The organism is Streptomyces sp. NPDC054932, from assembly GCF_053610205.1.
On sequence record NZ_JBSGXU010000061.1, the window covers coordinates 1 to 40,922 of the forward strand.

Below are 40,922 nucleotides of genomic sequence, written 5' to 3' on the forward strand. Positions count from 1 at the left end.
CGTCCGGCCTGACCGCGGCCCGGCCGGACGCGGCCGTGGTGTCGGTACGGGCCCCGTCGGCGTCGGCGGCACTGCGCTGGGCCGCCGACTGCCGCGAGGCAGGTCTGTCCGTGGGGTGCTTCCGCCCGCCGTCGGTGCCGGACGGCATCTCCCGGCTGCGGCTGACGGCCCGGGCCGATCTCACGGGGGACGAGATCGATCGGGCGGTCGGGACGATCCTTGCGACCGCGCCCGCCGGGGCCACGGACGGCCAGGGCCTGTAGGCCGTATCGGCCCGGTCCCGGGCGGGGTTACGCGCGTGCGTCCACGCGTACGGAGGTGAGGAAGCCGGTCCAGGCCGGCCCGGTGAAGAGCACGGCCGGGCCGTCCGTCCGCTTGGAATCACGGACGGCCAGCAGGCCGTCACTGAGGACGGCCGCTTCCACGCAGTTGTTCATTCCGGTACTGCGGCTGCTCCGCCGCCACCGCGCGCTGATCAGAAGTCCGCTGTGGGATAAGGGGGTTGCGGACACGGGGGTGCCTCCTTACGCGTCGTCAGCGAGTGAGCTGATGAGATCCGACGAGTCCTGGGGCGGGAGGGCGTGCGCCTGGATGGTGCGGAACGCGGCGCCGTACGCCTCAAGGTCTTCCTTCCGCTCCAGATAGAGGCTACTCGTCAAATGGTCGAGTACCACCACATCCAGATCAGCGATGTCCGGAAATGAAAAAATAACGAACGGTCCGGTCAGGCCGAGATGCCCTCCGACGCTGAACGGCAGCACCTGCAGGCGCACTTGCGGCAATCGGGACACCTCCACCAGGTGTCGCAATTGCTCGGCCATCACCCCGGGCCCGCCGATCTGCCGCCGCAGCACCGCCTCGTCCAGTACGGCGCTCAGCTGCAGCGGGGGATCGGCCCGCAGCACCGACTGCCGGGCCAGCCGTACGTCGACCAGCGCGTCCACCTTCGGCTCCGGCAGCCCGCCCAGCGCCGCCCGGGTCACGGCCCGCGCGTAGTCGGGGGTCTGCAGCAGCCCCGGCACCACCGACAGCTCGACGGTGCGGGCCGACCGGGCCCCGGCCTCCAGGCTGATGAAGTCCCGGTACTCCTGCGGCAGCAGCCCCCGGTAGTCGTGCCACCACTGGCGGCCGCGCCCGGTGTCGCCCGCCGGACCGGGACCGGCGGCCGAGACCGACAGGGCCTGCAGCAGCGCCCGCTGCTCCGGGCTCACGATCTCCCCGTAGGCGTCGAGGAGCAGCCGGATGTCCTCCGGTTTCACACCGCTGCGGCCTGTCTCGATGCGGCTGATCTTCGACTGGTGCCACCCCATGATCCGGGCCGCCTCACCACTGGTGAGTCCGGACCGGTCGCGCAGGGCACGCAGTTCCTCGCCGAGCTTGCGTCGGCGCACCGCGGGACCGTGCTGCACACCCGCCTCCTTCCACCGGCACAGCTCGCACCAGTCTGCCGTCCAAATACGCTCTTCCGTAGCAGAGTTCACCGCATCGAGCGACAGATATATGCACATCTTGGGGGAAAGGCAGATGTGACGGCACGATGGGTGGCACTCTGGCGTCCAGCACAGATCCGGGGCGTTTCGCCCCGGTGGGAAAGGGACCGTCGCCATGGCAGATCACCAGGAAGCATCCGTCACTCTGCCGAGCGATCCCGCCTCGGTCGCCACTGCCCGGCGCTATGTCGCGGAGGTGCTGCTCGACTGGGGACTCCCCGATGACGCCGACACCGCCGACAGCGTCCGGCTGATCGTCTCGGAGCTCGCCACCAACGCCGTCCAGCACACTTTCGGCCAGTCGCCCACCTTCACCGTCGACATCCGCCTCGAGCGCCAGGAGTGGCTGCGCGTCGGGGTGACCGACAGCCACCCGCGCTGGCCCAAGCGGCTCCCGGCCGCCGTCCAGCAGGACAACGGCCGGGGCATGGTCATCATCCGCTGGCTGACCGCGGAGGCGGGTGGCCGGCTCTCGGTCACCCCGACCGAGGACGGCGGCAAGACGGTGTGGATCGCGCTGCCCTGGAGCGTGGGGGCCCCGGCGGGCAGCGCCACGGGCTGCTGACCTGCTGAGGGCCGCGGAGCGGCCCTCAGGGCCGGACGAGGCCGCGTTCCACCGCGCTGCGCTCGATGCACAGCTCATTGCCCTCGGGGTCGGCGAGCACGACCCAGCCTGCGACGCCGTCCGCGTCGCGGCGGTCGTCCACGAGCTTCGCGCCGATCCCGATCAGGCGCTCGACGGTCTCGTCCCGGGTGCCGGTGGGCGGCTGGATGTCCAGGTGGACGCGGTTCTTGACGGACTTGGCGTCCGGTACCCGGATGAACAGCAGGCCCGGCACGCCGGGCTGACCCGGCTCCAGCAGGACCTCGTCGTCACCCTCCACGTCGTCGGGATGGATCGGGTAGCCGGTCACCGCGGACCAGAACTCGGCGATCCGGTAGGGGTCGAGAGCGTCGAAGGTGATGTGCCGGACGGGGTTGATGAACATCTGTCTCCTCGATGGGAACCGTTTGGGGTCCGTATACGGAATCGGGCTCACGGGGCAACGGGGTTGAACCGGGTACCTGCCCGAAACGTGGGTTAACTCAGCGGAAAAGCGCGGGGCTTAGCGTGGCGGCCACGTTCGACCGCCAATGATCACCCATGATCCGGTAAAGCGGCGGTGGTCGGGACGGAAAGCCTTTCCCCGTGTTGGGCAAGAGACGCTTGGCTCGGATATGTGCAGGTCAACAAAGTGTTGACGACCGGTAGGGTCGCCCCGCCCCTTGTTGATCTTGTCCCGGAAACTTGGTGATACGTGTGCATCTGACACCGCACGAGCAGGAGAGACTGCTCATCCACGTGGCCGCCGACGTGGCCGAGAAGCGCAGGGCGCGAGGGGTCCGCCTCAACCATCCGGAGGCGATCGCGCTGATCACGTCGCACCTCCTGGAGGGGGCCCGCGACGGCCGGACCGTGGCCGAGCTGATGGCCTCGGGCCGCACCGTCCTGACCCGCGAGGAGGTCATGGAGGGGATCCCCGAGATGATCCACGACGTCCAGGTCGAAGCGACCTTCCCGGACGGCACCAAGCTCGTCACGGTTCACGACCCCATCGTCTGAAACGGAGTACCACCGCATGATCCCCGGCGAAATCGCCTACGGGGACGGCCCGGTACCCCTCAACGAGGGCCGACCCGTCACCCGCCTCACCGTGCTCAACGCCGCCGACCGGCCGGTCCAGGTCGGCTCCCACTACCACTTCGCCGAGGCCAACCCCGGCCTCGACTTCGACCGCTCCGCCGCCCGCGGACACCGGCTCAACATCGCCGCCGGTACGGCCGTCCGCTTCGAGCCGGGCATCCCGGTCGCGGTGGAACTCGTACCGCTGGGGGGCCTGCGCACCGTACCGGGGCTGCGCGGGGAGACCGGAGGGCCGCTCGATGGCTGAGCTCTCCCGCCAGGTGTACGCCGACCTCTTCGGGCCGACGGCCGGTGACCGGATCCGGCTCGCCGACACCGACCTCTTCGTCGAGATCGAGCAGGACCTCGGCGGCGGCCCCGGCCGGGCCGGCGACGAGGCCGTCTTCGGCGGCGGCAAGGTGATCCGCGAATCCATGGGGCAGGCCCGCACCACCCGGGCCGAGGGCGCCCCCGACACCGTGATCACCGGGGTCGTCGTCCTCGACCACTGGGGCATCGTCAAGGCCGACCTCGGCATCCGCGACGGCCGGATCTGCGGCATCGGCAAGGCCGGCAACCCCGACACCATGGACGGGGTCGATCCCGCACTGGTCATCGGCCCCGAGACCGAGATCATCGCGGGCAACGGAAAGATCGTCACGGCCGGCGCCATCGACGCCCACGTGCACTTCATCTCCCCGACGGTCATCGAGGAGGCACTCGCCTCCGGGATCACCACCCTCGTCGGCGGCGGGACCGGACCGGCCGAAGGCACCAAGGCCACCACCGTCACCCCCGGGCCCTGGCACCTGGCCCGGATGTTCGCGGCCCTGGAGGCATATCCGGTCAACATCGGTCTCCTCGGCAAGGGCAACACCATGTCCCGCGAGGGGATGCACTCCCAACTGCGCGGCGGCGCACTCGGATTCAAGATCCACGAGGACTGGGGCGCCACCCCCGCCGTCATCGACGCCTGCCTCGGGGTGTGCGAGGAGACGGGCGCCCAGGTCGCCATCCACACCGACACCCTCAACGAGGCCGGATTCGTCGCCGACACCCTCGCGGCCATCGCCGGGCGGACCATCCACTCGTACCACACCGAGGGCGCGGGCGGCGGGCACGCACCCGACATCATCACGGTGGTCTCCGAGCCCAACATCCTGCCCAGCTCCACGAACCCCACCCGGCCGCACACCGTCAACACCGTCGAGGAACACCTCGACATGCTCATGGTCTGCCACCACCTCAACCCGGCCGTCCCCGAGGACCTCGCCTTCGCCGAATCGCGGATCCGCCCCTCGACCATCGCCGCCGAGGACGTGCTCCACGACCTCGGGGCCATCTCCATCATCTCCTCCGACTCCCAGGCCATGGGCCGGGTCGGCGAGGTGGTGCTGCGCACCTGGCAGACCGCCCACGTGATGAAGAAACGGCGCGGCTTCCTCCCCGGCGACGGACCCGCCGACAACCACCGGGCCCGCCGCTACGTCGCCAAGTACACGATCAACCCCGCCGTGGCCCAGGGGCTCGCCCGCGAGATCGGCTCGGTCGAGACCGGCAAGCTCGCCGACCTGGTGCTGTGGAACCCGGCCTTCTTCGGGGTCAAGCCCGAACTCGTCATCAAGGGAGGCCAGATCGCCTACGCGCAGATGGGCGACGCCAACGCCTCCATCCCCACCCCGCAGCCCGTCCTGCCCCGGCCGATGTTCGGCAGCCACGGCCGGGCACCCGGCCTGAACTCCCTGAACTTCACCGCACAGGCCGCACTCGACGACGGGCTGCCCGAACGGCTCCAGCTGGGCAAGCAGTTCGTGGCCATCGAGAGCACCCGCAAGCTGAGCAAGGCCGACATGCGGGAGAACGACGCCATGCCGAGGGTCGAGGTCGACGCCGACACCTTCACGGTCAGCATCGACGGGGAAGCCGTGGAACCGGCGCCCGCGGCGGAATTGCCCATGGCCCAGCGCTACTTCCTGTTCTGAGACGAGGACTCCTGCCATGAGCCGCGCCGCGCTGCTCGTCCTCGCCGACGGCCGCTTCCCCGCCGGGGGGCACGCCCACTCCGGCGGGGCCGAGGCCGCCTGCAAGGCGGGCCGGATCCATGACGCCGCCACCCTGGAGGACTTCTGCCGGGGCCGGCTGCACACCGCCGGCCTCACCTCCGCCGCGCTCGCCGCGGCCGCCGCCCTCGGGCTCGACCCGGCCGGCCTCGACGCCGCCGCCGACGCCCGCACCCCGTCGCCGGCACTGCGCACCGCGGCCCGGCGGCTGGGCCGGCAGCTGCTGCGGGCCGCCCGGGCCACCTGGCCCGCCGCCGAACTGGAGGCCCTGGCCGCGGAGTTCCCGCGCGGGGCCCACCAGCCGGTGGTGCTCGGTGTCACCGCCCGGGCGGCCGGGCTCGGGCCCGGCGACGCCGCGCACGTGGCGGCGTACGAGAGCGTCGGCGGGCCGGCCACCGCCACCGTACGGCTGCTGGGACTGGACCCCTTCGAGGCGAGCGGGGTACTGGCCCGGCTCGCCCCCGAACTCGACGCCGTCGCCGCCCGGGCCGAGCGGGCCGCGCTGCAGGCCCGCTCGCAGGGCCCGGACGCGCTGCCCGCGGCCTCCTCGCCGCTGCTGGACATCTCGGCGGAGGTCCATGCCGACTGGCCGGTCCGCCTCTTCGCTTCCTGACCCCCCGAAGGAGACACCCCCCATGCACCTCGACCACGCCGTGACCTACCCCCACCGGCACACCCACAGCGCAGCGCCCGTACGCCCCGACGGCACCCGGCGGGCCCTGCGCATCGGCCTCGGCGGACCCGTCGGCTCCGGCAAGACCGCCACCGTCGCCGCCCTGTGCCGCGCGCTGCGCTCCGAGCTGTCCATGGCCGTCGTCACCAACGACATCTACACCCGCGAGGACGCCGAGTTCCTGCTCCGCGAGGCCGTCCTGCCGCCCGAGCGGATCACCGCCGTCGAGACCGGGGCCTGCCCGCACACCGCCATCCGCGACGACATCTCCGCCAACCTGGAGGCCGTGGAGGAACTGGAGGAGGCGTTCCGGGACAACGGCCGGCTGGACCTGATCCTCGTCGAGTCCGGCGGGGACAACCTCACCGCCACCTTCTCCCGCGGCCTCGTCGACGCCCAGATCTTCGTCATCGATGTGGCCGGCGGGGACGACATCCCCCGCAAGGGCGGCCCCGGTGTCACCACCGCCGACCTGCTCGTCGTCAACAAGACCGACCTCGCCCCCCACGTCGGCTCCGACCTCGGCCGGATGGCCCGCGACGCCGCCGCACAGCGCGGCGAGCTCCCCGTCGCCTTCCAGTCGCTGCGCGGTACCGAAGGGGTCGGTCCGGTGGCCGCCTGGGTGCGCGAACGGATCGCGGCATGGTCCACGCGGTGAGCGGAACGACCACCACCGACACCGCGCAGGAACCACCGCCCGCGCCGCCCGCGGCGGGCCTGCGGGCCACCGCCCGCATCCACGCCTTGGCCGACGGGCGGGGCACAACCGTCCTGCCGCTGCTGGCCGGGGAGGGACCGCTCGCCCTGCGCCGCACCCGCTCGGCGTCGGCGGCCGAGGCCGGGGTCATGCTGGTCGGCGCGATGAGCGCCCCGCTCGGCGGGGACCACCTCACCGTCGAGGCCACCGCCGGGCCCGGCGCGCACCTCGCGCTCTCCTCGGCGGCGGCCACCCTGGCACTGCCCGGCCGGTCCGGCGAGCCCGCGCACTACGACGTGGACCTCGACCTCCAGGACGGGGCATCGGTGCGCTGGCTGCCCGAACCTCTGGTCTCGGTGCGCGGCAGCGACCTGAGGGTGCGCACCCGGGTCCGGCTGGCCCCCACGGCACGGCTGGTACTGCGCGAGGAGCAGGTGCTGGGCCGCACCGGGGAGGCCCCGGGCCTGCTGCGCAGCCGCCTGACCGTCCATCGCGGGGACCGTCCGCTGCTGGACCAGGATCTCGGCTGCGGCCCCGGCGCGCCCGGCGGCTGGGACGGCCCGGCCGGCCTCGCCGGGCACCGGGCCCTCGGCCAACTCCTCGTCGTGGATCCCGCCTTCGCCGAGGACCCGCCTGCGGCGGCGGTCCTGGGGGAGTTCGCCGCGGTGACACCGCTGGCCGGTCCGGCCGTCCTGGTGACGGTCCTGGCCCCGGACGCGCTGCGGGTGCGCGAACTGCTCGACGTGGCCCGACGTCGTTACGACAGGTGAAAGCGGGACGCAACAGGCACCGCTGAGCGGTACACGCCTCGCCGGTTATCGGGTTGGCAAAGAAGTCGATCCGGGCCTGTCGCCGGGTCCCGGTCAGACGACAAGATCCCCCTGCACGCCGACGACCGAATCCGACCAACCCGGCTGCCCACGGCGGCACCTGACGCAGGGGGAACAACCACGTGATACGCAACGCGGCGCTGGCGAGCGCCGCCACACTGATCACCGGCACGCTGGCGGCGAGCCTGCTGCTGGCCCCGCCGGCCGCGGCGGCCTCCGCCGACCACGACCTCAAGCTGCCGGAGGCGCTGGGCGTGCAGATCGCCGCAGCCCGCGCCGCCCGCACCGGTATCGACTGGAAGGACTGCCCGGCGGACTGGGGCTTCGAGAAGCCCATCCAGTGCGGCTGGGTGAAGGTCCCGCTCGACTACGCGAAGCCGTACGGCAAGACCATCGACATCGCCGTCGACCGGATCGGCAGCACGGGGACCAAGGAGGAGCGCCAGGGCGCGCTCGTCTACAACCCCGGCGGCCCCGGCGGTTCCGGCATGCGCTTCCCGCGCCGCGTCACCACCAAGAGCCCGCTGTGGGTCAACGCCTCCAAGGCCTACGACTTCGTGGGCTTCGACCCGCGCGGTGTCGGCCACTCCGCGCCCATCTCCTGCATCGACCCGCAGGAGTTCGTCAAGGCTCCCAAGGCGGACCCGGTCCCGGACACCGAGGCCGACAAGCGCGCCCAGCGCAAGCTCGCCGCCGAGTACGCGGACGGCTGCAAGGCCCGCAGCGGCGAGATGCTGCCGCACATGACCACGCCGAACACCGCGCGCGACCTCGACGTGATCCGCGCCGGCCTCGGCGAGTCCAAGCTGAACTTCCTCGGCGTCTCCTACGGCACCTACCTGGGCGGGGTCTACGCGACCCTCTTCCCGACCCACGTGCGCCGCATGATCGTCGACAGCGTGGTGGACCCGTCGCAGGACAACATCTGGTACGAGGCCAACCTCGGCCAGGACGTCGCCTTCCAGATGCGCTGGAACGACTGGCAGGACTGGGTCGCCAAGAACGACGCGGCCTTCCACCTCGGTGACACCCGCGCCAAGGTCGAGGCCCGCTACCAGAAGCTGCGCGCCAAGGCCAAGGCCAACCCGCTCGGCGGGATCGTCGGCCCGGCCGAGCTCATCGGCTTCTTCCAGGGCGCGCCGTACTACGACTCCTCCTGGGTGCCCGTCGCCCGGACCTGGGCCGCGTACGAGGCCGGTGACGAGCAGGCGCTCGTCGACGCCATCGCCCCGGACATGACGGACATCAAGGGCAACGCGGCCTCGGAGAACGGCAACGCCGTCTACACGGCCGTCGAGTGCGCCGATGCCAAGTGGCCCACCAGCTGGTCCAAGTGGGACCGGGACAACACCAAGCTGCACGAGAAGTACCCGTTCCTGACCTGGTCCAACGCGTGGATGAACCTGCCCTGCGCGACCTGGAGGTCCAAGCAGAGCACCCCGATCGCCGTCGGCGCCAAGCGCGGGCTGCCGCCGGTGCTGATCGTCCAGTCCGAGCGGGACGCGGCCACGCCGTACAAGGGCGCGGTCGAGCTGCACCGCCGTCTCGCCGGCTCGCGTCTGATCACCGAGAAGAGCGCGGGCTCGCACGGTGTCACCAGCCTGCTGAACCCCTGCATCAACACCCGGGTGGACACCTACCTGCTCACCGGCAAGGTCGACGCCAAGGACGTGACGTGCGACCCGCACGCCACCCCCGTGGCCCCGGCTCCGGCCGCGGCGAAGTCCCTGTCGTCCGACGCCCCGGCCGAGTCCTCGGTCTTCCCGGCACCGGAGGAGCTCCCGGCCGTCCGTTGAGGACAGGCGGGAGCGGGCGGGAGAAGGCTCAGCGCGCGGAGCGCCGGGCCTTCTTCCGCCGTTCCTCCTCCTCGGCCTTGACCTCGGCCGCGTACCGGTCGACGTACTCCTGGCCGGACAGTTCGAGGATCGCGTACATGATCTCGTCGGTGACCGCCCGCAGGACGGCCCGCTCGCCCTCCATCCCGGCGTAGCGGGAGAACTCCAGCGGGCGGCCGAAGCGGATGGTGACCCGGCGGATCTTCGGGAGCTTCTTTCCGGGCGGCTGGATCTCGAAGGTGCCGACCATCGCGCAGGGCACCACCGGTACCCCGGCGCCCAGGGCCATCGCGGCCACTCCCACCTTGCCCTTGTAGAGCCGGCCGTCGTGCGAGCGCGTCCCCTCCGGGTAGATGCCCAGCAGCTCGTCCTTGGCCAGCACCGCCAGCCCCTCGCGCAGCGCCGCCTGCCCGGCGTCCTTGCCCGACCGGTCCACGGGGATCTGCCCGGCGCTGCGGAAGAAGGCGGCGGTGAGCCGGCCCTTGATCCCGGGGCCGGTGAAGTACTCGGCCTTCGCCAGGAAGGTGATCCGCCGCTTGAGGATCGCGGGCATCAGGAAGTGGTCGGAGAACGACAGGTGATTGCCCGCGACGATCGCGGCACCCTCCGCCGGGATGTTCTCCAGGCCCTCGATCCGGGGTCTGAACAGCAACCGCAGCAGGGGGCCGAGCAACACGTGCTTGAGCAAGTGGTAGAACACCAGGCCGCTCCTGTCGATATCCCGTTGTCACCGCCATTTTACGGACGGTGAGTCGCGGGAAGCAGGGGGCGGAGGAGACCTTGCTCAGACATTGCGTGACTCAGGCATTGCGCGAGGCGGCCATCCCGGCGGTCAGCAGCCCCAGCACGACCCAGCCGAACCACAGCCAGCCGTTGCTGCCGAGGGCCACGGAGTACGCGGCTACGGCCACCAGTGCGGCGAAGGTCATGACGGCCATCGCCTTAACGGATCCGGTCATGCCCCATGGTCGCGCGCGAAGGCGGTATCGCGCTACTGGCCACGCGCTTGCAGCGAGGCGAGATACGCGTTGTACGCCTCCAGCTCCTGGTCGCCGTTGCGCTCCTCGGCCCGGTCGGACCGTCGCGCGGCCCGCTGCTCCGAGTGGTACCACTGGTAGACGAGGGCGATCAGGACCAGGACCGAGGGGATCTCGCTGAAGGCCCAGGCGATGCCGCCGCCCCACTGCTGGTCGAGCAGCGGGTCGATGCCGAGCGAGGCCGGCGGGTTCGCGTACGTCTTGATCATCGGCTGGCTCGCCATCATCAGGGCGATGCCGAAGAAGGCGTGGAACGGCATGCCCGCGAACAGTTCCAGCATCCGCATCACGTAGCCCGGACGGTGCGGACCCGGGTCGATGCCCATGATCGGCCAGAAGAAGATCAGGCCGACCGCGAGGAAGTGGACCATCATCGCGATGTGTCCCGTGCGGCTCTCCATCAGGAAGTCGAAGAGCGGGGTGAAGTACAGGGCGTACAGGCTCGCGATGAACATCGGGATCGTGAAGGCGGGGTGGGTGACCACCTTCATGTACCGGCTGTGCAGCAGCATCAGCAGCAGCTCGCGCGGCCCCTTGTGACCGCGGGCGGCGGGCGGCAGCGCACGCAGCGCCAGTGTCACCGGGGCGCCCAGCAGCACCAGGATCGGGGTGATCATGCTGATCACCATGTGCTGGACCATGTGCACGCTGAACATGACCATGCCGTAGTCGTTCAGCCTGGTGCACATCACGAGGATCACGGTCAGCACGCCCGAGGTGAAGGCGATGGTCCTGCCCAGCGGCCAGGAGTCCCCGCGCCGGCGCAGCCGCAGCACGCCCCATCCGTACAGGGCGAGCCCGGCCAGGGAGGCGATCAGGAAGAAGGCGTCGAAGGAGAACTCCAGCCCGCGCCCGAGAGTGAACGGCGGCAAGTCCATGTGCATGTCCATGCCGTGCCCGCTGTGATCCATCTGTTCACTCCCTTGACCGTGGTGCCCCACCACAGTAATGCCGCCCCCGCACGCTCTTGCGCGCGGGGGCGGCCCGGGATAGAGGGGGCGTACAAAAGGGACGTCAGAGAACCGTCTGCGCCTCGTCGTACCGCTCCGCCGGAACCGTCTTGAGCGTCGAGGTCGCCTCGGAGAGCGGCACCATCACGATGTCCGTCCCGCGCAGCGCGGTCAGCATGCCGAACTCGCCCCGGTGCGCCGCCTCCACCGCGTGCCAGCCGAAGCGGGTGGCGAGCACCCGGTCGTACGCGGTGGGCGTGCCGCCGCGCTGGACGTGGCCCAGGATCACCGGCCGGGCCTCCTTGCCCAGGCGGTGCTCCAGCTCCACGGCGAGGCGGTTGCCGATGCCGGCGAACCGCTCGTGCCCGTACATGTCGGTGCCGCCCTGCTCGAACTCCATCGAGCCGGGCCGCGGCTTGGCGCCCTCGGCGACCACGACGATCGCGAACCGCTTGCCCGCGGAGAAGCGCTCGCCGACGATCTCCGTCAGCTGCTCGATGTCGAAGGGGCGCTCCGGCACGACGATCGCGTGCGCGCCGGCCGCCATGCCCGAGTGCAGGGCGATCCAGCCGGTGTGGCGGCCCATGACCTCCACGACCATCACGCGCTGGTGGGACTCGGCGGTGGTCTTCAGCCGGTCCAGCGCCTCGGTGGCCACGCCGACGGCGGTGTCGAAGCCGAAGGTGACGTCGGTGGAGGCGATGTCGTTGTCGATGGTCTTCGGGACGCCGACGATGGGCAGACCGGCCTGCGCGAGCAGGTTCGCGGCCTTCAGCGTGCCCTCGCCGCCGATCGGGATGATCGCGTCGAGGCCGAGGTCCGCGACGTGGCCGCGGGCGCGCTCCACGCCGTCGCGCAGATGCGCGGGCTGGACCCTGGAGGAGCCGAGGATGGTGCCGCCGCGGGCGAGGATGCCGCCGACGGCATCGAGGTCGAGCTTGCGGTAGTCCGCCTCCAGCAGGCCCTTCCAGCCGTCGAGGAAGCCGATCACCTCGTCGCCGTGATCGACGACGGCGCGGTGCACGACGGAGCGGATGACGGCGTTGAGACCGGGGCAGTCGCCACCGGAAGTGAGCACACCTATGCGCATGGCAGGAACGGACCTTTGCAACGTGGGCCGACGACCGGACCACGTCGTCCGGTTGGAACTACGGCCACCCTACAAGCGGTGGAGCGGTGGACTGAACCATCCTCCACATGCTGGTCGCACTCGTCGTGCGAAACGACGTCGGCCCGGTTCCCCCTAGGGAAAACCGGGCCGAACACATGATGACGGGGCCGCCCCGATGAGCGGCCCGCAGGGTGCTACGCGGGCTGCGTCGCGGCGGCGATGCGCTCCGCGCGCAGCGCCTCGTACCACCGGTCGTCTATGGCCGGCAGCGCGTTCACGTCGAGGGCCAGCTTCAGCAGCAGGTCCGCGATCTGCGGGTTGCGGGCCATCACGGGACCGTGCATGTACGTGCCGAACACCGTGTCGTTGTACGCGCCTTCGGTGCCGTCACCGGTGCCGTTGCCGCGGCCCATGGTCACCCGGGCGAACGGCTTGGCCGTCGGGCCGAGGTGGGTCACGCCCTGGTGGTTCTCGAAGCCCGTCAGCTGCGGCAGGCCCAGGCGCGGGTCGATGTCCGCGAGGACGTCGCCGACGCAGCGCTCGCCCTCACCGCGCACGGTGACGACGTCCAGCAGGCCGAGGCCCTCCTGGCGCTGGCCCTGGTCGTTGACGAATTCCTTGCCGAGGATCTGGTAACCGGCACAGACGGAGAAGACGATCGCCCCGTTCGAGACGGCGCGCTCCAGACCGCCGTCGCGCAGCAGGCGCTCCGCCGCCAGGCGCTGCGGCCGGTCCTCGCCGCCACCGATCAGGTAGATGTCGCCCGAGGTGGGGATCGGCTGGTCGCTGCGCACGTCCACACGCTGCACGTCCAGGCCGCGTTGGCGCGCCCGGCGCTCCACCACGAGGGCGTTGCCCTGGTCTCCGTACGTGCTCAGCAGGTCCGGGTAGACCCACACCAGACGCAGGCTGTTGTCGCTCATGCTCTTGTCCTTTATGGGTACTAGTTGCCGACGCGGCGGCGCACGTCCTGGAAGGCGGTGTAGTTGGCGATCAGCTCGATCTGTCCGGGCGGCGCGAGCTGCACGGCCTCGTCGAGGGTCTCGCACACCCGGAAGTCCAGACCCGCGACCTCGAGGCGGACCGCGAGGTCCAGCTTGCGGTCACCGATCACGAAGATCGGGTGGCCGGCCAGCCGCGGATAGTCCACGTCCCACAGCCAGGAGGTGTCGGTGCCGTCGGCGCCGCGCGCGTTCACCGAAAGGATCACCGGGGTCGGCGGGGGATCGATCAGCGAAAACGTTTCGAGCCAGCCAGCCGGGTTCTTGGCGAGCAGCAGCCGCAGCTCACGGCCCTGGAAGTTCACCACGTCGTAGCGGCCGGCGACCGCCTGGACCTGGTACATCCGCTCCAGCGCGACCTGCGGCGGGACGCCGAAGACGGCGGCCACGGCGGCCGAGGTGGCGGCGTTGGCCTTGTTGGCGCGGCCCGGCAGCTGCAGGTGGATCGGCCAGGCGCTGCCGTGCGGGTCCAGGACGTGGTCGCCGGAGAGCACCCAGGTCGGGGTCGGGCGCCGGAATCCGCACTCGCCGCAGAACCAGTCGTCGCCCGGGCGCTGCATGACGCCACCGCAGGAGGGGCACGACCAGGCGTCGTCCTTCCACTCCTGGCCGGCCGCGACCCACACCACATTCTGGGAGGAGGACGCGGACCACACGATCAGCGGGTCGTCGCAGTTGGCGACGATGACCGCCTTGGAGCCCTGGAGGCCCTCGCGCCACTTCTCCGCGAGCATGCGGGTCTCGGCGGCGCGGTCCAGCTGGTCGCGGGAGAGGTTGAGCAGGGCGATCACCTTGGGGGTGACGTCCCGGGCCACTCCGGCCAGGTACTTCTCGTCGACCTCGATGACGCCGTACTTGGCGTCCGAGCCGCCGGCCAGCGCGGAGGTGATGCCGGCCGGCATGTTGGCGCCGAGGGCGTTGGAGACGACCGGACCGCTGGCCCGCAGGGCCTCGGCGATCAGTCGGGTCGTCGTGGTCTTGCCGTTCGTCGCGGAGACGAGGACGACATCGAGATGTTGCGCCAGCGCGCCGAGAAGATCGGGGTCGAGCCTGAGTGCGACCTTGCCACCGATCACCGATCCGCTTCCGCGTCCCGCGGCCCGCGACACCGCCGCCGCGGCCTTGCCCGCCGTCACGGCCAGCTTGGCCCGCGGCGAAAGCGGCTCCGTGTTGCCTGCCATCGTCCCTTGTCCTCCTTGCGTCGGTCGGCCCCAGCCTATCCAGTACCGGCCGGAGCCTTGACCGCGGCGCCCCCGCGCGGCCTCGGATCTCCTCATATAGTCGCCCGTCGTACGCTTACGGCCATGCGACAGCGCCCCATCCCCGGTACCACCGGCCTCGTCCGCACCATGAGCCTGCTGGGTGATCCGGTGCTCCACTCCGCGTGCGCGGAAGTCACCGAATTCGGCCCGGCCCTCGACCGGCTCATCGAGGACATGTTCGCGACGATGTACGCCGCCGAGGGCGTCGGGCTCGCCGCGAACCAGATCGGCGTCGGACAGCGGGTCTTCGTCTACGACTGCCCCGACGACGAGGACGTCCGCCACGTCGGGCACATCGTCAACCCGCGGCTGGTGACGGCCGACGGGGACGAGTTCCGGGGGCCGGAGGGGTGCCTGTCCCTGCCGGGGCTGGAGGCGGGGACGGTCCGCTTCGACCACGCGGTGGTGGAAGGCGTCACGTCGGACGGTGCGGCGGTGCGGATTTCCGGGACGGGCTTCTTCGCGCGCTGCCTGCAGCACGAGTGCGACCACCTCGACGGGACGGTGTACGCGGACCGCGTGACGGGCCTGCGGGCCCGTCGCCTGCGGCGGGCCGTCCGGAAGACCCCGTGGGGAGCCGAGGCGCTGCGCGGCTAGGCCGTCTCTTTCGGATCTTGCCGGGAGCACCTTCCGCCTCGCCGGCGCCGATCTCAGCTGCGTTGGGCACATCCCAGCCCCTCCGGCGTTTGAGCAGGGGGCACCTCCCAGCGGTAGCTGGGGGAGGGTCCGGGCGGAGCCCGGTGCCCGGCGGAGCCGGGTTTCCTGGGGCGCTGCCCCAGACCCCACGCCTCAAACGCCGGCGAGGCTGGATGTGGCTAGAAGCCCGGGCCGTCCTTGCGGTTGCCGGCGATGGCCAGGCGGCCCCAGAGGAGGTCGGTGAGGCCGGCCACCAGGTCCGCGCGGTCGCAGGGGCGCTCGCCCAGCCACCAGTCACCGGCCGCGTGCATCATGCCGACGATGCCGTGCCCCCAGATCCGGGCGAGCCGTTCGCTCCCCGGGCCGAGGTCCACGCGTTCGCCGATGACCTGGGCCAGTTCCTCGCCGAGCCGGCGCAGCAGCGGGGCCGAGTGCAGGCCGACGTCGAAGCCCCGCTCGGCGCTGTGGGAGTCCTCGGCGGGGTGCATCAGGAAGCGGTAGACCTGGGGTCGGGCCTCGATGGCGGCGAGGTAGGTGTCCAGGGTCGCCTCCACCCGGTCGCGCCGCTCGGCGGGGGCGTCGAGCGCGGCCCGCAGCGAGTCGAGCAGGGCGTCGGTGTGCCGCACGGCCAGGGCCTGGTAGAGGCCGGCCTTGTCCCCGAAGTGCCGGTAGAGGATGGGCTTGGTGATGCCGGCCTCGGCCGCGATCGCGTTCATGGAGGCCTTGGGGCCGTCCCTGAGCACGACCCGGTCGGCGGCTTCGAGCAGTTCCCGTCGGCGGCGTTCGGCCGCTCCCGGCTCGCCTGCCTGTTGAGTGGTCTCCATGACGTGTTTCTCTCCCCGCCCTTGCGATGTGCGTGACGCCCACGCAACGTAACACCCGGCGCACCCCGTCGATCGAATCGGCGGCGACCCCGTCCGCCGTCGTGGCACGTGCGGACGGTGCTTGACAGTGCTTACTCGCCAGTAACACACTGTGGTCTTCGCGTAGGTTACCGCTAGTAACTTCCGCAGGGACGAGTACAGACAGGTGGAGGGGACATGGCGGAGTTCACCATGGAGCTGAACGACGACCAGAAGCAGGTGCGGGACTGGATCCACGGCTTCGCCGCCGATGTGATGCGCCCCGCCGCCGCGGAATGGGACGAGCGCGAAGAGACTCCCTGGCCCGTCATCCAGGAGGCCGCCAAGGTTGGCATCTACTCGCTGGACTTCTACGCCCAGCAGTTCTTCGACCCGACGGGCCTCGGCATCCCGATGGCCATGGAGGAGCTCTTCTGGGGCGACGCCGGCATCGCGCTGTCCATCGTCGGCACCGGGCTCGCGGCGATCGGCGTCGTGGCCAACGGCACCGAGGAGCAGATCGGGACCTGGATCCCCCAGATGTACGGCACCCCCGACGACGTGAAGGTCGCCGCCTTCTGCTCCTCCGAGCCGGACGCCGGCTCGGACGTCGGCTCGATGCGCACCCGCGCGGTTTACGACCAGGCCAAGGACGAGTGGGTGCTCAACGGCACCAAGACCTGGGCCACCAACGGCGGCATCGCCAACGTCCACATCGTCGTGGCCGTCGTCGACCCGGCGCTCGGCACCAAGGGCCACGCGTCCTTCATCGTGCCGCCGGGCACGCCCGGGCTGTCCCAGGGCCAGAAGTTCAAGAAGCACGGCATCCGCGCCTCGCACACCGCCGAGGTGGTCCTGGAGGACGTACGGATCCCCGGCAACTGCCTGCTCGGCGGCAAGGAGAAGCTGGACGAGCGCCTCGCCCGGGCCCACGAGCGCGCCCGCAGCGGCGGGGGCGAGCGGGTCAAGAACGCGGCCATGGCCACCTTCGAGGCCTCCCGGCCCGCGGTCGGCGCGATGGCCGTGGGCACCGCGCGCGCCGCGTACGAGGTCGCCCTCGACTACGCGAAGACCCGTACGCAGTTCGGCCGCCCGATCATCGACAACCAGGGCGTGGCCTTCCAGCTCGCCGACATGCGCACGCAGATCGACGCCGCCCGGCTGCTGGTGTGGCGGGCGTCGTGGATGGCGGTCGCGGGCCGGCCGTTCGAATCGGCCGAGGGGTCGATGTCCAAGCTCTTCGCAAGCGAGGTCTCCAAGAAGGTCACCGCCCAGGCCGTCCAGATCCTCGGCGGCAACGGCTACACCCGCGAGTACCCGGTCGAGCGGATGCACCGGGACAGCGCGATCTACACCATCTTCGAGGGCACCAGCGAGATCCAGCGGCTGGTGATCGCGCGCACGATCTCCGGCATGCCGATCCGCTAGGCGCCGGGCCTCGGCCGGGGGTGCGGGGTGCTGCCCTGCACCCCGCCCCCCCGCCTCAGTGCAGCGGTGTCAGGCAGTTGAGGGTGCCGTCGGGGCTGTACTCGGGGCGGGCCAGGTAGTCGCCGGCGGCGCAGGGCCCGGTGGCGGCCGTGGGCCGGCGCACCCGGTACTCGGCGGCCGGGGAGTCGCAGTCCGTCACGACGAGCTTCTGGTCCGTCCAGTCGCCCTGGTTGCGCACGCACTGGCCGGAGGTCAGGGGGTGCGGGGCGTCGTCCCCGACCACTGCGCCGATCACGACCAGGGTCGGGATCGCGAGGAGGAGCAGCAGCAGCGGGACGAGGAAGAGCAGGACCGGCACCCGGCGCCACATCGGCCGGCCCGGATCGAGCGCGGGCCGGTGGCCGCCCGCCGGGGGAGCGAGCCGGCGGAAGGCCGCCCGCGGGCCGAGGTTCATCAGCAGGGTCACGGGCGTGACGAAGACGGACAGGGGGCTCCACCAGCCCTGCCACAGGGTGTCCGACGACATGCGGCGGTAGGTGGCGAGCCCGCAGTCGCGGCAGAACGGTCCGGGCATGCTCAGGAACCGCATCAGCACGATCAGGCCCTGATGGCCGCGTACGGTCGCGGGCGCCGCGGGCCAGGCCCCGCACAGTCGGCAGCCGTACCGGCCCGGCTCCGGGTGCGCGCCGTACGCGCCGTACGGCTGCGGTCCGGGGTGCCCGGCGGCGGCGGGGCCGCCCTGCTGCGGGACGTACGCGGTGTACGGGTTGCCGTACGGGTTGCCGTACGGGCCGGCGCCCTGCTGCGGCGGTGGCGGAGTGGCCACGGACGTCTCCTCGGTCGCGTAGTGATCACCGGCGCGGTGATCACGGCACCCTAGCCCGCGTCCTCAGAGCCGCAGCAGCCGGGAGATCGCCCGTCCGAAGAGGAACCGGCCCGCCGCCGCGACCACGGGGTCCAGGGCGCGGGGGAGCCCGCGGAGGCGCAGATCCTCGCGCCAGTGGATCTCCGCGCCGCCCGCAGCGAGGGGGCGGATCTCGATCTCCGCCCAGCCCGTCACCGTCCGGCCGCGCTTCTCCAGTCGGACCAATCCAGGCAAACCCTCCGAGGGGGGTCGCCAGACGACGACCTCCATGCGGTCGTCGAACGTGATCCTGCTCACTCCCGTGCGCGCCGTGAAGATCGTTCCGGCGCGCGTCGGCGGCGCCGTCTCGATGATCGTCCGGGTGAGGGGGACCTGTGCGCCGTGGCGCTCCCAGTCCGTGAGCCTCGGCCACGCTTCGGCAGGCGGCAAAGACGTGCGGTGAACGATCCGGATAGCGGGCATGAGCGCATGGTAAGCGGGCATACACACCCTGAACTGGACGGCGAATATGGGTTCCGTCCGGGGGCGGCGATCAGTAATACTCACCGCCACCGTGGATCGCGGATTCGACCGGGTGACCACCGGCGCTCCCGCCCCACTCTGCGAGGAGGTGCGCCAATGTGCTCCCACCAGCCACCCTGCCCTACCGCCGACAGCGCCGATCACGACGCCGCCCGCATTGTGGCCTCCCACCCCGAACAGGGCTGGAGCCTGCTGTGCAACGGAGTCGTGGTGTTCGACGACACCGGCGAACTTCTCCCCGACAGCCGCACGGTGGAACCACGCCGCCCGGCCCTGGTCTGAGCGAGGAGGCAGCATGCGCCAGCAGCTGATCCGAAAGCCCGTCCCGAAGCCCGCCCCCCGAGACCTGGACCTGCGCACACCGTCGGGCAGACCCCTCCCGTACTGACGGGAGCCCAGGATTTAGGCACATCTCCAGCCCCACCGGCCGCCACTCAGCCGGTGGGCGCCGCCGCGCCGCCCCGGAACGCGGCCTCGAAGGCCGCGTCACCGATCGCCGCCCGGGCCTCCCTTTCGCCCTGGTCCCGTACGGCCGTCAGCGAGGGCGAGCCCATCTGTGGCCGGCCCACGGTCCGCCACCAGGCGTGCCCGGTGCCCAGCAGGCGCGCCGCCAGCTCGCCGTCGCCCAACCCGGCCACCGCCGCGGCCAGCAGGTCCAGGCCCAGTGCGATGCCGAGGCGGTCGCCGAGCAGCCGCTTCCCGGAGAGCATGGCCCGTACGTGGCGTGCGGCCTCCCCGTGGTCGCCCAGGCCCAGCGCGGCCACCGCCAGGATGTAGTCCGCGTAGGACCGCATCCAGCGCTCGCCCAGCTCCGCACAGGCCTCCCGCAGTGACCGCGCCTCCTCGGCCGCCTCCTCGAGGCGCCCCAGAGCGCACAGGGAGTAGCCGGTGGACAGCTTGCACAGCAGCCAGCCGAGTCCGGTGGTCCGTCCGCCGAGGGCGGCCCGGGCCTGCGGACCGGCCAGCTCCAGGGCCCGTACGGGGTCGCCCGGCATGAGGACCGACGCCGCGTGCAGGTAGGCGGCGCGCAGTTCCCGTTCGGGGTCCGCGAGGTGGGCCGCGCCCCGCGCGGCCTCCTCGCCGAGGCGCCGTGCCTCGTCCATGTCGCCCTGGAGCAGCACCGTGAGCCCCAGGGACCACAGGGCCTGGTTGTGGGCGACCTCCGTGCGCGGAGCGAGCCGCAGGGCCCGTTCCAGGAAGCCGCGGCCCTCGTGCACGTGCCCGCACGCGAACCAGTAGAACCACAGCGCCCCGGCCATCTCCAGGGCCGCCGCCGGGTCGGCGGTGAGCAGGTGTTCCAGGGCGGTGCGCAGCTGCGCGTGCTCGGCGGTGATCCTGCGGTACCAGTCCACCTGTCCCGGGCCCATCCAGCCCCGGTCCGCGGCCTGGGAGAGCGCCGCGTACCAGTGGGCGTGCCGGTCGGTGACGATCTGCACCTCGCCGAGCTCGCCCAGCCAGTCGTGCCCGTACTCGCGGATCGTGTCCAGCATCCGGTAGCGGGTCCCGGCCCCGCGTTCCTCGGTGCGCAGGACCACCGACTTGGCGGCCAGGCCCGCCAGTACGCGCTCCACCCGGGCGGCGGGCAGCGGACCGCCGGAGCAGACGGCGCGCGCCGCGGCGACGTCGAAGTCCCCGGTGAAGACCGAGAGCCGGGCCCACAGCAGCCGCTCCAGGGGCTCGCACAGTTCGTGGCTCCAGCCGATCGTCGTGCGCATCGTCTGGTGCCGGCGCGGCAGCGCCGCCCGGGCGTCCGACAGCACCTCGAAGCGCTCGCCGATCCGCTCGGCCATGTGCTCCAGCGACCACAACCGAAGCCTGGCACCGGCCAGTTCCAGCGCGAGCGGGATGCCGTCCAGGCGACGGCACACCTCGGCGGCCACCGCGGTCCGGGACGGGTCCGCGAAGACGGCCGCCGCCCGTGGGGCCGCGGCCAGCGCGCGGGCCCGGAAGAGGGCCAGGGCGTCGCTGTCGGGCCCCTCGCAGGGCAGCGGCCGGACCCCGACGACCTCCTCGCTCGGCATGCCGAGCGGCTCCCGTGAGGTGACCAGCACCGTCAAGCCGGGGGCCGACTGCAGGAGTTCACCGACCAGGTGGCGGCAGTCGGCCACCAGGTGCTCGCAGGTGTCCAGCACCAGCAGGAGCTGTTTGTCGGCCATCCATGCGCACAACTCCTCGTCGGGGGGGCGCGGGGAGTGGTCGGCGAGGCCGACCGTGTGGGCGACGGTGGCGGTGAGGAGGCTCGGATCGCGCAGGGGTGACAGCTCCACCCACCAGACGCCGTCGGGCCGCGCCTGGCGGGCGGCGGCGACGGCCCGCAGGGCGAGCCGTGACTTGCCGACACCGCCCACCCCCGTGAGGGTGATCAGCCTGCGCTCGCGCAACAGCTCCTCGAGCAGGCGCAGTTCCTCCTCCCGGCCGATGAAGCTCGCAGGTTCCGGGGGCAGGTTGCCCGGCACCGGGCAGGGGGGCTCGCCGGGATCACTGTCCGCGGAATCTGCCTGACTGTCATGGAACGAGTACTCACCGAACACGGATGTATTGTGCGCGATCTTCCCGGGCGGCCGAGCCGTTCGGGCCGGATCGGTGTCTTCTTTTCATGCGACGAGTGTGATCCGCCGCTCCGCGGAGAAGGATCCCCAGTTGCCGTCGGGGAGTCTGGCCCGCAGTTTCACGGTCCACACCGTGCCGGCCGGCTCGGTCACCGTGAGCCGGTGCTCCGCCCGGCCACTGGGCACCGCACCCGCCCCGAACTGGATGACGGTCGTGGGCAGTCCGTTGACGTACAGCTCGTACTCGGTGGTCTCGCGGCCGGTGTCCGGGGCGGTCCAGGCCAGGGTGACCGTGCCGGGGGAGGCGGCCGCGGTGAATTCGGCGGGGGCGGTGCCGGGGCCGTCGCCGGAGGCGGGCGGGGTCGTCACGTCGACCGCCGGGCTGTCGGGGGAGGAGTTGTCCGCCCCGTCGCGGGCCCGGACGGTGAAGGTGTAGACGGTGTCCGGCTGGAGGCCGGCCAGTGCGGTGCTGCTCTCGCCCGGGCCGGTGGTGTGGATCCGCACGCCGCCCTGGTGGACGTCGTAGGCCGTCACGCCCGTGTCGTCGGTGGCCGGCGTCCAGGTCAGCAGGGCGGCGCGGGGTCCGGTGGCCCGGGCGGTGGCGGTGGCGGGGGCGGTGGGGGCCCGGTGGTCCTCGGCCCTGGCCTCGGGAGTGGTGACGCGGGCGGCCGGGCCGGGGCCGGAGAGGTTCCCGGCGGCGTCCTTGGCCCGGACCGTGAAGGAGTATCCGGTCTTCGGGGTGAGGCCGGTGATGTCCACCATGGTCTTCTCGGCCGGGAGTTCGCGGACCAGGTGGTCGGCCTCGAAGACCTGGTAGCCGACCACCCCGTCCCGGCCGGCCGCCGCGTCCCACATGACGTGCACGCTGGTGGCGCTGCCGGCCTGGGCGGTCAGTCCGGCGGGGGTGGGCGGGGGCTCGGTGTCGGGCGCGGTGCAGGCCGTGAGGCCGGCGAGGCCGGTGAGTCCCGCAACGGTCAGGCGGAGGGCGAGCGTGGGGGCGCTGCGTCGCACGGGGTGCCTTCCTCGGCTTCCTCAAAGGTCTAGACAAAGGTCCAGGCATGTATGACACGGGGGACGAGGGCGCGACAACCCCCCTGCACCTCCTGGGGAGCGGACACGACCTAGGATCGGCTTCCTCATGGGGAGTGCGATGCGAACACCGGGACGGGGCGGCGGGGGACAGCGGTACGCGCTGACCTCGGACGAGGACGACGGCGACTTCTGGGGGTGTGCTCAGGGGGCCGAGGGGTTGTTCACGCCCCTGCCGGACGAGGAGCCGGGCGCACGCCGGGTCCGCCTCACGGGCTGCCTCCCGCAGGGCGGCCTGCTGAAGAGCGCCGGCCACGTCGGCAGTCGACGTGCCACGGCGGGGAACGCGTGGTTCGACCTCCTCGACGGCGACGGCGTCACCATGGGCTCCTACTTCGTCGGCGAGGTCACCGTGACCTCCGTCGTGCCTTCCGGCCACGGAGCCGGTCCCGTCGACCTCACGCTGACACTGGGGTGCGAGAACGCCCTGCCCGGGGCGGAACGCGTGTGGGACCTGATCCGCACGGGACACCTCGACCGCACCGGCCTGTGGCACGAACTCGTCCCGGAGGACCGGCACGCGTGGCTGTCGGTGGCACTGTGGTCCTCGGAGTACCGGCGCCGGGGGAAGCCCGACGCCCCCGCGGGAGCGGCGTTCACCCTGGACGGCCGGCACGTCGTCGATGCGGACAGCTTCTACTGCGCGATCGGCGAGGCGGTCAACGGGCCCGGCGGGTACTTCGGCTGGAACCTCGACGCTCTGGTCGACTGCCTGAGGGGCCGCTGGGGCGCCACCACTCCGTTCACCCTGCACTGGGACGCCCCGGCCGGAGCCAGGGAGCGGTGGGCGCAGCGGGTGGACACCGGCGACGGCGAGGTGTCGCTGTTCGACCTGGTCCTGGGAATCCTCCGGGAGCGGGGCGTGAGCGTCATCCTTCCGTGACAGGCGGTCGGTTCCGGGCCCTCGGGCTCGGGCGCGCGGGTCCGCCGGGGCGGGATCGTCAAGGACCGACCGTCCGTCACGGACGGTCAACACCCGTACGGCGGACACGTCTTTCGCCCGAAGGCACCCCCTCCTGCGCCACCATGGCGGCGAGTAAGGAGGTTTCGATGGTGATTTCCCTCTCGGTGGTCGTCCTGCTCATCGTTCTGGCCTGGATCTTCCTGCGCAGCGGCGGGCTCAAGTTCTCGCACGCCGTCGTCTGCGTGCTGCTCGGGTTCTACCTCGCGAGCAGCAGCATGGCCGCGACCATCCACAACGGCCTGACGGCCACGGCGCACGTGGTCTCCAGCCTCAATCCTTGATCGACTGTTGCGCCTTCGTGAATCATCCGGCCCATCCATGGACTCCTCGAGCGGTGCGATCTAGCGTCTGGCGGCGGCGCGACATCAGACGCAATGTCAATAACCCTGAAGAGATGGAGGAGGCCCGGATGTTCCGAAGATCCCTGAACTGCGCCGTGCTGCCCGTCGTCGCCGCGCTCACGGTGATGTACGGCGGCTCGCCGGCCCAGGCCGAGGAGATACCCAAGGCCCCCGGTCACCGCCTGGTCACGCACTACGACGGCAGCCCCGCGGCCGCCGCCCCGCTGCCCGGCGAGGCGCCCCCGCAGCACCCCTTCCTCGCGCCCAACGGCCGCAGCGGCATGCACTCCGACGCGGCGGGCAGCGCCACCTCCCCCTGGTCGGGACCGCTCGGCAAGAACCCGCAGGTCACCAGTGAGAAGATCGCCGCCCTCGGCGGCGAGTGCGCGACCGCCACCTTCGACAGGGCCGGCCGGCTCGTCACGGTGTGCGGCACCTTCTCCGGCTTCAAGGTCAAGCTCCTGGAGCCCCGTACGCTCGCCACGCTCGCCGAGTACCAGCTCCCGCAGCGCTCGTCGACGGTCGAGGCGATCACCTCGCTCGATTTCGCGAAGATCTTCAAGGACACCTCGGGCGGCGCCTACTTCTACCTGGACAACCAGGACCGGGCCGTGCTGGCCGACTCCCGCCAGCACATCCTGCGCCTGGCCCACTCCCAGAACCCCGACGGAAGCTGGAAGTTCACGGTCGACAACGACTGGGACCTCACCGGGCAGGTCCCGCACGACTGCGTGACCTGGACCAACCTGTGGCCCAGCGGCACCTGCGACCCCGTCACCTCCGTGATGCCCGACTGGAACGGCCGCATCTGGTGGGTCACCCGCCAGGGCCGGGTCGGCACGGTGGATCCGGCCACCTCGCAGATCCGCTCCGTCCGGCTGCGGGGCGAGGAGATCCAGAACTCCTTCTCGGTCGCCGAGGACGGTGTCTCCATCGTCTCCGACCACGCGCTCTACAGCTTCCGTGCCGGCGGCGACGGCACCCCCGAGATCCAGTGGCGCCAGCCGTACGACCGCGGCACCGCCGCCAAGCCCGGCTCCGTCAACCAGGGTTCGGGCACCACCCCGGACCTCTTCGGCAACGGCTACGTCGCCATCACCGACAACGCCGACGACCGGATGAACGTCCTGGTCCACAAGCGGGGCGTGGACGTCCCCGCGGACCGGCGGCTGGTCTGCAAGGTACCGGTGTTCGGCTCCGGCGCATCGACCACCGACAACTCGCTCATCACCTGGGGCAACAGCATCGTCGTCGAGAACAACTACGGCTACGAGAACCCCACCACCCTGCTGCTGGGCAAGTCCGTCGTGGGCGGAGTGACCCGCATCGACGTCCGTGCCGACGGCAGCGGCTGCGACACGGTCTGGGAGAGCGCGATCCGTGCTCCCTCCGTGGTCCCCAAGCTCTCCACCGCGAACGGGCTGCTCTACTTCTACGAGAAGGAACCCAACTTCTGGGGCATCGATGCCTGGTACCTCACGGCCGTGGACTTCCGCACGGGTGAGCGCCGCTGGCGGCAGCTGACCGGAACCGGTCCGCTCTACGACAACAACTGGGCCCCGATCACCCTCGGCCCCGACGGCACCGCGTACGTCGGTGTCTTCAACGGCATCGTCGCGGTCCGCGACAGCTGACGGACCACCGCCCGCCCCGCCGGACCATCCCCGGGGCGGGCGGGCGGGCGGGCGGGCGAACGCGGTCGCTGGGCGGCCGGGAGGCGGGGGCCGCCCCGGTCAGCCCGTGCTGCGGCGGGCCCACTCCTCGGCGAGCAGACGGTAGGAGTCCACCCGCTCCGCATGGCCGTGCGTGATGGTGGTGATCAGCAGTTCGTCCGCACCGGTCGCCTCCTGGAGCCGCTCCAGCTGATCGGCCACGGTCCGCGCAGAACCGACGAACCGGGTCTCCACCCGGTCGGCCACGAGCTGCCGGTCCGCGTCGGTCCAGGGCAGGGCCCGCGCCTCGGCCGGGGTGGGGTAGGGGATGGCCCCCTCGGCCGTCCGGATGCTGCGCACCCAGGCCCCGTACCCCGTGGCCAGTTCCCGCGCCGTCTCCTCGTCCTCGGCCACCACCACGTCGGCGGACACGGTCAGGTACGGGCGCTCCAGCTCGGCCGACGGCTTGAACGCGGCCCGGTAGCCCTCGGCCGCCTCCAGCACCGAAGCCGGACTGACGTGGTAATTGGCCGCGAACCGGAGCCCGTTGCGCCCCGCGGTCTCCGCGCTCACCCCGCCGCTGCTGCCGAGGATCCACACCTGTACGTCGGCGCCCTCCCCGGGCACGGCATGCGCCTCCACCCCCTGCGCAGAGCGGTACTCGCCCCGCAGCAGCGCGAGTACGTCGTCGACCTGCTCGCCGTACTCCTGCGGCCGGGCTCCCGGCAGGTTCAGCAGCTTCTGCTGCAGCACCACCCGCGGATGGCCCAGCAGATGGGCGAAGGAGAAGCGGTCCGGGACGCGCAGCCCGTTCGGGGCGTACCCGTCCACGACCGCAATGGCGGAGGGCGCGCCCGGACCGTCCGACGGCTGGGGCCGGCCCGCCGAGCGGCCGAGCCCCAGGTCGATGCGCCCGGGGTGCAGTGCGTCGATCAGGCCGAACTCCTCGACCGTCGACAACGCGGTGCGGTGGCCGAGCTGGACGGCGCCGGAGCCGAGCCGGATCGTCGAGGTCGCCGAGGCGGTCAGGGCGAGCACGACCGCCGGGGAGGTCCCGGCGACCCCCGGATTGAGGTGGTGCTCGGCGAACCAGTAGCGGGCGTAGCCGAACTCCTCGGTGCGCCGGGCGAGATCGATGCTGCGGTGCAGGGCCTCGGCGGCGGTGGAACCGGACGATACGGGGACGAGGTCGAGGACCCCGAGGGGGATGCCGGGCATGGCCGGACTCCTTAAAGGTCGGGGAAGGAGGGGTCGGGTATCTCGCGCCGCAGGACCGGCGCGATCTCCGACTGGAAGAGTTCGAGCGAGGCGCGGTGGTCCGCCTCGGCGAGCCCGCCCGCCTCGGCCTGCAGGTGCAGGGCCGTGTGGCCGAAGGCCTCGTGGTAGCGGTGCACCTTCTCGACGACCTGCTGGGGGCTGCCGATCAGCGCCGAGCTCCGCTCGACGAAGTCCTCCAGGGTCGGGAAGACGGGAGGCGTGGCCAGCTGCTCGTGGAGGGCGAGATAGCGCGCGAACGCCGGCCGGTAGGCCGCCACCGCCTGCTGCGAGGTGCGGGCCGCGTGGTAGCCGGCCGTGCCCGCACCCACCACCGCCCGCGCCGGATCGTGCCCGTAGTGCTCCCACCGCTCCCGGTAGTGGCGGATCAGCTCGGCGTACGGGCCGATCGGGTGGGTGACGTTCGCCGAGAACAGCGGGTCGCCGTAACGCGCCGCGAGATCGACGGACTCCCGGCTCGTGGCGCTGCCGTGCCAGACCCGCAGGACGCGCTGGAACGGCCTCGGCAGCACCTCCGCCGCGGCCAGCGCGGGCCGGAAGCGCGGCGTGGCGCTGACCCTGTCCTCCTGCCAGATCCGGCGGAACAGCTCGTAGCCCTCGGCGTTGCGTTCCCACTGGTCCTCGGGGGTCACCTGGAACAGCTCGCGCTGGGCCGTGCCGTTGCCCTTGCCGATCATCAGCTCCAGACGGCCGTCGCTGAGGTGGTCGAGCGTCGCGTAGTCCTCGTACGCCCGCACCGGGTCGAGCAGGCTCAGCGTGGTGACGGCGGTGAACAGCCGGATCCGGCGGGTCAGGGCAGCGATGTGACTGAGCACCACCGGTGGCGAGGAGGACAGGAACGGCCGCTCGTGGCGCTCGCCCACGCCGAAGCCGTCGAAGCCGAGCTCCTCCGCGCGCAGCGCGGCGGCGACCACCTCACGGAACCGCTCCCGGGCGGGCCTGGGGGCGCCGGTCGCCGGGTCCGGCGAGTCGGTGATCAGGGTGATGGCGAGGAACTTCACGGGGTCGGTACCGGGGCGGGCAGCGCCAGCCCGAGGTGGTCCCGCAGGGTGACGCCCTCGTACTCGCTGCGGAAGACGCCCCGCTCCTGGAGCAGCGGGACGACGGTGTCGGCGAAGCCGTCCAGTCCGCCCGGCGTGATGTGGGGCACCAGGATGAATCCGTCGGCCGCGTCCGCCTGCACCAGTTCGTTGATCGACTCGGCGACCGTGGCGGCGGAACCGACGAAGGTCTGGTCGGAGGTGGTCGCGATGACGAGCTCGCGGATCGACAGGTTCTTGGCGCGGGCCAGCTCGCGCCACTGCCGGGCGGTGGCGAGCGGGTCGCGGAACTGCCGCACGCTCGCCCGCCCGAGCGCGATGGTGTTCTCCCCGGTCTCGGGGTCGATCTCGGGCAGCGGGCCGTCCGGGTCGTAGGCGGACAGGTCCCTGTTCCAGACGTGCTCCAGGTACTTGATCGCGGTCTGCCCGCTCACCTGGAGGCGGCGCACATCGTGGGCGATCTCCCGCGCCTCGGCGTCGGTGTCGCCGAGGATGAAGGTGGCCGCGGGCAGGATCTTCAACTGGTCCGGTGTGCGACCGTACTTGGCGAGCCTGCCCTTGACGTCCGCGTAGAACTCCCGCCCCGCGTCCAGGGTTCCGTACCGGCCGAAGATCGCGTCCGCGCCGGCGGCGGCGAACTCCCGGCCCTCGTCGGAATCACCCGCCTGGAAGATCACCGGACGGCCCTGCGGGCTGCGCGGCACGTTGAACCGGCCCTCGATGTCGAAGTGCCGGCCCCGGTGGGCGAAGGTCCCGGCCCGGGCATCGCGCAGGAAGACGCCGGACCCGGCGTCGGCGGCGATCTCCGAACCGTCCCAGGAGTCGAACAGCTCGGTGGCGGTGGCCAGGAACTCCTGGGCACGGGAGTAGCGGTCCTCGCGCGGCAGGAAGCCGCCGCGCCGGAAGTTCTCACCGGTGAAGGCGTCCCAGGAGGTGACGACGTTCCAGGCGGCCCGGCCCTCCGAGAGGTGGTCGAGCGTGGCGAACTGGCGGGCCACCTCGTAGGGCTCGTTGAAGGTGGAGTTGATGGTGCCGGTCAGCCCGAGGCGCTCGGTCACGGCGGCCAGGGCGGCGAGCACCGTGAAGGTGTCCGGTCGGCCGACCACGTCCAGGTCGTAGATCTGTCCGCCCTGTTCGCGCAGCCGCAGCCCCTCCGCGAGGAAGAGGAAGTCGAACCTGGCGCGCTCGGCGGTCCGTGCGAAGTGGATGAACGAGTCGAAGTCGATGTGGCTGCCGGCGGCCGGGTCGCTCCACACCGTGGTGTTGTTGACACCCGGGAAGTGGGCCGCGAGATGGATCTGCTTGAGCGGCTTGCTGCTCATGGTTCGTCCTTCCGGATGTCCGGGTCGGGCGGCGGTCGGGCCGTGATCAGGCTGCGGGCTTCGCGTAACGGTTGGCCGGGCGGTCCAGCCCGAGCAGGCCGCGCAGGGTGTCCGCCTCGTACTCCCGGCGGAAGGCCCCGCGCCGCTGCAGCTCCGGGACCAGCCCCCGGGTGATGGCGGGCAGGTCGTGGGCGATCACGCCCGGCCGCAGCAGGAAACCCGACAGACCTGCCGAACGCCGCTCCAGGAGCAGGTCGGCCAGCTGTCCGGGACTCCCGGTGAAGACCGCGCCCTCAGCGGCGTACGGGACGCCCGCGAGCGCGTCGAGCCGCTCCAGGCGTGCGCCGGCCGCCGCACCGTCCTCGTCCAGGAACACCGTGAGGTCCCCGAAGAGGTGCAGCGGGTCCTCCACGGCCCCGGTCGCCTCCCGGGCCCGCCGCACCGCCGCGACGGCGGCGCGCGTACCGGCCCCGTCGTGCGCGGCCACGTACCCGACATCGGTGGACCGGGCGATGAGCGCGTACGAGGCCTCGCCGTCACCGGACGCGCTGACGACGGGCTGCCCCTGCGGCGGGCGCGGGGTGATCGACGGACCCCTGACACTGAAGTGCGGGCCCTCGAAGTCGATGTGGTGCAGCTTGCCGCGGTCGACGAACCGGCCCGTGGCCACGTCGCGGATCTCCGCGTCGTCCTCCCAGCTGTCCCACAGCCGCCGGATCACCTCGACGTGGTCGGCGGCCTCCCCGTACAGCTCCCCGGCTGTGAGCGGGACGGTCCGCCGCCCGAAGTGGCGGGCCTCGTGGGGCAGTCCGGACACCTGGATCCGCAGACCGGCCCGTCCGCGGCTCACGTGGTCGAGCGTCGCGATCGCCTTGGAGATGTGGAAGGGCTCGGTGTGGGTGGCCGTCACGGCCGGCACCAGCCCGATGTGCCGGGTCAGGGGTGCGACCCGGGCGGCCGTGAGGACCGCGTCCAGTCGCCCGCGGACCCGGTCCGTGCGCTCGTCGGGTGCGGTGGATCCGGTGGGCGAGGAGGACTGGAGCGCGAGGCCGTCCTCGAAGATGATGAAGTCGAGCAGCCCCGTCTCGGCCTCGGCCGCGAGGCCGGCCCAGTGGCGGGCGGTGAACAGGTCGGCGGGCCGGGCACCCGGCTCGCGCCATGCGGCCGGGTGCCGGCCCGCGCCGTCGAGGGCGACGGCGAGGTGCAGGGGCGCCGGGGACGATGAGGAAACGGACACGTGGAATTGCGCCTTCCTGCTCGGCGTGCGGAAAAGGGAAGCCGATGCGGGATCATGCAATTCGGCCCGTCATCAATTTCTTTCGAAAACGCTACGCCCGATAGCGGTGCCATACAATGACCGCAATATTAAGAGAACTTGGCGGCGGTGTTGCCCGGGGCCCGGACCGCCAGGAAGAAGGGCCGGCGGCGCAGGGTGAAGCCGATCGACTCGTAGAGCCGGATCGCACGCGTGTTGCTCGCCGCGGTGTGCAGGAACGGGACCTCGCCGCGCTCCCGGATGCCCGCGGCGACCGCCCGCAGCCGCTCCCCGGCGTAAGCCAGGCAGCCCGGAGAAAGGCTGTCAACGGTCCTGATCGGTATCCGGATAAGCGTGCGGCAATTTAATCGGCCGTACATGAAACGCCTTCCGGCGAAATAATTCTGGGTGTCCGGGGTGGGTGGGACGAGTGAGGCCGCCGGGCTGTGAGGGTGCTCCTCACAGCCAGGGGATCTGCTCGGCGGAGTACCGGTGGGCGCGGAAGACGGAGTTCTGGGCGCCGGCCGAGGACTCCAGGCCCACGCCGTCGCCGAAGGAGCGGAACTGCGGGACCACGAACTCCCACACGACCTCCCCGCCGGGGGTCACCTCGAAGAGCCGTCCGAAGGAGCCTTCGGCGATGAAGGTGTTGCCGTTCGGCAGCCGCTGGGCGCTGGACATGTACGGGCTGAAGAAGTTCTGCGGCGGGTTGTCCTCGTACGCCCACACCTCCTTGCCGGTGTGCGGGTCGAGCTCCAGCACCCGCGAGTAGGGCACCGAAGTGGTGTCGCGGTAGGTGCCGTTGTCGAAGACGAGGATGGTGCCGCCCGCCAGCTCGTGCGGATGGTGCTGCTGGGCCAGGACATCGGGGCCGATGCGCCACCGGACGGACCCGTCGGCGCGGTCGACGGCCACGGTGGTGGACGCACTGCGGAAGCCGACCACGATCGACCCGTCGGCGCTCTCGTTGACGGTGTTGGCCATCGGCCAGTGGTTGCGGGCGAAGTGCGGGTTCAGCGGCACTTCCTCCGGGTCGAGGTGCTCGATGGCGGCCCAGCGCCACACGATCTCCCCGTCCCAGGTCAGTTCGTACACCACGTCCCCGTAGATCACCCCGCCGGGCGCCTCGGATCCGGGGATCCCGCCCCGGATCCGGGCCGCGTCGGCCGGGTCCAGCGGCTCGACGGCCCCGATGATCAGGTTTCCGTTGCGCAGGAGCGAGGCGTCGTGGTGGTGGAAGGGGTGCCGGACCTCGCGGAGCACCGTGGAGTCGGGGGCCAGTTCCTGGAAGATGCCGCCGTGGTAGACGTCCCAGATGGGGAAGAGGGTCGGGCCGCCGGTGTCCTTGGCCGCGTAGAAGAGGTTCCCGCCCGGCAGGATCTGCGCCTGGCGGCCCGGCGGGTGCGGGGAGTTCCAGGTGTGTACCGGTCGGCCCTCGATGTCGACGAGGTGGATCTCGCCGGCGCTGGTGATCGGGGTGTAGAGGGTGTATCCGCCCTGGCTGCGCTCGGGGTCGTGGGCGATCAGGCCGACACCGCGGCGGCGCAGGGTGTTCTGGTCGACGGTCATGAGGATCTCCTGAAGGTGGTGGGGCGGGTTCAGCGGACGGTGACGGCGGCCGGGTCGACGGCCGCCAGGGGGCCGGGGTCCAGGTGGCGCAGCAGTGCGGCACGGTCGGCGGCGCCCGGCAGGTTCTGGGCGGCCTTGGCCCAGGCGGCCTCCTCCTCCAGCTGCGCGAGCAGCTCGGGGGAGAGGGTGGCGCCGTAGGTGTAGCGCGGTTGGTAGGTGTCGACGTAGTCGGCCTGGAGCGCGCCCTTGGACTGGGCGAGTACGGCCCTGCGCGCGCCGACCGGGTCGGCGCCGAGCTCCCGCTGGGCGCGCAGCAGTGTGCGCAGGACCGCGGTGGTGCTCTCCTCGCTCGCGGCGGGCCCGGCGACGAGGAGGGTCCTGGCCGTGTATCCGGTGAAGGGGAGTTCGGCGTAGGAGCCGCCCAGGGCGGTACGCGCGGCGCCGTAGAAGCTGGGGAAGGTGACCCCGGCGTCGATGTCCCCGCGTGTTAGGGCCGAAGTGACCTGGTTCGGGGCGAGGTTGACCACGGTCACGTCCGCCGTGGTGAGCTGCGCCGAAGCGAGCATCCGCGACAGCGCGTACTCGACGTTCGTGCCCTGCGGGACACCGACCTTGCGGCCCTTCAGCGCGGCGAAGCCGGTGATCTGCCGGTCCGTGCGGGTGAGCAGGCGCCAGTCGGAGAACCGGGACAGGTCGGCGACGACCCTCAGCTCGCGCCCGCCCAGTGCGGCCGTCACGGCGGGCAGATCGCCGACGACGCCGAGCTGGGCCTGGCCGCCGAGCACTGCGTTCAGGGCGTCCCGGCCGGTGGGCCGGGTGGTGACGGTGACCTCGATGCCCTCGGCCGACCAGAGGCCGTCCTCCTCGGCCACGTAGACGGGGGCGCCGCCGAGATGGTCGCTCGCGGTGAGGGTGACGGTCGGGCGGCCTTCGCCGGCCGGACCGGACGGGGAGCCGGAGCAGGCCGTGGCGAGAGGGGTGAGCAGGGCGGCCAGCAGTACGGCGGCCCATGCGCGGGATCCGAGCATGGTGAGCGGTCCTTCCGTGGACGGGGGCGGGTTCATTCGGAACCGAGGTGGCGTGCGATCAGGGAGCGCAGGTCGGGATCGGGCGGTCCGGCGGGCACGGCGTGGTCGGCGAGCACCCGCCCGGGCGTCCCGCCGAGCACGATCACCCGCCCGGCCAGCGCCAGTGCTTCGTCGATGTCGTGGGTGACGAACAGGACGGTGGTGCCGCGGCGTTGCCACAGCTCCCGCAGCAGGGTCTGCATCCGGGTCCGGGTCAGCGCGTCCAGCGCTCCGAACGGCTCGTCCATCAGCAGCACTTCGGGCTCGGCGGCCAGGGCCCGGGCCAGGGCCACCCGTTGCTGCATCCCGCCCGACAGCTGGGCCGGGTACTTCTCCGCGCCGTCCGCGAGCCCCACCTCGGCCAGCGCCGCCAGCGCGCGCCGGCGGCGCTCCGCACGGGGCAGGCCGAGCCGCTTGAGGGCGAATTCGACGTTGCCGCGGGCCGTGCGCCACGGGAACAGCGCGTACTGCTGGAAGACCACGCCCCGATCCGGCCCGGGCCCGCGCACCGGCGCGGAGCCCGCCGTCACCTGCCCGGCTGTGGGCCGTACGAAGCCGGCCACCGTGTTGAGGACGGTGGACTTGCCGCATCCGCTGGGCCCGAGCAGCGCCGTGAACGAACCCGCCGGGAACACCAGGTCGGTGTGCTCCAGTACCGCGGCGGCGGCCCCGTAGCCGACGGAGAGTCCGTCCAGTCGCACCTCCGGGCTCATGACGCGCTCCAGTGCACGAACCGGCGCCCGACGGCGGCCAGTACGGCGTCGACGGCAACGCCCAGCAGCCCGAGCACGAGCAGCCCCGCGAACATCCGGTCCACCCGCAGGAACTGGCCGTCGACCTGGAGCCGGTACGCCAGTCCGCTGTCCGCGCCGCCCAGTTCGGCCGCGACCAGGGCGAGCAGGGCCACCGAGGCCCCGTAGCGCAGTGCCGCGAGCAGGGCGGGGGCGGCGGCGGGCAGCAGTACCTCGGTGAACCGCCGGTGCAGCGGGGCCCCCAGCGACCGGGCGGCCCGCAGGTGCGAGACCGGGATCCGGGACACCCCGTCATGGACGTACAGCCAGACGGCGAGCAGGACGGCGTACGCGATGAGCAGCCGCTTGGCGCTCTCGCCGATGCCGAACCAGGCGGTGGCGAGCGGCACCAGCGCGATGGCCGGGATCGGCCGCAGGAAGGACACCACCGGGGTGACGGCGGCGGAGACCACCGGCAGGCAGCCGGTGGCGAAGCCGAGCGCGCCGCCGATGACGGCACCCAGTGCGAAGCCCTGCCCGGCCCGGGTCAGGCTGGCGCCGAGGTCGGCGGCCAGGGTGCCGCTGCGGGCGCCGTCCGCCAGGGCGGCCGCGGTCTGCCCGGGGGTGGGCAGCAGTCCCGGGGCCACCCCGCCGAGGTGGGCGAGCAGGTACCAGAGCGTGAGGACGACGCCGGCCGCGCCCAGGGCCGGGCCGAGCGCGGCGAGGCCCCGGCCGGGGGGTGAGGGGGTGGCGTGCACGGGGCGGCTCCTCTTTCGTTCCGGTTTCGTTCCGGAGGCACTGATAAGTGAGGTCAATAATTGACCACGCTTATGACGGGAGTGTTGCGGCAGTGCGAAACCTCCCGCGGGCCCCCGGCACCCCTGGGGCGATGAGGTACGTTCACCTGCGTGTCTCGCCCCGAACCCACGCCCGAAGCGATCGAGGTCGGACGGGTGATCCGCGGCTGCCGCAAACAGCGCGGCGTCTCCATGGCCGCACTCGCCACCCGCTCCGGCCTCTCCCAGCCCTTCCTCAGCCAGCTGGAACGCGGACTCGCCACGCCCAGCCTCAGCTCGATCTACCGGATCGCCGAGGCCCTGGACGTCACCCCGGGCACCTTCCTGCGGCCGCCCGACCGGCCCGGCGCGGTCAGCCACGAGAGCGACCCCCAGGTGATCCGGGTGAACGAGGCCGCGGGGCAGATCGCCCAGGTGCTCATCCCCGGCGGGCGCAGCACCCTGATGGAGGCGTACGAGCACCACTTCGAGCCCGGCCGGGGCGAGCGCGGCTGGTTCGAACACCCCGGCGAGGACTTCCTCTACGTCCTGGAGGGCGAGATCGTCCTGGAGGTCGAGGGCGAGGAACCGCTGACCCTGCGGGCGGGCCAGAGCGCCCACCACCGGGGCGAAGTCCCGCACCGCTGCCGCCTGTCGGGCCCGGTCGCGGCACGCACCCTGCTCGTCATCGCGAACGCCTGACCCCTGCGGGCACGGAAGGATCCGGAAGAGACGGCCTAAGGCCCGCTGTCCCGCAGGCGGCCGATCGCCGCCAGGCGCGCCCCGACGTCCAGGTCCCACAGCCGTACGGTGCCGTCCGTACTGCTGCTGGCCACCGTCCGCCCGTCCGGGGCGAAGACGACGCCCCACACCGCATTCGCGTGACCGGACAGCGCGGCCAGCGTCCGGCGCCCGGCCACGTCCCACAACCGGACGGTGCGGTCGTTGCCGCTGCTCGCGAGCGTACGGCCGTCGGGGGAGAAGGCGATGCCCCGCGCCGAGCCGGTGTGCCCGGCCAGCTCCGCCTCGAAGCGGTGCCGCCGCGCGTCCCACAGCCGTACGGTCCCGTCGTTGCCGCTGCTCGCCAGCGTCCGCCCGTCCGGGCTGAAGGCCACACCGCGCACCGCACCCCGGTGACCGGTGAGGGTGGTCAGCGGACGGCGCCCCGCCACGTCCCAGAGACGGACCGTCAGATCGTCCCCGGCGCTCGCCAGCGTGCGCCCGTCGGGGCTGAACACCACGTCGTTGGCGAAGTCCGTGTGACCGGCGAGGACGGCGAGGGGGCGGCGCCCCGCGACGTCCCACAGCCGCACGGTGCCGTCCGATCCGGCCGACGCCAGGGTCCGGCCGTCCGGCGCGAAGGCCACCGCGAACACGGTCCCGCCCTGACCGGTGAGCACGGCCGACCGGCCGGGGGCCGCGGTGTCCCAGAGCCGGATCGTGCCGTCGGATCCGGCCGAGGCCAGGGTCCGCCCGTCGGGTGCGAAGGCCACCGAGAACACCGTCTCGCTGTGCCCCGCGAAGGTGGCCAGGACCCGGCGCCGCGCCACGTCCCACAGCCGCACCGCGTGATCGGCCTCCGCGGTGGCCAGCCGCTTCCCGTCCGGGCTGTACGCGGCGTGCCAGATCTCCGTGAACGGCCGCGAGGTGAGCACCGCGCCCCGCAGGTCCCACAGCACCACCGACTGGTCGAAACCGGCGGTGGCCAGCACCCCGCCACCGCTGTCCACGGCCACTCCGAGGACGTAGTCGGTGTGACCGGCCAGCGTCGCCGTCGCCCGGCCCCCGGCCACGTCCCACAGCCGGGTCGTACCGTCGCCGCCCGCACTGACGACCCTCGTCCCGTCCGGCGTGTAGGCGACGCCGTTGACGTCGTCGCTGTGCCCGGTCATCGTGGCGGTCGTCCGGCGGCCCGCCACGTCCCACAGCCGTACCGTGCGGTCGACGCCCCCGGTGGCCACCGTACGGCCGTCCGGCGCGAAGGCCGCGCCCAGCACCTCGTCGGTGTGCCCGGTGAGAACGGCCGCGGGACCCGGCTCCACCGGATCCCAGAGCCGCACGGTCCGGTCGGCGCCGGCCGACACCAGCGTCCGGCCGTCCGGGGCGTACGCCAGGGCGTTGACCCGCCCGGTGTGGCCGGTGAGGGACCCGAGGGCGCGGTGGTCCCCGGCCGTCTCCCACAGTCCGATCGTCCCGTCGGCACCGGCGACGGCCACGGTGCGCCCGTCGGGCGCGAAGGCCACCGCCCGGGCCCCCTTCGTACGCGCCGGCAGCTGCGCCCGCCGCTCGTGGCGGGTGGTGTCCCAGAGCATCGCCGGCCCGTCCGTCGACGTGGCCGCGAGCATCCCGCCGTCGGGACCGAAGGCGACCGCGCGCACCCGCCCGGGCATGGTGAAGGTGGCGGTCGTCCGGCGGTCGGCCACCCGCCGCAGGGTCACCGTCCCGTCGGAACTGGCCGTCGCCAGCACGTCGTTGCCCGGTGCGAAGGCCACCGCGTTGACCGGCCCGCCGTGCCCGCCCAGCCGGGCGATGAACGGCTGGGACTGGGTGCTCAGCAGTGCCCCGCGCGCCTCGCTCGTCGCCGAGGTCCGGTACGCCTCCCCGGCGAGCAGCATCGACGCCTCGGGCTGGCCCGCAGCCAGCGCCGCGGACTGCAGGGCGAGCGCCCGCGAACGCGCGACGCGCTCCTGGCCGAGGGCGCCCGCGCGCTGCTGGTACGCGAGACCCCCGGCGCCCACGGCGAGGACCAGCAGGACGACGAGCGTGGCCAGCGTCCACTGCCGCAACCGCACCTGGCGCCCGGCCTGTCGCTCACGGCTGTCGTGCGCGTCCTGGCTGGCCCGCAGGAAGGCGGCCTCCTGCGGGCCGAGGCGGCTCCTGCCGTCGTGCTCTTCGGCCCAGGCCCGGGCGGTGTCCAGCCTGGTCCCGCGGTGGAGCGCCGACGGATCGCGGTCCTCGCGCTCCCATTCGGCGGCGGCGTGGGCCAGTTGCTGGTGGATCAGCAGCCCGGCCCGGTCGGCGCGGATCCAGCCCCGCAGTCGGGGCCAGGCGTGCAGCAGCGCCTCGTGGGTGATCTCGACGGTGTCGCTGTCCATGGTGATCAGGCGCGCCCGGACGAAGGTGTCGAGCGCGGCCGCGGCGGGGCCCGCGTCCGCCAGCTGTTCCATCAGGGCCGTCCGGCTCATCCGGCGCCGCGTGGCCCCCGTGCCGTCGGCGACGTGCACCAGCCGCACCAGGACGCGGCGCAGGGTGTTCTGCTCGGCCGGGTAGAGGCGGGTGAACACCTCCTCGGCCGTACGGGCGATCGCCCCCCGGATGCCGCCGGTCCGCTCGTATCCGGCGACGGTCAGGGTGGCGCCCTCGCGCTGCCGCCACGTGGCCATCAGCGCGTGGGAGACCAGGGGGAGCACCCCGGAGGGAGTCCGGTCGGGCGGATCGTCGCGCAGGCCCACGTCCCGCAGCAGCAGCGGGAAGAGGCCCGGTTCGAGGGTGAGGCCGGCGAGGCCCGCCGGGCGGGTGATCGATTCCCGCAGCTCGGCCGGGGACATCGGGGGCAGGACGAACAGCCCTCCCGTGAACACCGGGGCCAGCTCCGGCAGGTCCAGGCAGTTCCCGGAGAAGTCGGCGCGTACGCCGAGCACCACGACGGCCGGGGCCGGCGCCTGCGGCCCGGAAGGCGCGGCCGCCAGCGCACAGAGCACCCGTACGAACGCGCGCCGCTCGCCCTCGTCGGAGCAGAGCGTGAACAGCTCCTCGAACTGGTCGACGAGCAGTACCGGACGCGGCGGTGGGGGCGTACGGTCCGGGTCGTCCGCCGGGGGACGACCCGACAGCCGCCGGACCGCCTCCAGCAGTGCGTGCGGCCGGTCCCGCAACTCGCCGGCGGTGACGCCCGGATCGCCGCCCAGGACCTTCGCGGCGCAGTCCAGCAGTTCCTTCAGCGGTCGCGCGGTGGGCGTGAACCGCAGCACCGGCCAGGTGTCGGAGCCCGGCATCGGGAAGCCGCCGCGCCGCAGCGCCGGCACGAGACCGGCGTTGAGCAGGGAGGACTTGCCGGCGCCGGACGGGGCGAGCAGCATCAGCGGACCGCTGCCGACCCGCTCGAAGACCCGCTCGATCAGCTCCGCCGTCGCCCGCTCCCGGCCGAAGAACCACCGGGCCTCCCGCTCGGTGAAGGCCGGCAGGCCGCGGTAGGGGCACTCGCCGGCCGCCTGCGGACCGGCCGGGGCGTCGGGGTCGCCCCGGCCGTCGCAGTCCTTGTCGCGCGGACCCGTTTCCCGGACCATCCGCAGAAGTTCACCGCCCGCCCGCAGTACGTCGTCGCAGCGCCGCGCGACGTCGACGGTGACGCGCTTCGAGCCGGTCTCGATCTTGCTGAGATAGCCCTTGCTGTAGTGCGTCTGCCGCGCGAGGTCCGCGAGGGACAGGCCGCGTTGCACCCGCAGACGTCTCAGCTGTGCGGGAAAGGGCATCGCGGCGTCGTCGGAATCGTGCTGGTGTCCGGTCTTCCGCCGGTGGTCCGGATCCCCCAAGACATCCCCCATGGCAATGCACGCCCAGGCAGCGGTACGGCAGCGCCCAGGCTACAGCGGGGGTGGGGCGGACGGCCGCATCTTCGGGCCGGTATGACCAGCACACGAGCTTGCGGAGCCGTCCGTCCGGAGGCTCCGCAAGCCCCTTCGAGGGGGGTGCGGCTACGGGTTGAGCCGGACCGAGTTGATGGGCGTGAGGTCGGCGTAGACACCGGTCTTGGAAGCGATGGGGCTGCCGCAGCCCGACCCTCCGGAGCCCGTGCACAGATTTGCGGTCGCACCGCCGTACTGGTTGTTGAGGACCCAGTGGTTCCCGAACTGATTGCTCAGGTTGTGGGCCCCGTAGGTGTAGAAGACGTGCGTCGGCTTGACGGCGGGGTTCTGGTTCTGAGGGTAGATGCAGACCGCCCCGTCCGGGCAGCCGGCCCACGCGTCGGCCGGCTTCGCCTCGACCGAGCCGCTGAGCGCGATCACGGCGACGACGGAGGTGGCGAGCGCGGCGGCGCCGCGGAACATCTTGCGCATGATTTCCCCTTGGGGTGCTTGCCTCGTGCTGACGGCTTCAGCCTGCCCCCGGCCCGCACCGGGGTCGACGGGTTGCCCGTTGCCCATCACCGCGCCGACCGGGAAACCCGTTGCCACCAGCGCGAACGCCGGGCAGCGGGCAACGGTCCGGGGTCGGGCCGCCGAGGGGGGACGTCAGACTTTCGTCATCGGGACGGGCCTGGCGTCCGGCCGCCCGGCCGCGTTGAATCGGCGGGGACGGACCAGTTGAGGAAGAGGGATCGGCACGTGACAGGGACGAAGCGGCGCGGACGGCTGTGGGCCGGAGCATCGATCGCGGTGACGGTGGTGCTGGCAGCGGGGCTGTACTGGTTGCAGCCGTGGAAGCTGTGGCAGGACGAGACCGTCCGGGAGGCGCTCCCGGCCGCCGCCGCACCGTCGGGTGCAGGCGCGCCCGCGGCCGTACCGGGCGGTGCGGCGGCCGCCCCGGTGACGGTCGCCCGGGGATCGCTCATCAGCCACGAGCACAGCACCACCGGCCGGGTGGAGCTCATCCGGCTCCCCGACGGGTCCCACACCCTGCGCCTGTCGGACCTCGACACGAGCAACGGCCCGGATCTGCGGGTGTGGCTGACCGACGCCCCGGTGAAGGAGGGAGTGGCGGGCTGGCGCGTGTTCGACGACGGCCAGTACGTCAGCCTCGGCAAGCTCAAGGGCAACAAGGGGGACCAGAACTACCCGGTCCCCGCCGACGTGGACGTGGCCGCCTTCACCAGCGTCACCATCTGGTGCGACCGCTTCGACGTCTCCTTCGGCGCAGCCGGCCTCGCCCGGGTGTGAAGCGCTCGCGCGGCCCGTCCGGGCCGGGGCGACACGCCGTGGGGCCGGAGCTGACCGGGCGTCACCCCCGTTCGGCCGCCTCCCGGAGTACGACTATCCACTCCTCCGGACGGCAAAATGGGGCCGTTTGCCCACGAGATGTGACCATCCACTCACACGGTGTGGCGAGAGGGCGAAATCGCCCATAACTTCGGCATCGTGACGAACCGACAAATCAAGTCCCTCACGTGCATCGCAGTCGTCATGGCCGCAGGTCTCGGCGTGCTCGCGCCGTCCACGGCCGCGGCCGGACGCAGAGTGCACCCGGGCGACTCGATCCAGGACGCGGTGAATTCCGCCAGGCCGGGCGACATCATCACCGTGATGCCCGGCACCTACTACGAGAACGTGCTGATCACCAAGAGGCTGACCCTGCGGGGGTGGGGCGGCGGGGTGGTGATCAAGCCGCCGGTCACGGCGGTCACGCCGGTCGCCCCCGTCGCGCCGGTCGCCCCCGTCGCGCCGGTCGCGCCCG

40 protein-coding genes and 3 pseudogenes are annotated in these 40,922 nt (G+C 72.3%); 18 read left to right on the forward strand and 25 right to left on the reverse strand.

The window, feature by feature from the left end:
• A pseudogene (locus ACWGE1_RS18485) lies at positions 1-263 on the forward strand (8-amino-7-oxononanoate synthase); the annotation flags it as partial.
• Between the two features lie 27 nt (positions 264-290).
• On the opposite strand, the gene ACWGE1_RS18490 reads toward ACWGE1_RS18485, so the two are convergent.
• Positions 291-512 (reverse strand): DUF397 domain-containing protein, encoded by a 222-nt coding sequence (locus tag ACWGE1_RS18490; protein WP_453421555.1) that lies wholly within the window; start codon positions 510-512, stop codon positions 291-293.
• Between the two features lie 12 nt (positions 513-524).
• Entirely contained in the window at positions 525-1,409 is an 885-nt protein-coding gene (locus ACWGE1_RS18495; RefSeq protein WP_453421556.1) for a helix-turn-helix domain-containing protein, read from the reverse strand.
• A 196-nt stretch (positions 1,410-1,605) separates the two neighbouring features.
• On the opposite strand from ACWGE1_RS18495, the gene ACWGE1_RS18500 reads away from it, so the two are divergent.
• Entirely contained in the window at positions 1,606-2,055 is a 450-nt protein-coding gene (locus ACWGE1_RS18500; RefSeq protein WP_453421557.1) for an ATP-binding protein, read from the forward strand.
• 25 nt (positions 2,056-2,080) lie between these two features.
• Here ACWGE1_RS18500 and ACWGE1_RS18505 read toward each other — a convergent pair whose 3' ends face one another.
• Complete coding sequence (locus ACWGE1_RS18505; RefSeq protein WP_453421558.1) at positions 2,081-2,479, reverse strand: VOC family protein; 399 nt, start codon at positions 2,477-2,479, stop codon at positions 2,081-2,083.
• A gap of 311 nt (positions 2,480-2,790) precedes the next feature.
• Here ACWGE1_RS18505 and ACWGE1_RS18510 point away from each other — a divergent pair, with 311 nt between their 5' ends.
• The 7 genes from ACWGE1_RS18510 to ACWGE1_RS18540 all read left to right on the forward strand — a co-directional run bounded on the left by ACWGE1_RS18510 (position 2,791) and on the right by ACWGE1_RS18540 (position 9,209).
• Positions 2,791-3,093, forward strand: coding sequence for an urease subunit gamma (locus ACWGE1_RS18510; protein ID WP_453421559.1), 303 nt, complete (start codon positions 2,791-2,793; stop codon positions 3,091-3,093).
• 16 nt (positions 3,094-3,109) lie between these two features.
• Entirely contained in the window at positions 3,110-3,421 is a 312-nt protein-coding gene (locus ACWGE1_RS18515; RefSeq protein ID WP_453421560.1) for an urease subunit beta, read from the forward strand.
• Positions 3,414-5,135: an urease subunit alpha gene (locus tag ACWGE1_RS18520; RefSeq protein WP_453421561.1), complete on the forward strand. Its 1,722-nt coding sequence runs from the start codon at positions 3,414-3,416 to the stop codon at positions 5,133-5,135. The genes ACWGE1_RS18515 and ACWGE1_RS18520 overlap by 8 nt, the downstream gene beginning before the upstream one ends.
• 16 nt (positions 5,136-5,151) lie before the next feature.
• A complete protein-coding gene (locus ACWGE1_RS18525; protein ID WP_453421562.1) occupies positions 5,152-5,826 on the forward strand; it encodes an urease accessory protein UreF in 675 nt (224 codons plus the stop codon).
• Between the two features lie 22 nt (positions 5,827-5,848).
• Positions 5,849-6,544, forward strand: a complete 696-nt coding sequence (gene ureG, locus ACWGE1_RS18530; protein WP_453421563.1) for an urease accessory protein UreG — start codon at positions 5,849-5,851, stop codon at positions 6,542-6,544.
• Complete coding sequence (locus ACWGE1_RS18535; protein ID WP_453421564.1) at positions 6,541-7,353, forward strand: urease accessory protein UreD; 813 nt, start codon at positions 6,541-6,543, stop codon at positions 7,351-7,353. Before ureG ends, ACWGE1_RS18535 begins: the two co-directional genes overlap by 4 nt.
• A gap of 182 nt (positions 7,354-7,535) precedes the next feature.
• The gene (locus ACWGE1_RS18540) at positions 7,536-9,209 is read left to right on the forward strand and encodes an alpha/beta hydrolase (RefSeq protein ID WP_453421565.1); all 1,674 of its coding nucleotides are present in this window, start codon (positions 7,536-7,538) and stop codon (positions 9,207-9,209) included.
• Between the two features lie 28 nt (positions 9,210-9,237).
• Here ACWGE1_RS18540 and ACWGE1_RS18545 read toward each other — a convergent pair whose 3' ends face one another.
• The 6 genes from ACWGE1_RS18545 to ACWGE1_RS18570 form a co-directional block, all read right to left on the reverse strand.
• The gene (locus ACWGE1_RS18545; protein WP_453421566.1) at positions 9,238-9,948 is read right to left on the reverse strand and encodes a lysophospholipid acyltransferase family protein; all 711 of its coding nucleotides are present in this window, start codon (positions 9,946-9,948) and stop codon (positions 9,238-9,240) included.
• A 100-nt stretch (positions 9,949-10,048) separates the two neighbouring features.
• Positions 10,049-10,207, reverse strand: coding sequence for a hypothetical protein (locus ACWGE1_RS18550; protein ID WP_453421567.1), 159 nt, complete (start codon positions 10,205-10,207; stop codon positions 10,049-10,051).
• A gap of 32 nt (positions 10,208-10,239) precedes the next feature.
• Complete coding sequence (locus ACWGE1_RS18555; protein ID WP_453421568.1) at positions 10,240-11,196, reverse strand: cytochrome c oxidase assembly protein; 957 nt, start codon at positions 11,194-11,196, stop codon at positions 10,240-10,242.
• 103 nt (positions 11,197-11,299) lie between these two features.
• Complete coding sequence (locus ACWGE1_RS18560; protein ID WP_453421569.1) at positions 11,300-12,325, reverse strand: 6-phosphofructokinase; 1,026 nt, start codon at positions 12,323-12,325, stop codon at positions 11,300-11,302.
• A 215-nt stretch (positions 12,326-12,540) separates the two neighbouring features.
• On the reverse strand, positions 12,541-13,269 hold the full coding sequence (locus tag ACWGE1_RS18565; protein ID WP_030660438.1) for a type 1 glutamine amidotransferase: 729 nt from the start codon (positions 13,267-13,269) through the stop codon (positions 12,541-12,543).
• A 20-nt stretch (positions 13,270-13,289) separates the two neighbouring features.
• Positions 13,290-14,528, reverse strand: a complete 1,239-nt coding sequence (locus ACWGE1_RS18570) for a MurT ligase domain-containing protein (protein ID WP_030029096.1) — start codon at positions 14,526-14,528, stop codon at positions 13,290-13,292.
• A gap of 123 nt (positions 14,529-14,651) precedes the next feature.
• Between ACWGE1_RS18570 and def the strand changes: the two genes are divergently transcribed.
• Positions 14,652-15,206 carry a peptide deformylase gene (def, locus tag ACWGE1_RS18575; RefSeq protein ID WP_453421570.1) on the forward strand — a complete coding sequence of 185 codons (555 nt, stop codon included), beginning with the start codon at positions 14,652-14,654 and terminating at the stop codon, positions 15,204-15,206.
• 218 nt (positions 15,207-15,424) lie between these two features.
• On the opposite strand, the gene ACWGE1_RS18580 is transcribed toward def, so the two are convergent.
• Entirely contained in the window at positions 15,425-16,069 is a 645-nt protein-coding gene (locus ACWGE1_RS18580; RefSeq protein ID WP_453421571.1) for a TetR family transcriptional regulator, read from the reverse strand.
• 216 nt (positions 16,070-16,285) lie between these two features.
• On the opposite strand from ACWGE1_RS18580, the gene ACWGE1_RS18585 reads away from it, so the two are divergent.
• On the forward strand, positions 16,286-17,515 hold the full coding sequence (locus tag ACWGE1_RS18585) for an acyl-CoA dehydrogenase family protein (RefSeq protein ID WP_031150059.1): 1,230 nt from the start codon (positions 16,286-16,288) through the stop codon (positions 17,513-17,515).
• Positions 17,516-17,570: 55 nt separating this feature from the next.
• Here ACWGE1_RS18585 and ACWGE1_RS18590 read toward each other — a convergent pair whose 3' ends face one another.
• Positions 17,571-18,341 (reverse strand): LppU/SCO3897 family protein, encoded by a 771-nt coding sequence (locus ACWGE1_RS18590; RefSeq protein WP_453421572.1) that lies wholly within the window; start codon positions 18,339-18,341, stop codon positions 17,571-17,573.
• A 63-nt stretch (positions 18,342-18,404) separates the two neighbouring features.
• Positions 18,405-18,842, reverse strand: a complete 438-nt coding sequence (locus ACWGE1_RS18595) for an SRPBCC family protein (protein ID WP_453421573.1) — start codon at positions 18,840-18,842, stop codon at positions 18,405-18,407.
• Between the two features lie 156 nt (positions 18,843-18,998).
• On the opposite strand from ACWGE1_RS18595, the gene ACWGE1_RS18600 reads away from it, so the two are divergent.
• Entirely contained in the window at positions 18,999-19,184 is a 186-nt protein-coding gene (locus ACWGE1_RS18600) for a DUF5999 family protein (RefSeq protein ID WP_030011808.1), read from the forward strand.
• Positions 19,185-19,336: 152 nt separating this feature from the next.
• Here the strand turns inward: ACWGE1_RS18600 and ACWGE1_RS18605 are convergent, their stop codons facing one another.
• Entirely contained in the window at positions 19,337-21,433 is a 2,097-nt protein-coding gene (locus tag ACWGE1_RS18605) for an ATP-binding protein (protein WP_453421574.1), read from the reverse strand.
• A gap of 63 nt (positions 21,434-21,496) precedes the next feature.
• Positions 21,497-22,462: a fibronectin type III domain-containing protein gene (locus tag ACWGE1_RS18610; RefSeq protein ID WP_453421575.1), complete on the reverse strand. Its 966-nt coding sequence runs from the start codon at positions 22,460-22,462 to the stop codon at positions 21,497-21,499.
• Positions 22,463-22,601: 139 nt separating this feature from the next.
• Here ACWGE1_RS18610 and ACWGE1_RS18615 point away from each other — a divergent pair, with 139 nt between their 5' ends.
• From ACWGE1_RS18615 to ACWGE1_RS18625, 3 genes are all read left to right on the forward strand, one after another.
• Positions 22,602-23,423 (forward strand): barstar family protein, encoded by an 822-nt coding sequence (locus tag ACWGE1_RS18615; RefSeq protein WP_453421576.1) that lies wholly within the window; start codon positions 22,602-22,604, stop codon positions 23,421-23,423.
• 167 nt (positions 23,424-23,590) lie between these two features.
• A complete protein-coding gene (locus ACWGE1_RS18620) occupies positions 23,591-23,785 on the forward strand; it encodes a hypothetical protein (protein WP_453421577.1) in 195 nt (64 codons plus the stop codon).
• A gap of 128 nt (positions 23,786-23,913) precedes the next feature.
• Positions 23,914-25,479 carry a hypothetical protein gene (locus ACWGE1_RS18625; protein WP_453421578.1) on the forward strand — a complete coding sequence of 522 codons (1,566 nt, stop codon included), beginning with the start codon at positions 23,914-23,916 and terminating at the stop codon, positions 25,477-25,479.
• A 99-nt stretch (positions 25,480-25,578) separates the two neighbouring features.
• Here ACWGE1_RS18625 and ACWGE1_RS18630 read toward each other — a convergent pair whose 3' ends face one another.
• The 9 genes and pseudogenes from ACWGE1_RS18630 to ACWGE1_RS18670 form a co-directional block, all read right to left on the reverse strand.
• Positions 25,579-26,715, reverse strand: a complete 1,137-nt coding sequence (locus ACWGE1_RS18630; protein ID WP_453421579.1) for an LLM class flavin-dependent oxidoreductase — start codon at positions 26,713-26,715, stop codon at positions 25,579-25,581.
• Positions 26,716-26,726: 11 nt separating this feature from the next.
• Positions 26,727-27,773: an LLM class flavin-dependent oxidoreductase gene (locus ACWGE1_RS18635; RefSeq protein ID WP_453421580.1), complete on the reverse strand. Its 1,047-nt coding sequence runs from the start codon at positions 27,771-27,773 to the stop codon at positions 26,727-26,729.
• A complete protein-coding gene (locus tag ACWGE1_RS18640) occupies positions 27,770-29,134 on the reverse strand; it encodes an NtaA/DmoA family FMN-dependent monooxygenase (RefSeq protein WP_453421581.1) in 1,365 nt (454 codons plus the stop codon). Before ACWGE1_RS18640 ends, ACWGE1_RS18635 begins: the two co-directional genes overlap by 4 nt.
• A 46-nt stretch (positions 29,135-29,180) precedes the next feature.
• Positions 29,181-30,371, reverse strand: a complete 1,191-nt coding sequence (locus ACWGE1_RS18645) for an LLM class flavin-dependent oxidoreductase (RefSeq protein WP_453421582.1) — start codon at positions 30,369-30,371, stop codon at positions 29,181-29,183.
• Positions 30,372-30,499: 128 nt separating this feature from the next.
• Positions 30,500-30,673, reverse strand: a pseudogene (locus tag ACWGE1_RS18650) (GNAT family N-acetyltransferase); the annotation flags it as partial.
• A 175-nt stretch (positions 30,674-30,848) separates the two neighbouring features.
• Positions 30,849-31,958, reverse strand: coding sequence for an aryl-sulfate sulfotransferase (locus tag ACWGE1_RS18655; protein WP_453421583.1), 1,110 nt, complete (start codon positions 31,956-31,958; stop codon positions 30,849-30,851).
• A gap of 29 nt (positions 31,959-31,987) precedes the next feature.
• The gene (locus tag ACWGE1_RS18660; RefSeq protein ID WP_453421584.1) at positions 31,988-32,986 is read right to left on the reverse strand and encodes an ABC transporter substrate-binding protein; all 999 of its coding nucleotides are present in this window, start codon (positions 32,984-32,986) and stop codon (positions 31,988-31,990) included.
• 32 nt (positions 32,987-33,018) lie between these two features.
• Positions 33,019-33,738 (reverse strand): ABC transporter ATP-binding protein, encoded by a 720-nt coding sequence (locus ACWGE1_RS18665; protein ID WP_453421585.1) that lies wholly within the window; start codon positions 33,736-33,738, stop codon positions 33,019-33,021.
• Positions 33,735-34,514 carry an ABC transporter permease gene (locus tag ACWGE1_RS18670; protein ID WP_453421586.1) on the reverse strand — a complete coding sequence of 260 codons (780 nt, stop codon included), beginning with the start codon at positions 34,512-34,514 and terminating at the stop codon, positions 33,735-33,737. The genes ACWGE1_RS18665 and ACWGE1_RS18670 overlap by 4 nt, the downstream gene beginning before the upstream one ends.
• Before the next feature lie 150 nt (positions 34,515-34,664).
• On the opposite strand from ACWGE1_RS18670, the gene ACWGE1_RS18675 reads away from it, so the two are divergent.
• Positions 34,665-35,234: a helix-turn-helix domain-containing protein gene (locus ACWGE1_RS18675; protein WP_453421587.1), complete on the forward strand. Its 570-nt coding sequence runs from the start codon at positions 34,665-34,667 to the stop codon at positions 35,232-35,234.
• A gap of 35 nt (positions 35,235-35,269) precedes the next feature.
• On the opposite strand, the gene ACWGE1_RS18680 is transcribed toward ACWGE1_RS18675, so the two are convergent.
• The gene (locus ACWGE1_RS18680; protein WP_453421588.1) at positions 35,270-39,004 is read right to left on the reverse strand and encodes an nSTAND1 domain-containing NTPase; all 3,735 of its coding nucleotides are present in this window, start codon (positions 39,002-39,004) and stop codon (positions 35,270-35,272) included.
• A 222-nt stretch (positions 39,005-39,226) separates the two neighbouring features.
• Positions 39,227-39,589, reverse strand: coding sequence for a hypothetical protein (locus ACWGE1_RS18685; RefSeq protein ID WP_453421589.1), 363 nt, complete (start codon positions 39,587-39,589; stop codon positions 39,227-39,229).
• Between the two features lie 267 nt (positions 39,590-39,856).
• Between ACWGE1_RS18685 and ACWGE1_RS18690 the strand changes: the two genes are divergently transcribed.
• Both ACWGE1_RS18690 and ACWGE1_RS18695 read left to right on the forward strand, forming a co-directional pair.
• On the forward strand, positions 39,857-40,408 hold the full coding sequence (locus ACWGE1_RS18690) for a DM13 domain-containing protein (RefSeq protein ID WP_453421590.1): 552 nt from the start codon (positions 39,857-39,859) through the stop codon (positions 40,406-40,408).
• Between the two features lie 198 nt (positions 40,409-40,606).
• Positions 40,607-40,922: pseudogene (locus ACWGE1_RS18695) on the forward strand (hypothetical protein); the annotation flags it as partial.

What these genes read in the sequence shown, in the direction of transcription:
- ACWGE1_RS18585 (WP_031150059.1), top strand. Translation starts at nt 16,286, where the DNA reads ATGGCGGAGTTCACCATGGAGCTGAACGACGACCAGAAGCAGGTGCGG.
- ACWGE1_RS18595 (WP_453421573.1), bottom strand. Translation starts at nt 18,842, where the DNA reads ATGCCCGCTATCCGGATCGTTCACCGCACGTCTTTGCCGCCTGCCGAA.
- ACWGE1_RS18680 (WP_453421588.1), bottom strand. Translation starts at nt 39,004, where the DNA reads ATGCCCTTTCCCGCACAGCTGAGACGTCTGCGGGTGCAACGCGGCCTG.
- ACWGE1_RS18685 (WP_453421589.1), bottom strand. Translation starts at nt 39,589, where the DNA reads ATGCGCAAGATGTTCCGCGGCGCCGCCGCGCTCGCCACCTCCGTCGTC.
- ACWGE1_RS18625 (WP_453421578.1), top strand. Translation starts at nt 23,914, where the DNA reads ATGTTCCGAAGATCCCTGAACTGCGCCGTGCTGCCCGTCGTCGCCGCG.
- ACWGE1_RS18570 (WP_030029096.1), bottom strand. Translation starts at nt 14,528, where the DNA reads ATGGCAGGCAACACGGAGCCGCTTTCGCCGCGGGCCAAGCTGGCCGTG.
- ACWGE1_RS18655 (WP_453421583.1), bottom strand. Translation starts at nt 31,958, where the DNA reads ATGACCGTCGACCAGAACACCCTGCGCCGCCGCGGTGTCGGCCTGATC.
- ACWGE1_RS18505 (WP_453421558.1), bottom strand. Translation starts at nt 2,479, where the DNA reads ATGTTCATCAACCCCGTCCGGCACATCACCTTCGACGCTCTCGACCCC.
- ACWGE1_RS18600 (WP_030011808.1), top strand. Translation starts at nt 18,999, where the DNA reads ATGTGCTCCCACCAGCCACCCTGCCCTACCGCCGACAGCGCCGATCAC.
- ACWGE1_RS18665 (WP_453421585.1), bottom strand. Translation starts at nt 33,738, where the DNA reads ATGAGCCCGGAGGTGCGACTGGACGGACTCTCCGTCGGCTACGGGGCC.
- ACWGE1_RS18660 (WP_453421584.1), bottom strand. Translation starts at nt 32,986, where the DNA reads ATGCTCGGATCCCGCGCATGGGCCGCCGTACTGCTGGCCGCCCTGCTC.
- ACWGE1_RS18500 (WP_453421557.1), top strand. Translation starts at nt 1,606, where the DNA reads ATGGCAGATCACCAGGAAGCATCCGTCACTCTGCCGAGCGATCCCGCC.
- def (WP_453421570.1), top strand. Translation starts at nt 14,652, where the DNA reads ATGCGACAGCGCCCCATCCCCGGTACCACCGGCCTCGTCCGCACCATG.
- ACWGE1_RS18580 (WP_453421571.1), bottom strand. Translation starts at nt 16,069, where the DNA reads ATGGAGACCACTCAACAGGCAGGCGAGCCGGGAGCGGCCGAACGCCGC.
- ACWGE1_RS18565 (WP_030660438.1), bottom strand. Translation starts at nt 13,269, where the DNA reads ATGAGCGACAACAGCCTGCGTCTGGTGTGGGTCTACCCGGACCTGCTG.
- ACWGE1_RS18615 (WP_453421576.1), top strand. Translation starts at nt 22,602, where the DNA reads ATGCGAACACCGGGACGGGGCGGCGGGGGACAGCGGTACGCGCTGACC.
- ACWGE1_RS18630 (WP_453421579.1), bottom strand. Translation starts at nt 26,715, where the DNA reads ATGCCCGGCATCCCCCTCGGGGTCCTCGACCTCGTCCCCGTATCGTCC.
- ACWGE1_RS18515 (WP_453421560.1), top strand. Translation starts at nt 3,110, where the DNA reads ATGATCCCCGGCGAAATCGCCTACGGGGACGGCCCGGTACCCCTCAAC.
- ACWGE1_RS18550 (WP_453421567.1), bottom strand. Translation starts at nt 10,207, where the DNA reads ATGACCGGATCCGTTAAGGCGATGGCCGTCATGACCTTCGCCGCACTG.
- ACWGE1_RS18520 (WP_453421561.1), top strand. Translation starts at nt 3,414, where the DNA reads ATGGCTGAGCTCTCCCGCCAGGTGTACGCCGACCTCTTCGGGCCGACG.
- ACWGE1_RS18555 (WP_453421568.1), bottom strand. Translation starts at nt 11,196, where the DNA reads ATGGATCACAGCGGGCACGGCATGGACATGCACATGGACTTGCCGCCG.
- ACWGE1_RS18620 (WP_453421577.1), top strand. Translation starts at nt 23,591, where the DNA reads ATGGTGATTTCCCTCTCGGTGGTCGTCCTGCTCATCGTTCTGGCCTGG.
- ACWGE1_RS18640 (WP_453421581.1), bottom strand. Translation starts at nt 29,134, where the DNA reads ATGAGCAGCAAGCCGCTCAAGCAGATCCATCTCGCGGCCCACTTCCCG.
- ACWGE1_RS18525 (WP_453421562.1), top strand. Translation starts at nt 5,152, where the DNA reads ATGAGCCGCGCCGCGCTGCTCGTCCTCGCCGACGGCCGCTTCCCCGCC.
- ACWGE1_RS18560 (WP_453421569.1), bottom strand. Translation starts at nt 12,325, where the DNA reads ATGCGCATAGGTGTGCTCACTTCCGGTGGCGACTGCCCCGGTCTCAAC.
- ureG (WP_453421563.1), top strand. Translation starts at nt 5,849, where the DNA reads ATGCACCTCGACCACGCCGTGACCTACCCCCACCGGCACACCCACAGC.